Source organism: Thermomonospora echinospora, assembly GCF_900108175.1.
GTDB classification, from domain to species: Bacteria; Actinomycetota; Actinomycetes; order Streptosporangiales; family Streptosporangiaceae; genus Thermomonospora; species Thermomonospora echinospora.
In genome coordinates this window covers 1-46,317 of the sequence record NZ_FNVO01000035.1, presented here as the reverse complement: position 1 = coordinate 46,317, position 46,317 = coordinate 1, and the positions used below count along the sequence as shown (strand labels likewise).

The window sequence follows — 46,317 nt, the reverse complement described above, 5'->3', positions numbered from 1 at the left end:
AATATCGGTGAGCCACAGCCGGTCGGGGCCGGCGACGTCGAAGTGGCGCTGCACCAGGTCCTCCTCCGTCGCGGCGTTCACCAGGTCGCGGCGCCCTCGCCGCCGGTAGACGCCCTGCAGCCCGGCCCGGCGCATCAGCCGCTCCACCCGCTTGCGGTTCACCTGCTCGCCCAGCCCGAGCGCCGGCTCGGCATGTACCCGTGGCGAGCCATGGCTGCCGCGCGATTCTGCATGGATTTCGCGGATCATCTTCGCCGGTTCCTTGTTGCGCAGAGCACGCGGTGATTCGGGCCGCCCGAGCCAGTCGTAGTATCCCGAGGTGGAGACGTTCAATACCCGGCAGGCCACCGCGACCGGGATTGAGTCGGCGGCGAGTTCACGGACCAGCGAGTAGATTACTTTGGGAAGACGTTTTCGCGGGCGAAGTAGGCGGCGGCCCGCTTGAAGATCTCGTTTTCGGTCTCCAGCTGCCGGTTACGGCGCCGCAGTTCGGCCAGTTCCTTCTTCTCAGTGCTCGTCAGCCGACCGGACTCGCCGCTTTGGCCGTCATCGGCGTCGGCCTGGCTGACCCGGTTCTGCAGACAGGAACGGCTGATTCCCAGGTCCTTGGCGAGCTGGACGAGCGGTTTGTCACCCTGGCGCGCCAGCTCGACGGCGCGGCGGCGGAACTCGGGTGGGTGCGGTGAGGGCATGGCGGACATCCTTCCTGATGATCACAGGTGACCTCAGGTCAGCAGTCCGTGCTACAGGGGGAAGCTCATCCTAGAGGCGATCGGTGTCGAGGGCGATGTCCAGGACGTCGGCCATGGTGCGGATCATGTGCTGGACGCCGATCTCGTTGCGGCCGATGAGCATGTGGTCGTGCTGGCCGTTGCGGACGCCGTCGCCGCAGCTGGGCAGCATGAGGAAGTCCTCGTCGCGGACGGCGGCGTGGACCTGTTCGTACACGTCCTGGTACATGGCCGTGGTCACCTCGTCCGTGGCGGGGGTGACGCCCATCCAGCTGTGCCGCACGGTGCAGGTGGTCGGCGCGTCGTGGGGGAGCATGTCGATGATCTCCACACCGACCATGCTGTTGGCCAGGATGAGGTTGGGATAGATCCAGTAGATGATGCCCATGTTCGCGCTCGGGGTGCGGTCGGGCCGCGTCGCTTCGCCGGGGGCGTCGGCGAGGGCGGTGATCCAGTTGAAGGGGAAGCCCATCCGGTGGTGCCGGCCGAAGGTGTCGTGGATCGAGGTGTCGGCCAGGGTGTTCTGGCCGATGACGCTCTCGCCGTGGACGAAGGGGAAGTGGTAGCCCTCCGCGAAGGCCTCCAGCGCGCCCTTCCAGCTCACACCTGAGGTGAACTCCCGGGCCGTCAGGTAGCCGTAGTCCTGGTACCTCCACTGGGCGAGCTCGGCGTCCAGCGGGCCGAGGTGGGCGTCCAGGTCCAGCGGGGCGCCGGCGGTCAGCACCGCCCACACGAACCCGTGGCGCTCCTGCGAGGGGAGTTCGACCAGGCCGTAGCGGCTCTTGTCCAGGTTCGGGAAGCCGGCCCGGCCGGGGAACGAGGCCAGGCAGCCCTTGGAGTCGTAGGACCAGGCGTGGTACGGGCAGGTGAAGCGGCGCGCGACGCCCTCACCTTCGGCGGGACGGGCGCCGCGATGGCGGCAGTAGTTGAGGAAGACGTGCGCCTTGCCGTCGGCGTCCCGGGTGACCAGCAGCGAACTGCCCAGGACCGTGCGGACGAAATAGGCGTGCGGCTCGGTGAGCTGCGCGCTCTGCCCGATGGCGAGCGGGGTGGTCTTGAGCAGCGCGAGCTCGCGCTCGTACAGGGCGGGATCGCGGTAGTACGACAGCGGCACCGCCAGGGTGCTGTCGGCCATCTCCGTCGTCTTGCGCACGGCGATGTCCAGGGCGCGGTCGGTCAGCGATTCGTCCAGCGGCGCGGCGGAGCGGCCGGGGGGCACGGCGATGTCCGTCATAAAACGACCATACATATAATGGTAGTCGTCTAGTCAAGAGCGCTCGGCGGCCCTGTGCGCGGACCGGGGCCGATCGCGGCCCCTTAGGATCGCAGGGATCCGTCCGGGAACGACGGCAGGTGGATCGGAGGCGGCGCGCGATGGCCAGGACGCATGGATGGCGCGGTGACCAGCCGGGCGACGACGTCGAGGCCCGAGGCCGGATCATCGAGGCGACGATGCGGTGCATCGACCGGTACGGGGCCAAGACCCGCCTGGCCGACGTCGCCAAGGAACTCGGCGTCACCCGGCAAACCGTCTACTTCTACTTCGCCGGCACTGAGGAACTACTCGTGGCCGCCGCCCAGCACGCCGTCGGCGACTTCCTGGACCGGCTCGCCGCCCACGTCGCCCCCATCAGCGGCGACGCCGAAATCCTGGCCGAGGGCATGCTCCATACGATCCAAGAACTGCCAAACGATCCGTACCTCGGGATCCTGCTGGCCAGCGGCCATACCGGCACCTTCACCCAGAGCATCACCTCGCCCACCGCGATGGCGCTCGGCCGCATGATCCTCACCCGCTTCGACATCGACTGGACCGCCCGCGATTACACCGCCACCGACCTGGACGAACTCGTCGAACTCATGCTCCGGCTGCTGCAGTCCTTCGTCATAGACCCCGGCCATCCGCCCCGGTCGCCGGAGGAGTTCCGCGCCTACCTCCGCCGCTGGTTCAGCAGACTTCTCCACTCCCCCTCGCCCGCCACAGCGGACGGCGGCTGACCCCGCCCCGGCCCCGCACGCATGGCCGGTGTGCCCTTCCCGCGTCTCGGTCGCGACCGCGAGCCCGCCACCGGCGCTCGCACCGGCCGCACCCCGCGCGCTCCTCGACTACGCCCGGCCCGGGGACACCGTGCACTTCTCCGAGATGTTCCGCCTCGTACGCGGCACCGGGCACATCCTCGACGTGCTCGACGTCCTGCACCGCGACCGGCTCGCCCTGCGCATCCACGACGGCGCGTTCTCCGCCATGGACCTCACCGCCCGCCACCCGCGCACCGGAGAACTACTGTCCACCGTGAAGTTCATGGCGCAGACCCTCGCCGCCGCCGGCGAACTCCAGCGCGACCTCCAGCGCGAACTGACCTACGACGGACTGCGCGCCGCCAAGGCCAAGGGCAGCAAGGGCGGACGCCGCCCCGCCGTCCCGGCCGACAAGACCGGCGACGTCCGCACCGCGTACCTGGAAGGCCGCTCCATCGCCGCCTAGCCCGCGACCACGACGTCAGCCGCGGCGCGATCCGCACCGCCGTCGCCGACCTCCTGCCCGACCACACCGCCATCGAGGAGGACGCCCCCGCTCCGGAGCTGCCGGTCACCCTCGACATGCCGGGCAAGGTCGCCGGTTTCCCCCGCGCGACCGACCTGGAGCCCGCCGAGCGGGCTGCGCTCGACCAGGGGGTGACCGTACGGCGCGGCCAGGGCTACACCCTGCGCGTCAGCGCCGTCCCCGCCGTGCACCGCCAACTCCTCACCCGCTGCGAGCCGCTCGACGGTGGCCAGGGCATCCCGGCGGTCCTGGCCTAGCGCAAGGCCCGCCGCGAGTACGAGAACCGGATCAGCACCCTCCCACCCTGACCATGATCGTTCTCAGCGCCAACCGCTGGACGATTACGCGAGCTCACCAGCATCAACCCCGGACTCCTAGCTCTTGGTGCGTCGATCTCTTATGAGCCCGGTTGGTGGTCACACCCGCTCGAGAAGTTCCTTGGCGTACCGGTAGTTCGCGTTGTCGATGAAGATGTCTCCGAGCATGACCGAACCACGCCCTTCGGCGGCAGCTTCTTCATAGGCCGACACCACGCGTCGGGCGCCGTCGATCTCGTCGGGCGATGGCCCGAACACCTCGTTCAGTGTGCCGATCTGGCGTGGGTGGATGCAGGAGGCGCCGGTGCTGCCGATGGCCCGCGACGTGGCGGCCAGTGCGCGGAACTGATCGATGTCGGTGAAGGAGACGATGAGTCCGGCGAGCCCCAGCGGTGTGCGGCCGGCCGCCTTTGTCGCCTGGACGACTTCGGTGAAGGCGTGCGTGACTGCTGTGCTGTCAGGGGAGGCCCTGAGGTCCAGGCAGAGGTCGCCGATTCCGGTGGATGCCGCGATGACGCGAGTACTGGCGTCGACGATCTCATCGACCCGACGCACTCCGCGGGCGGATTCAATGAGCGGAATGACCTTCGTCGGCGCACCAGCTGTGTCTCCTTCTAGCTCGCACAGTGCTTGGTCGACGGTGCGGATCATGCCGGCGTCGTCGCTCTTGGGGATGATCACGCCGTCAACACCAGCCTGCACGGCTGCCTCCAGGTCGGGGATCATGGCGGTCCACGGGCGGTTGACCCTGACCAGCACGGCCGCCGTGCCCTGACGCAAGGCCGCCACGGCGCCCGACAACTGTTCCCTTGCGGCAGCCTTGTGCTCGGCTGGGACAGCGTCTTCCAGGTCGAGGATCACGGCATCTGCGCTGGAGGACACGGCGCTGCGGACGAACCGGTCGCGGTTGGCCGGGACATAGAGCAGCGACCGCCACACCGCGTTCCCTACGGGATCAGGCATCGCCGGCCTCCGTCGCCTTCTTGCCGAGGACGCCGCGGGCGACGAGATCGCGCATCGCCTCTTCAGACACGCCGATCTCGGCGAGCACTTCGTCGTTGTGCTCTCCCAGCCTCGGCGCTGGCCGACGTAGACCCGAGGGTGTTGCGGACATGCGGGGAACGACGTTGTGCATGGCGATCGTTTCCGGTTCTCCATCGCGCCCGGGGACATCGACGTAGACCTCACGGGCGAGGAAGTGGGGGTCCTGGCGGGCATCCGCCATGGACAGCACGGGTGCGATCGTGACGCCCTGGTCGCGCAAGACCTCCAGCACCTGGGCCGAGGTACGGTTCTCGATCCACCGTCCGATGATCGCATTGATCTCGTCCCGGTGATCAAGTCGGGCCTGGTATCCGCTGTACCGCGGGTCGTCGAGAACGTCGGGTTCACCGATCGCGGCGAACAGGCTCTTCACGATCCTCTCTGCTCCTGCGGACAGCGCCAGCCACTTGTCGTCCGAGGTCCGGAAGACGCCCTTGACGGATGAGGCGCGAGTGCCTTCCCCACGCGTCGGCAGGTGGCCGAGCTGGTCGAGCAACGCGTCGGGGCCCATGATCGAGGCCAAGGGTTCGAACAGGGACACGTCGATGGTCTGACCGGGGCCCCCGCCTCGTGCATGGAGCACAGCGGCGACTGTCGCCGTCGCGGCATAGAGGCCAGCCACCATGTCGGCGAGCGCCGTCGGAGGCGGCGCCGGAGGCCGGTCGGCGAAACCGTTGCGATGCATGAACCCGGACACGGCCTCGGCCAGGGTGCCGAATCCGGGCATCTGGCAGTAGGGCCCGGTTTGGCCCCACCCCGAGATGCGAGTGATCACCAGCCGCGGGTTCGCTTCCAGCAGCACGTCGGGGCCGAGGCCCAGCTTCTCCAAGGTGCCAGGTCGGAAGTTCTCCAGCAGCGCATCGGCGTTCTGTATCAGGTCGAGGAGGATCCGGCGGCCATCCTCGGACTTGAGGTTGAGGCTGACCGACCGCTTGTTGCGGTTGTAGACGGTCCAGAAAGCTGCGACTCCTGCGATGCGGCCGCCACGCAGTTCGTCACCGCCGTCAGGCCGTTCGATCTTGATCACGTCGGCGCCGAGGTCGGCCAGCACCATGCCGCAGTGCCCGCCTGAGACGAGGCGGCTCAGGTCCAGCACGCGGCAGCCCTCGAGCGGGCCGACGGCGGCGGGGTCGAAGGGCCGGGGAAGAAGGGCGCTCATCGGCTGGTCTCCAGTGATGTCGGGTCGACGATGGCGAGGGGACGGACGGGTGATCCGGTGGCGCCGACGAGGCGCAGCGGGATCATCAGGAACCAGAACTCCGCGGCGCCGTGTTCGGCCAGTTCCTCGAGGTTGAGCACCTCGATGATGTGGATGCCGCGTTGGACCAGCAGGATGTGATGGGCAGGCATCTGTGAGTGTCCGAGACCGGGCAGGATCTGGTCGAAGGCGATGGTGTCTGAGCCGACTGCCCGCACACCGTGGTTGGCGAGCCATTCGGCGGCGGGGCCGGTCACCCCCGGCGCGCCTTCGCGGTGCCCTATATAGGTTTCAGACTCGTGGTAGACCTGCGGCCACCCGGTTCTCACGAGGACGACGTCACCGGGTTCGATAGGCGTCGTTCCGGCGGCGGCCTGAAGGTCGTCGACGGTGACGCCGTAGCCCGCCAGGAGTCGTCCCTGGCCGAGGACGCGGGGGATGTCCAGTAGCCGACCCCGGCACAGCGTCGGCGGGATGGTCTCTGCGCCCAGCTGCCGGTGGCGGCCACCTACGCTGTTGGCAACGGCGTCGATGCCTCCGTGCAGTTGGCCGTGGGCGGCGACGTGGGCCAGGGCGTCGACGTGGGTCCCCACGTGACCACCGAAGGTGATGATCTCGTTCGATCCTGAGCCGGCGCCCCGCATCAGGTCGCCATGTCGGCGCATCAGCGCCATGTGGAACCCGGGATGGCTGGGCGAGCACGGCATGCCGTTCTCGAGCGGCTGGGACAGGTCGAAGGCCTGGACTGATCGTCCGAGAAGGGCGCCGAGCGCCGCCTGTGTCTCCTCAAGCATGGGAGAGCTCCTCAGTAAGGGTGGGCACGGCCGTGGCCGAGGCGTGGGGGAAGAGCCGCGCCCGCTCGGGGGCGAAGCGCAGCCTCACCGGGCCCGGTTCCCACCGCTCGCGTGAGGCGACGCTCAGCTTCTGTCCGCCGCAGTCGATGATGTAGCGGTAGGAGGAGCCGACGAAGGTGCGGGAGGCCAGCGTCCCTTGCAGGGTTGCGTGGTCGGCGGCGTTGGTGTCGGAGAACAGCTCCACGTCCTCAGGACGGATCATCACCAGCACGTCACCGGCGAGACTGTCCGCTCCCACGGAGACCGTCTGTCCACTGTCCTGGAGCCGGACCTGGGTGAGGCCACCAGCGGTGCCGAGGACCGTGCCGGCCAGGAGGTTGGCAGATCCGAGGAACGACGCCACGAAGGGCGAAGCCGGCCGTTGGTAGATCTCCTCCGGAGTTCCGACCTGCTCGATGTGCCCGTCGTTCATCACGATGACCCGGTCGCTGAGCGCCAACGCTTCGTCCTGGTCGTGCGTGACGAAGATGGTGGTCAGACCGACCGACGTCTGGAACTCCTTGAGCCAGATCCGCGCCTGCTCCCGCAGTTTCGCATCGAGGTTGGACAGCGGCTCATCCAGCAGCAGGACGCCCGGACCGTAGGTGATCGCACGTGCGAGCGCCACCCGCTGCTGCTGTCCGCCCGACAGCTGGTGCGGATACCGCTCCGCCAAAGCTGCCAGTTCGACCATGGCGAGTGCCTCTTGCACCCGTTTGGCGATCTCCGCCTTGCCGACCTTGCGCAGACGCAATGGGTAGGCGACGTTGTCGGCCACCGACATGTGCGGCCAGATGGCGTAGGACTGGAAGACGACGCCGCAGTTGCGCCGCTCCGGGGGCCGGTCGATGGACCGCTGGCTGTCGAAGAGGACGTCGGCCCCGCAGGTGATCGATCCCCGCGTCGGCTGTACCAGTCCGGCGATCGACATCAGGGTGGTGGTCTTCCCGCATCCACTGGGTCCGAGCAGGGTCAGGAACTCGCCCTCACGGGCGGTGAAGGAGATATCGTCGATGGCGGTCTTTGCGGCGTAGTCGAGGCCGAGCGCCGACACGTTGATTTCAGGCATGAAGCTTCACTCCCCAGGCCAGACGCCCGATCGTTACCGCGAACGCAGTGATGGCGATTTGGATGATCCCGAGGGCGGCGACTGGTCCGGCGAAGCCTGCCGCCCACTGCTTGAGCATGGTGACGCCGAGCACCTCGTTGCCGGTGGTCACGAGGAACACCGCAGGGTCGTAGTCGTTGAGGATCGAGACGAACATCAAGATGAGGGAGCCAGCGAGAGCTGGCCGCAGCAGCGGGACGACGATCGTTCGGCATGTCTTGAACCAGGTGGCGCCGCTGGTACGGGCTGCGGCATCCAGTTCGGTGCTGATCGCCAACAGGCTGGACTGGATCGCGGCGTAGCCGATGGCCGTGTTGCGCACGATGAAGGCCAGCATGATGCCCCACACGGTCGTTCGCAGTGGCTCCAACGGCGTCAGAAGGACGAAGCTCCAAAAGATCCCGACGCCGACCACGATGCCCGGCAGAGCACGCGGGTAGAACAGGATCGGCGTGAGCGTCGAGCGCAGGCGGAACCGTGACCGGTGGGCGACCAGCGCAGCGGTCGCCAGCCCTGTTGTTGCAAGCACCGACCCGACCACGCCGATCAGGAGGCTGTTGGTGATCGAGCGGAACAACGAGTCGTTGGTGAAGACCGTCTCGAAGTGTCGGCTCGTCAGGACGTCCCAGGGTGATACCGCCGGCGTGAAGATGTAGGTGACCGATGTCATCACGAGGCCGACCACGGGCAGGACGATCGCCACCACCACGTAGCTGCTGATGAGGATGGCCAGCGGCCACCGCAGGGGACCCAGGTGGAGGCGGCGAGTGGCCGTGGCCTTGCCGGCCGCGGTCGCGTAGCGGCTGGCGTCTCCCTCGACCCGGGTCCGCAGCCACAGCAGGATCGTCACGAGCAGCAGGAGGCCCGAGGCTGCCGCAGAAACCGTTCCCTGTCGCGCGGGATCGGTGGTCCACGTCCGGTAGAGGTAGGTCGATAGGGTATCGATGTCGACCGGGCCTCCGAGGATCAACGGCAGTCCGAGCGTCTCGAAGGCGATCATCACGATCAGGATCGCTGCCGTGAGCAGGGCGGGGCGCAGCATCGGCAGGGTGATGGTCCACAGCACCCGGAGGGGACGGGCACCTGCGGTGAGCGCCGCGCTCTCGATGGAGGTGTCGAGAGAGGACAGGCGAGCACGGACCATCAGGTAGACAAGCGGGACAGACTTCTCGAGGGTGACGATCGCCATGCCGGGCAGGGAGTACAGGTTCCACGGCGTGGAGCCGAAGTGCTCGGCCACCCAGGTCGAGACGAAGCCGCTGGGCGAGTACATGGTGACCCAGCCGAGGGTCACGCCGAGCCCAGGGAACAGCAGGGGCGCGACAAGCACGACGCCGAAGAAGCGCTGCATCGGCAGATCGGTGCGTGCGACCAGCACCGCAAGACCAGCACCGATCAACACCCCGGGCACCGCCGCCATCAACGCGAAGAGTGCCGTGTTGCGCAGCGCCGACCAGAAGGCCGGATCTTCGCCAAGGGCGCCGAAGTTGTCCAGGGTCAGCACACCGCCGGACTCGTACAGAGGCCGGTCGACGAACCCGGCATAGACGACGGGCACGATCGGACCGAAGATCAGCACGACGACCAGCAGCCAGGTGCCCCACTGGATCAGCCGGTCCGTCCGCGCGGCACCACTGTGCCGGCCACGACGCGGACGGAGCGATGTCGAGAGCGTCACTTGCCCCGAGCCTTCTCCAGCCGAGCGACGAAGTCCGGCTTCTCAGTCCGCATCGTCTCCTCCAGAGGAACCATCAAGATGTTGTCCTGGCCGACCTCGTCCACGACGGTCTTGACGGCGAAGTCGCCACAGGTGTCCGCGACGTCGTCACGAACGGCGGTCAGCCCGCTGGAACAGGCAACCGTCTGACCAGGCGCCGAGAGAAGGTAGTCCTGGAGCAGGGCGGCGGCGCTGGGGTGAGCGGCGCCCTGGACCACGGCGGAGTAGCGGGGCACCACGGTGGTGCCGTCCTTCTCGTAGCTCCAGCCGACGATGGAGTCGAGTCCGCCGGGCTTGAGCAGGCCACGGACCAACCCAGACTGGAAGTAGCCGGCGACGTACTCGCCCTGCGCAATCTTCTGGGTCATCGAGCCGCCGTTGAGCTCGTACCGTGTCGCGGGGGCCAACTGGTCGTACAGGGTCCAAGCATCGCCGCGCTGCTCAGCGAACGTCCACATCTGCGCATAGCCGTTCTCGCTGTCGATGTCGTACGTCGCGAGCTTGCCCGGTTTGTCGTCGGCCATGGCCGCGACGTCGGCGAGCGACTCAGGCGGGTTGTCGCCGACGGCCGCCTTGTTGTAGACGATGATCGACGGGTCCGCGGAGATCGCGTAGACCCCCGGTCGAGGATTGGCATAGTCCGGCAGATCAGCGTCGAACACCGAATCGCGTGCCTCGAGGGTGTCCGCCAGGTCGAACAGCGTGCTCGGCGAGCTGTCGATCACCAGGTCAGCCGTGGCTGCCCCGGACTTCTGCTCCGAGCGCAGCCGCTGGACCAGTTCCGGGCCGTTGAGGCTTACCGGCGAGATCTTGATCCCGGGATAGGCCTTCTTGAACTTGGGGATCAGCGCGTCCCAAAGCTCGTCCGGCGAGTTGGTGTAAACCACGACCTCACCCTCTGCCTCGGCCTTAGAGACCGTGTCGGCCGAGATCTCGGAAGGCCGAGACGTGTCGGCGACGATCTTCGGCTCGCCCCCTCCGTTGCTGCAAGCGGACAGCATCAGCGCAGCAGACAGGGCGGTCGCTGCGCCTCGGGAAACCAACCTCATGTGCTTCGACCTCTCCTTGTGGAGCCCCGGCCAGAGACATGACGCACGTCACACCGGGGGTCGCAGTGGACCCTATGCCACGTCGATGCCTTTTGCAATAGCATCGATGGAACCTCTGCTTCATGCTGTTGCGATCTATGCTTGCTCCGACCACCAGGAGGAAAGGTGCAAGATCAGCTCAGTGGCCTCGATTCGACATCGCTGGCTGAACGCGCGTACCGACGCCTGCGAGACCTGATCGTCGAAGGTGCGCTTGCGCCGGGGGAGCGGGTGACCGAACGCGGGCTTGCGGAGCGGCTCTCTGTGAGCCCCACTCCGGTCCGCGAGGCCATCAAGCGCCTTGAGGCCGACGGCCTCCTCGAACGCAAGAGCCCGCGGACCGTCTGCGTTGCTGCAAGCGTGAGTGGCACCCCGCAGCAACTGGCTGAGGTGGAGGTCGCCCTCCGCGGCTTGGTGGCACGGCTGGCGGCCGTCCACGCGACCGACGCCGACATCGCGCATCTGACTCGACTACTCGACGCAGCCGAAGACCAGACCCGGCTCTATGCTGCCCGCGTGGCCGAAGGCCTGCCCATCGACGGACACGCCGAAAACCTGTACGCCAGCGTGCAACAGTTCAACGCCGCCGTACTAGCCAGCACCCACAATCCCGTTCTGATCCGGCTCTTCGAGCAGACACGCGCTCTTTCAAGCGTCGAACGTCGCAAGCGCTCAGTGGACCGCTTGCGCAAGGATCCCACCTTCGGTCGTTCGCGATGGGAGAGCCACCGCAGCACCCTCGACGCCATCCGCGCCCACGACCCCGAACGCGCTGAACGCATAGCAATCGAACGCGCACAGAGTGCGATGCGCGACCTCGCCGGAAACCTCCCCGGGGACGACTGAGTCCATTGGGTGGAGGAGTTCTGGCAGGCGGAGCCGAGCCAGTGAGCTGTTTCCAACCTCAGTTGGTGTGATGGTGCAGGGCCAGGATGACCTGGACGATGGTGGTGATCCGGGCTGGTGAGCAGCGGGCCTTGCGGAGGACGTGCCAGTCCTTGAGGGTGGCGGCGCCCTGTTCGCCGAGGGCGCGGACCTGGGCGTGGTGCCGGTTGAACAGCCTCTTGCGTGTGCCGAGCCTGCGGTGCTTGCGGCGCTTGAACGGGGTACCGATGGCGCCTCCTGCGCCGCAGTACGTCTAATGAGCAGGTAGGCCCGGCCCCGTGGTTGGCGGTGGAGACCTGGCGAGTAGGCGGCGCTGGTAGCGCTGCGACAAGAGCGGTCTATCCGTGTTCAGGCCATGGCGGGGTCGGGTCCTTGGTATTCGTGGCTTGAGCCGCTCGCGGAGTCGCCTCTTGCGTGTGCCGGGGCCGGTGAGCCCTTGAACAAGTGGGAGGGCCTGCGGGGGTCTGAGGTCACGAACCGCTGGTGGGATGGTGGACCGCGAGTCCTGTCATTAGGCCGCGGCGTGATCGCAGCCGGCGAAAGCGCAACCGTGATGACCTGGGGTGATGCCTATGGCGGTGTTCTGCGGGATCGACTGGTCCGAGCAGCACCACGACGTGGCGATCGTCGATGGCGACGGCAGGCTGGTGGCCCGGCGGCGCATCGGCGATGACGCGGCCGGGTTTGGGCACCTGCTGGAGATGCTCGCCCAGGCCGGTGACGGCCCAGACGCCCGTATCCCGGTGGCGATCGAGACCTCACGGGGGTTGTTGGTGTCCTGCCTGCGGGCCAGTGGGCGGCCGGTGTTCGTCATCAACCCGATGGCGGTGGCCCGCTACCGGGAACGGCACACGGTCTCACGCAAGAAGTCCGACCATGCCGACGCGATGGTACTGGCCAACATCTTGCGCACCGACATGGCCGCACACCGGCCGTTGCCGGCCGACTCCGAACTCGCCCAAGCGGTCGCCGTGCTGGCACGCGCCCAGCAGGACGCCGTGTGGGACCGCACCCAAGCGCACAACAAGCTGCGGTCGCTGCTGCGCGAGTACTACCCGGCCTTCCTGGCGGCGTTCCGTGACGCCCGAGGCGGCATCATGCGACCCGAAGCACGCGCGATTTTGGCGGCCGCGCCGACACCGGCCGACGCTGCGGCACTGTCGGTCGAGCAGATCGCCGACCTGCTGCGCCAGGCCGGCCGGCAACGCGGCGTGACCGCTCGGGCGGCCCACATCCACCAGGCGTTGACCAGCGAGCACCTGCGCCAGCCACCGCTGGCCCGTGCAGGCGATGGGCCGCCGGGCGGTGGCGCTGCTGCGGGCCCTCGACACCGCCTGCGTCAACGCCGACGAGCTCGCCGCAGCCGCCGAAGAGACTTTTGACCAGCACCCAGACGCCGAGATCATCACCAGCCTGCCCGGTCTCGGTCGACTCACCGACGCCCGGGTGCTCGCCGAGATCGGCGATGACCGCTCGCGGTTCACCGATGCCAGATCCCTCAAAGCCTACGCCGGGCGGCCCCGGTCACCCGCGCCTCGGGCAAGAGGGTGATCGTGATGCACCGGCGCGTCAAGAACCAGCGACTGGCCACCGCCGGCTACCAGTGGGCGTTTTCGGCCCTGACCGCCTCACCCGGTGCTCACGCCCACTACCAGCGACGACGCCAGGCCGGTGACAGCCACACCGCCGCACTGCGCAACACCTTCAACCGCCTGCTGGGCTGCCTGCACCACTGTCTGCACACCCGACAGCCCTACCAGGAGGCCGCCGCGTTCACACCCCGCCCCCTGGCAGCGGCTTGACACGCTAACCGCATGGGACGTCTTGTCGGCGGAGCAGGCGATCGCCCACCTGGTCAGGCTCTGGACGATGCCGTGGGTGCGGGCGGCGGTCAGGTCGTGGAAGCTGCCGGGCAGTGCCGGGGAGGCCCAGATCAGCCGGCCGTGCGGGTCGGTGAGGAACTGGATGTTGACGCCGTGCCGGTGATGTTTCCCCGAGTAGTACAGCCGGTCGTTTTGCTCCCGACAGCCGGTCGGTTCCGGCGAGGGTGCCGTCCAGGATCACGTACGCCATGCGTCGGGCGGTCCGCATCACCTGCCGCAGGTCGGGCGTCGCCTTAGCCGGCAGCGCGATCACCTCGGTGACGTGGCGGTGGGCGGTGGCCACCCCGATATCGAACGCGGCGACCAGGGCGGGGAAGGTCCCATTACGGCGCAGATGGACCAGCTGCCGGCAGCGCCTGGCGGCCGGGCGGCAGCGCCCGCCACCGCGAGCCGATCGGGCGGCGGTGGCCGCGGATGAGGTCAGCCACGAAGGTGCAGGTCTGGGGCGACAGATCGAGGGCGGCACGGTAGAACAACACCCCAAGCTCCTGGCGGGGCGGTCGTTTTGGTCGACTCCGCATCTACCAGGAGCTTCACTGCTTCATGATCGGGTTGCCCGTCCTGCAACCACCCTGTGACCAGCACGATCAGGATGGAAACAGCTCAATGAGCCGCATTCGGTGCAGCCAACCCAGAGAGTCCGCAGGTCACAGCTGATGACACTATGTGGCAATCCATGGTGACAGCATCTGACAAAACCGCAGGTCGACCGGAAACTGTCCCAGAGCCTCCCAGTATCGAGAGCAGGCCAGCGTCCATAGGATGTGGTGCGGCTCCTCGGAGCGGCCTTGTGGCTTTGGGCGCCCGTGCTATGACGCCGGTTGGTCGCGGGTGAGTTCGGCGGCGAGGGCGCGGCGGTCGCTGTCGCCTTTGGCGGTGCGGGGAAAGCGGTCGAGGAAGTGGATCCTCTTGGGGATCTCGAAGTCCGAGAGCCGGGCCCGGCAGTGCTGTTGCAGGTCGGCCTGGGTGGTGTGGCCTCGGGGCCGGAGAATGACGGCGGCATTGATCTCCTCGCCATACTTGGCGTCGGGTACCGCGAACGCCAGCGCGTCCTGAACGGCGGGGTGGGCGAGCAGCACCGCCTCGACGGTGTGCGGAGCGATCTTCTCGCCGCCGCGGTTGATCAGGTCTTTCGTGCGTCCGCTGAGGAACAGGTAACCGTCGCTGTCCAGATGTCCGAGGTCGCCGGTGCGGAACCACCCGTCGGTGAAGGCCGCGGCAGTGGCTTGGGGATCGTTGAGGTAGCCGCCGGTGAGCGCGGGTCCGCGTACGTGCACCTCGCCGGTCTCGCCGACGGCGGCCGGGGTGCCGTGGGCGGTGGTGACGCGAAGCTCCAGACCGGTGGGGTGTCCTACGGAGGCGTCCTTGCAGGCGCCGTCAGGCGGAAGCGGATTGGATGTGGCCTGGTGCGCGGTCTCGGTCATGCCGTAGGCGGGGATCACCGGCGCGCCGAATCGTTCCCGCGTCCTGTGCAGCACGGCGGGTGCGAGCGGCGCGCTGCAGCTGCGGATGAACCGCAGCGGGGGAGGGGCGTCGGCCGGGTAGTCGGTGTCGGCGCGGGCCAGCAGGATCTGGTGGACGGTGGGCACGGCGGTGTACCAGGTCGCCTTCGCGTCGGCGGTCTCGTCCCAGAACAGGTGCGCGGAGAAGCGCCCGCCGGCTGGGAGGTGGGCGGCGCCGCGACTGGCGAGGGTGGCGAGCAGGCCGGCGATGAGGCCGTGGCCGTGGAACAGCGGCATGATCACCAGGGTCGCGTCGTCGGGTCCCAGATGGTAGGCCGACAGGATGCCGGCGACGGAGGCAGCCAGATTGGCGTGGGTGAGCGGCACGATTTTGGGTGTGCCGGTGCTTCCCGTGGTGAACAGCAGCACGGCCGGGGCGTCGGCATCGCCGGGGCCGCCGCCCGGCGTCGCCCGCGCGGGCGACGGCGCGGTCCGGTCGACGCCATGACCGTGGCGGACGTCGGTGACGGCCACCTCGGCGCGCGCGGCGTCGATGTCGATCACCCATGCCGGGCGGGCGTCCGCGTCGGCGGGATAGCTCTCGCGCAGGTGATGCGCGAGCAGGACGGCCTTGGCGTCGACCGCGGCCAGGCGCGTGTGCACCTCGACGCCCGTCAGTTCCGGATCTATCGGGACGGCCACCGCCCCGGTCGTCCAGGCGGCAAGGAGCGCGAGGACGAACTCCGGGCGGTTGTCGCAGTAGATGCCGATCGGGTCTGCCCGGTTGATCCCGGCCTCCGTGAGCCGGGACGCCAGCGCTCGCACCAGCCGGCCCAGCTCCCGGTAGGACAGCCGCATGCCGCCGCCGGCCACCCCGAGGGCGATCCGGTCGGGCGCGCGGCGGATGCTGTCCTCGATCAGCCCGGCCATGCCGGGCCGGGCCGTGGCGGCGGTGCCGCCGGCCGCCCGGCTAGCCATCGCCGGGCGCGGGGGCGAACTCGGCGCGCAGCGCGGCACCGTGGTCGTCCAGCTCCGGCGACGGGATCATGGTACCCATCGAGTTGTACGCGCCGAACTTGATCGGGTTGCCGGGCACCTGGTAGCCGCCGACCTCCTTGACCATGCCGCGTACCTTGATGTGTTCGAGGCCGCGCGTGTCGTCGACGTTGAGGACCAGGCTGACCGGCACGCCCGCGTCCTCCAGCCGCTCGTGCCAGGCGGCGGCCTTGTCGGTCCGCAACACCTCCTCCATGGCGTGCTTGAGCTCGGCCTGGTTGTTCGTCCGGTCGACGTTGGTGGCGAAGCGGGAGTCCTCGGCCAGCTCCGGTCTGCCCAGAGTGTCCACCAGGACGCCGAAGAGACGATCGTTGCCGACGCAGATCGCCAGGAGCCGGTCGGCGCAGCCGAACGTGTCGAACGGCGCCATGGAAGGGTGGCGGTTTCCGATGCGGTGCGGGCGCTGATGGATGCCGAGGGCGTCCATGAGGCCCTGTTCCATCGTGGAGAACGTGGCGTCGAGCATGGCGACGTCGACGGTGGTCCCCTTGCCGGTGCGTTCCCTGGCCGTCAGGGCGGTGACGATGCCGCAGTAGCCGAAGACACCGCCCAGGATGTCGGAGATGGAGGTGCCGACCCGGGTGGGGCCGCCGTCGGGCTCGCCGGTGGCGTCCATGATCCCGGAAATGGCCTGGATGACCGTGTCGTAGGCCGCCTGCATGTGCAGCGGCCCGTACTGGCCGAAGCCCGAGATTGAGCACACGATCAGCCGTGGATGCTCCCTGACCAGCTCGGCCGGGTCGAGACCGAGCCTGGCCATCACGCCGGGACGGAAGTTCTCCACGACGACGTCCGCCTTGGCGATCATCGCCTTGGCCACGGCAAGGTCGCCGGGCTCCTTCAGATCGAGCGCGATGCTCTCCTTGCCCAGGTTGGCGAACCGGTAGTACTCCGAGCTGCCGTCGGCGGTGAACGGGCCCATCGCGCGGGTGTCGTCGCCGGTTCCGGGGCGCTCGATCTTGATGATCCGCGCCCCGGCGTCGGCGAGCATCCGGGTGCATGTCGGCCCCGCCAGGACGCGGGTGAAGTCCACGACCGTGATGTGCTCCAGTGCGTGCGGCTTGCTGGGGTTCAGGTGCTGGGCCGGGGTGGCGGCGCCATGCGCGGTGATCTTCGTGGTCACTGGGACGGCTCCCTTGGCTCGGTGGTGCGGTCAGTGCGCCGGCTGCAGCGAGCTGGTGACGTTCATGCTGCTCAGGTGGCCGCTTTCGGTGCCGGCGGTCGGGTCGATGACGGCGTTGATGAGGGTCGGCCCGTCGGAGCGCAGCGCCGCGCGCAGCGCGTGGTCGAGTTCGTCCGGAGTGTCGACCTGGTAGCCGGTGCCGCCGAACGCGGCGATGAGCTTGTCGTAGCGGCTGGAGTGCAGCAGGACGGTGGGGGCGGGGTCCGCCGAGTTCGCGTTCACCTCGTCGCCCTTGTAGATGCCGCCGTTGTTGAAGATGACCGTGACGACCGGCAGCCGATAGCGGCAGATGGTCTCGATCTCCATGCCGCTGAACCCGAATGCGCTGTCGCCCTCCACCGCCACGACCGGCTTGCCCGATTCGACCGCCGCGGCGATGGCGTAGCCCATGCCGACGCCCATGACGCCCCAGGTGCCGGAGTCGAGCCGGTGCCGCGGCAGGTACATCGGCAGGATGTCGCGACCGAAGTCGAGCGTGTTGGCGCCCTCGTTGACGAGGTAGACGTCACGGTGACCGTCCAGCACGTCGCGGATCGCGCCCAGCGCGGTGGAGAAGTTCATCCGGGCGCCGTCGCCGGCGAGCCTGCCGTGCATCTTCGCCACGTTCTGCGCGGTGCGGGCCCTGATCGCCTTCCACCAGTCGTCCGGCACGGTGACCTGGTCGGGCCGCAGGGCGTCGGTGAACGCGGCCATCGCCGAGGCGATGTCACCGACCACCGGGGCGTCGATCGGCCGGTTGCTGTCGATCTCCACCGGGTCGGCGTCGACCTGGATGAACCTGGCCGTCGCCGACCAGCGCGGCGGCTGCCCGTGTGCGAGCAGCCAGTTCAGCCGGGCGCCGACGAGCATCACCACGTCGGCGTGCCCGAGCACCAGGGACCGGGCCGCGGCCGCCGACTGGGGATGGTCGTCGGGCAGCAGTCCCTTGGCCATCGACATCGGCAGGTACGGGATGCCGGTGGTCTCCACGAACGACCGGATCGCCTCGTCGGCCCGGGCGTAGGCGGCCCCCTTGCCGAGGACGATGAGCGGACGCTCGGCGTGCGCCAGCAGATCCAGGGCCCTGGCGACGGACTCGGGCGCGGGGATCTGCGCGGGCGCCGGGTCGACCACCCGGACCAGCGAGGCCCGGCCCGCCTCGGCGGCGATCGTGGCCCCGAGCACCGCCGCCGGCAGGTCCAGATACACCCCGCCCGGCCGCCCGGACACCGCGGCACGGATGGCACGGGCGACGCCGAGGCCGATGTCCTGGGGCCGGTCCACGCGGAACGCGGCCTTCGCGAAGGGCCTGGCTGCGTTGAACTGGTCGAGCTCCTCATAGTCGCCCTGCTGCAGGTCGACGATATGGCGCTCGCTGGACCCGCTGATCTGGATCATCGGAAAGCAGTTGGTGGTGGCGTTGGCCAGCGCCACCAGCCCGTTGAGGAAGCCGGGCGCCGACACCGTCAGGCAGATCCCTGGCCGTCCGGTCAGGAATCCGGCCGCGGCCGCGGCGTGCCCGGCGGCCTGCTCGTTGCGGAACCCGATGTACCGGATGCCCTTGGCCTGCGCGATGCGCGCGAGGTCGGTGACCGGGATGCCGACCACCCCGTACATGTTCTCGACCCCGTTGGCCCGCAACGCTTCGATCGTCAACGTGAAACCGTCGGTGATCTCCCCGTTGGGATGCGCGACGGTGTCGGCGACGTTCGATGCCATGGCTAGCCCCTTCTGATTGCTTCGCTTTCCGGAGGCTCCGCTCTCCGGCCCCGCACCCGACGGACTGGGCCGCCCCCGAGGCCGCTGTCGCCCGCGAGCCGGTACGCGGCCAGGCCGCGCCGCCCGAAACCGCGAGCACCGCATGGTCTCCCGGCGCGCAACGCCTGTGGACCTCACCGGAGAGGTCGACTTCGACCTGTCCGTCATGTCAGATACACGTGTCAGGGCTTACTGCCCCGTCGGAGCCCGCATTATGCGCGCCGCCTTCGTGACTTACCACCGATCCCAAGGCTCACGTGTGCGGCGCACCGAGCTTCCGCGCACACCCCCAGGCCCGTTCCGGGCGTGGGCACCCGCCTGCGGCCCTCCGCCGACAAGGCGTACTCCCGCGTGCTGGCGAACGCGCCGCCGCCCGCCTCAAGCAACGCTGGCGCACCACGCGGCACATCACTCTCAGCCCAGCCGCATCGGTGCCATCGCCCGAGCAGCCCTGGTCCTCGGCAACGCCTGGCGATGACTATTTCGCTGAGACAGGACAACCGGGAAGGAGAACATCCTGCTCCCATCGCCGAGACCGCCTTGGCCGCCCCGACGAGCAGGTCCGCGACGTGGTGTTCCCTGCGGTGGCTAGGGGCGAGCAGGCGTTGTGGGAGTTGGTGCACGAGTTCCGGACCAAAGCCGCAAGGCGGTCTCGTGGCCGGCCGCGAACGTGTGTGACAAGGGGCGGCAGACCGACCGGGTTCGAGCGGCACCACCAGCAGCCCGTCGTCGGCGAGTTGCTCGGTCCATGCTGGGGGGATGTCCCAGCTGCCGACGGTGACCAGGATCCGGTCGTACGGCGCCCCGTCTGGCATGCCGGCCTCGGCGTCGGCGAGCACCACTTCCACACGGGAGGAGTATCCGGCCGCGTCCAGCAGGCGGCTGGCCCGGTCGGTCACCCACTCGTCGATGTCCACGGTCGTTACCCGGCCGTCGGGGCCGACGAGCTCGGCGATCAGCGCCGCGTTGTAGCCGCCGGACCCGATCTCCAGAACGTTCATGCCCGGCTCGATCCGGGCCTCGGTGAGCATGTAGGACTGGACGTGCATGTCCGACACCGAGCTGAGTGCGTTGCCGTGCTCGTCGCGCTTGGTCACGACCGCCCGGTAGGGGGCCCATGCGGTCGCGAGGTCGGCCTCGGGGATGAACGTGTGCCGCGGCACCGCGCGGAACGCGGCCTCGACCTCCTGGGAGGCGAGCGTGCCCGCGGAGCGCAGTTCCGCGATGGCGGCCTCGCGCAGTTCATCGACGCCGGTGTGGTCGGTGGTCATATCAGTCACGGAAAGAGTCCTCGCCGTTGGTGAGCAGTGACGGTGCCCGCTGCACGTCCCGTCTGCGGGCGGCGGGAGATGCGCGGGCGGCCTCTGCTGCCCGTGGGCTCCGCGGGCGGGCGTGGGCCAGCCTTCCACGGGAACCGGCCTCCGCCGGGACGACGCGGCGGCGGCCGTCCACGTCTGCGAGCGGCTTGCCGGACAGTCGTTGATCGGTGCCACCGTGGGGGTTCACGTGGATAGGAGTACGCCCGCCCGCGGCGGGGTGGCCAGAAAGTTCACAGACATTCACACCCGCCGTGCGGGTTTCTTGACCGGCGTGCTTGGTGCCGGTCAAGGTCGGACCACTGCCTTGTGCAGACGACGGCTGGTCTCGGTGGAGGAGCACGCGATGACGGACATCCCCGGCCCGCAGGAACGCTCAGAGGGTCAAGCCCAGCCCGATCCGGCCGCGGGCCTGGAGTTCGTCGGCATCGACGAGGACTCGCCCGCCAACAAATGCCCCGTGGTCCTGGCCGTCCCGGGGACCGGGGATCTGCTCCAGGTGGGCCGGAAAGTGACCGACCCCGACGCGCTCGCGCTGATCGGCGAGCACACCGACATCGCCGACGACGAGGCCGTGATCTGGACGCCCGCCAGTCTCAAACCCGCCCTCCTTGCGGCCCTCACCGGCACCTACACTCCGGGCCAGACCGGGCCGGGAGAGCCGTCCTTTGAGGACCTCCTGGCCGCCACCGTCCGGTCCGTGGTGCACCTGGAGGCCCGCGACACCTACGACCCCACCGATCCGGCCTTCCTGAAGTGGAAGCAGGACGGCGACACCTCCTACGACTGGGACGCCTGGATCGCCCTCGTCGGCGCCGCGGTCGACCGCGGGGTGCGGTTCCGATGGCTGAGGATCGTGTCCGAGCCGGTCAGCGACTACATCCGCTGGGAACACGCCATCAGCTACGGCAACGTCAAGGGCGGCGTCCGCGATCCAGACCGGGCAGCCGACGCGGGGCGAGGTCTGTCCAGTTACGCCGGATCACTGGACAGACCTCGACCTGGTGAACGCGCCGCCGCCGATCCGACCGCCTTGTGCGGGCCGTCACCTCTGCAACGCACTTGGAGGCGGCGGCCCGCAACGGGCATAGACCGCTTACGTCCCTGAAGACGGGAAGGGAAGCGGCAGGTAGTTCACCGGTGCCTGATGGACGCCGCCCATCAGCAGTTTGGTGGCCCGATCGTGCCGGGGCCTGGAGTCCTGTGGACTTCGGGTGCTCCAGCAGGCTGACAATCAGAGCAGCCAGGGTGCGAGCAGTGCGGGAACCGACGTCCGCCCGTTCGGTGGGCGGTGACCGTCAGCGGTCGTTCCTGGGGAGGCCGGCGATGTACGGGGTGTCCGTGCCGATGGGGCCGATGGTGGCGGCTCCGCCGGGAGAGCCGAGGGGAGTGGAGCGACCGGGGAGCGGCTCGGAGAAGAAGCGGGTGTTGTCGTCGATGGCCCAGGTCAGCTCGTCGGGGACGTCGTCGACGATGTAGATGGCGGTGACCGGGCATTCGGGCTCACAGGCTCCGCAGTCGACGCACTCGTCGGGGTGGATGTAGAGCTTGCGGTCGCCCTCGTATATGCAGTCCACGGGACAGACCGTGATGCAGGTCTTGTCCTTGACGTCCACGCAGGCGTCGCCGATCAGGAAGGGCACGGCCTGCTCCTTTCTCGTTCTCGTGCCGTGGCCGGACGCCGAGCCGGGTCGGCGCCGGCTGCGGCGCCGACCCGGCGGGCCCTGGGTCCGGTGCTCACCAGGAGACGGGGAGGTCGATCATGCCTCCGGTGAGGACTCCTTGCTGGTAGACCGGCTCGCTGGCCAGCTTCAGACCGGGCAGCCGGCGGAAGAGCGTGCCGATGGCCACCTGGAGCTCCATTCGGGCCAGGGGTGCGCCCAGGCAGTGGTGGAGCCCGTGGCTGAGGGTCAGGTGGGGATTGCGGGACCGCGTGACGTCGAACACGTCCGCATCGGCGAAGACGTTGTCGTCGTGGTTGGCGGTGGTCGGGTCCACGGCAACCGCCTCCCCGGCCCTGATCAGGACCCCGGAGATCTCGACGTCCTCGGTGGCGACGAAGGGGACCAGACCGGCAGATCCGGAGATGCCGCCGCCGATGGCGAACCTGACGTGCCGCAGGATCTCCTCGACCGCGGTCGGTATGACCCCGTCGATGTCGGCCATGAGGGCGGCGCGCTGCTCGGGGCTGGACAGCAGCGCCAGCACGCCCAGTTCGATGAAGTTGGCGGTGTTGTCGAATCCGCCCACCACCAGCAGCATCGCGATCTCGGTGATCTCGGCGTCGGTGAGCCGGTCGTCGGCGTCGCGGGCGGCGGCCAAGGCGCTGAGCAGGTCGTCCTGAGGGTCGGCGCGCTTGTCGGCCATGAGCCCGTTGAGGTAGACGTACAGCGAGGTCATCGACTCGCCGATCTCTTCGGGGGTCATGCCCGAGGTCGCCAGCAGCGCGTGGCTCCACTGGACGAAGTTGGCCCGGCCCTCCTCGGGCACGCCGAGCATGTCGCCGATGACGCGGATGGGCAGTTGCAGGGCGTAGGCGTCGACCAGGTTGCCGGGGCTGCCGGCCGCGACCATCGCGTCGATCAGCTCGTCGGCGATGGCCTGGGTCTTGCCGCGCAGCGTCTCGACGCGCCGCATGGTGAACGCCTTGGCGACCAGCCGCCGGAACCGGGTGTGGTCCGGCGGGTCCATGAACTGCAGGGTCTTGGTCAGGAACTCCGGGAACTCGACGTCATAGGGGACGGGCCTGCCGGCGGTGAACGGCTGTCGCACGAAGCGGCGATCCTCCAGCATCGCCCGGCAGGCGTCGTGCCGGTGGATCAGCCAGCATTCGCCGCCGAAGGGAAAGGAGACCTTGGTCATCGGGCGGTCGTTGCGCAGTGCCCGCATGATCTCCAGGGCCTCGGCCGGGGGGACGGGGCCGAAGGGATATTCGGGTTTGGCGACGGTCATGGTCGTGCTCCTGCGGTGTCGGGGTGGCTGTGGTCGGCGGTCAGGACGGCTCGACGAGGCCGCCGGACTCGTCGCGGACGGTGATGGCCGAGTGCGGGCACAGCTCGACGGCCTCCAGGACGTCGTCGGAGGGGGCGACCGGGTTGGCGACCGGCCTGGACTTTCCCTGGTCGAGGACGAAGTGGTCGCCGGCGACGTTCACGCACATCTGGTTGCCGATGCAGCGGCGGCGATCGACCTCGATGGTCCACCGGGCTCGGCCCATCACCGGTCTCCGGCCTGGTCGGCGATCATGAGTTCGGCGACTTGCGCCTCGGTGATGTCGCAGATCTCCTCGATCCGGGCGGCGACCGTCTCGGGGGTGAGGCCGGGGCCGTGGATCCCGCGGGTGGTCATCATGACCTGCCGGGAGACCGCGCCTCCGGCCGCGTTGAGCACCTCGCCGGTGATCGAGCAGGCCGGGTGGGCGAGATAGGCGACGACGGGCGCGACCATCTCCGGCGGCATGTGCTCCTTCATGTATTCGGCGGTGCCGGGCGGCAGCGCGGCGGCGGCCAGGTCCATCATGCGGGTGCCGGCGCCGGGGGCCACGGCGTTGACCTTGATGCCGTGCGTGGCTCCGGCGACGGCCAGGTTGCGGGTGAGGCCGTAGACGGCTCCCTTGGCGGATCCGTAGTGCACCATGTCGGGAACGCCCGCCATCGCGGCGGAGACGGTGTTGACGATCCGTCCCTCCCCGGCCTTGACCAGGTGCGGCCAGGCGGCGCGGGCCATCAGCAGGCTCCCCTTGTAGTGGACGTCGAGGAACGCCTGCACGGTGTCGAGGGTCAGTTCCTCGAAGGACGCCAGCCGGTAGTTGCCGGCGTTGTTGACCACCGCGTCGATCCGGCCGAACGTCTCCAGCGCGGTGGCGACGATCGACTGCGCGCCCTCCTCGGACGCCACGGACTCGGCGTTCGTCACCGCCGAGCCGCCCGCGGCGCTGATCTCATCGACGACCAGCGCGGCGGGCCCGGGCGACGGGTCGGCGCCGTCGGTGTCCCCGCCGAGGTCGTTGACGACGACGTTGGCGCCCCGGGACGCCAGCAGCCGGGCGTAGGCGCGGCCGAGGCCGCGGCCCGCTCCGGTCACGATCACCGTCTTCCCGGTGAAGTCCAGGTCGGACATGGTCACTCCTTCGAAGTCTGCTGTGGTCGAGCGGCGGTACCAGACGCGTGGTGATCCCCGCGGTGTTCGGTCCGCTCCGGCGGAGGGCCCTGGTCTCGTCAGGGGCGGGTCGTTCCGCCGGAGACCTCCACCTGGGCCGCCCAGATCGATCCCTGGGCCCCTTTGCGGGAGGCCTCCCAGTCGAAGACCTCGAAACCGCAGCACAGGTAGAGGGTCTTGCGGTCCGGTCCGCCCAGGCCGCAGGCGGTGCTGGACCCGGCCTCGGCCGCCGGGACGGTGACCTGCTCGGTGACCTCGCCGCCCTCGACGATCCGCAGGGCGCGGAACGCGGGGGGCTGGGCGACCCAGACGGCGCCGTCGGCGTCCAGGCACAGCCCGTCGGGCAGCTCGTCGAGCTCGGCGAAGGTCCGGCGGCCGGACAGGGAGCCGTCCGCATTCAGGTCGAAGGCGGTGATCTTGTTGGCGAACGCCTCGGCCGTGACGAGCGTGGAGCCGTCGGCGCTGATCGCGATGCCGTTGGCGCCCATCAGCTCGCCGCCCTCGGTGGCGATGCGCGGTGAGCCGTCGGGCTCCACGATGATGATCGGTGAGGGGGCGGGGGTCTCCTGGGCCCACAGGTTGAAGCCGAGCTGGGTGACGTACGCGCGCCCGGCGGCGTCCACCACCATGTCGTTGATCGGGCCGACGGCCAGCTCGCGCAGGTCGGCGTAGACGGAGACCTCACCGCCGTCGACGACCAGGACGACCTTCTCGAACATCGAGTTGACCAGCAGCCGCCCGTCGGGCAGGAAGCCGGTTCCGACCGTGACGATGTCCGCACCGTCCAGGCCCGTGCGCTCGGACAGGTCCACGAGGGTCTCGAGGGTGCCGCCCTCCGGCGGGAGGGACAGGATCCGGCGGTTGTACATGTCGCTGAAGACCAAACGGCCCTCGTGCCAGCGGGGGCACTCGGTCCAGCTGAAACCGGTGGCGATGCGCTCCGCGGTCGCCTCGAACATGGCGTGCCTCGTTTCGGGGTGGTGCGTGAGGTCGACGGGCCGGGCGCCGAGGGCGTCCAGGCCGGTGGCCGCCGATCTGTGCGGCGTCCGCCGCACAGATCGATGACGGAGGAAAAAGTTTCCTTTGGAAACTATATTGGTGAATGTAGTGCAAGTCACCTACCGGGGGAAGGGGGCGCTGCGAAGATCATCGGAGGTGGCCGCGCCACGTCGGGCGTCGGGAGGCGACCGACGGGACGGCGCCGCCGCAGCACCCCTCCGAACAGAGCACCGGACGGATACGCCAGGGCTCGCGGATATAGTTTCGGCCGGAAACGACCTGCCGCTGACGCAGGCGACGGCTCGTCAGGGAGAGAAGGTCCGGCAACCGGATGACGGAGCAGGCTGGCGGGACGCACTCCCGCGGTGACGAGGACCTCCGGCTCGTCCTGGACTCGTTCGGGCTGATCCTGGGCCGGTGGACGGCCGTCGGCATGCAGGACCTGATCCTCGCCCGGGCGCGGGTCGACGTGGACCCGGCCATGATGACGATCCTGCTCGAACTCGACCGGGTCGGCGGCACGGCCAGGCCGTCCCACCTCGCTCAGCACGCGCACACCAGCAAGTCGAACGTCAGCAAGGTCCTCGCCCGCCTGCTCGCGGACGGGCTGGTGGATCGCGTCACCGAACCCGACGACCTGCGGGCGATCTCGATCACGCTGACCCCCGCCGGACGGTGGGCCGCCGACAGGATCAACGAGACCAGCGTGGCCATGCTCACCGAGATGATGGGGAACTGGCCGCAGAACGAGATCCACCAGTTCGCCGGCCTGCTGAACCGGTTCGCCCAGTCGCTGCGGAGCAGTTTCCTGCTGAACGACCCCGGCTGACGGACCGTGGGGCGTCCGGTCGCGGCGGTCCATTTCAGAGCACTCGATCACGGCTGTCCGGTTTCGGTGAAGTAGTAGTCCTCGGGCCTGGGCGCGCGGAGCATCGTCCAGTAGTCCACGAGCCGCCAGGGGCAGCTGACCCATGCCCGGCCGGACGCGTTGCGGTAGTAGCCCGTCGCGGTGCCGCCGTGTTTCCAGACGGTCTTGTCCAGGGCCTCGTCGACGCGCCGGTTGTACTCCTCCACCACTTCACGCTTGGGCTCCATGGCGGACCAGGAGTTCTCCACCAGGTACTGCAGGCACTCGATGACGTAGTGCACGTGCCCCTCACTGACCAGGTTGTGGCCGCCGCCGTGGTTGGGGGCCGAGTTGGGGCCCGCCGTGACGAAGAAGTTGGGGAACCCGGGGACCATGATCCCCAGGTGGGCGCGCGGATCCTGGCCGGCCCACTCGTTGGCCAGCTTCCGCCCGTCGCGACCGACGACGTCCATGAACGACAGGAACTCCAGCTTGAAGCCGGTCGCGAAGACGATGACGTCGGCCTTGAGGAACTCGCCCTCGGTCGTCACCACGCCGTCGGGCTCGATCCGCCGGAACGACGCCCGGTGCACGGAGACGTTCTCGCGGCCGAGAGCGGCGAGGAACCCCGGGTCCTTGACGATGCGCTTGGCGTACGGCGGGAAGTCCGGGGTCAGGGCCGCCCGAAGGTCCGGACGGTCGGGGAACGTCCGCTCCAGGTGATTCAGGCAGACGCGCATGACCACGTCGTTGGCCGGCGAGACGGACAGATGGGCCGCACTCCACTCGGGATCGATGCGCGGCCTGTCCCATCCCTTGTCGCCCGCGTACCAGTACGTCTTCACGCGGAACCACTGCTGGTAGTAGGGAATGCGGGCCATGGCCCAGCGGACCGCCTCGGGAACGGCCGCCTCGACCATGGGCTCGGGCACGATCCAGTGCGGCTGGCGGAAGACGACGTGCAGTGCCTCGACCTGGTCCACCAACTCGGCGGCGACCTGGACTGCGGTGCATCCGGTGCCCAGGAGGGCGACCCGCCTGCCGGTCAGGTCGGCCTTCGGGTCCCATTCGGCGGTGTGCATCACCGTGCCGGTGAAGGCGTCCATGCCGTCGATGTCGGGGATCGAGGCGGCGTTGAGGATGCCGGTCGCCGTGATGACGGCGTTCGCCTCATGTACCTGGGCGGATCCGTCGGCGGCCCGGACCATCACCTTCCACCGCCGGGTCTCCTCGGTCCACTCGCAGCGCAGCACCTTCGTCGAGAGCGCGATGCGCGACCGGAGTCCGTATTTGTCCACCACGTGACGCATGTAGTCCAGGTATTCGGGGCCGGTCGGGTAGTACCTGGACCAGTTCGGGTTGAGCTCGAAGGAGTACGAGTAGAAGTGACTGGGGGTGTCGACGGCCGCGCCCGGATAGACGTTGCGCGACCAGGTGCCCCCGATGTCGTCGCGTTCCTCGAAGATCTGGTAGTCGAAGTCGGCCTCCGCCAGCTTGATGCCGGCGTTCAGCCCGACCATGCCGGCGCCGATGACGATGACCTTGAAACCGGGCGGCGGGACCTTGGTGACGGGCACGTGACGTCGGGCCGGTTCGAAGCCGCCCATCTCCCGCAGGTGGGCCGTGAACTCCTCCCCGACGGCGTCGTCCACGCACACCTCGGCCATCCGCCGGAACAGAGCGTCGCTGGGAACGGTCAGCTTCGGGACCATCCCGCCTTCGAACAACGCGAACGCCCGCGCCCGGACCTCCGCCGCGACCGCCTCCGGGTACCGCCCGGGAACGGGCGGCACGGCGCCGCGTTCAGCGTCGAGCCTGGCGCGGAACTCCGCCACCAGCGACGTGTCACCGGTCATGTGGACCATCGCCATGAGCAGCGGACCGGGTTCGGCTGCGTGTACCGCGGCCCGCAGTTCGTCGCGGTCGACCTCGGTCACCGGCAGCACGACGTGGGTGGGGTCGGTCGGGGAGATCACGGTCATGGGACACCGGTTCCTTCGTTCACTTCCGCGGGGGAGCGGTGAGGGTTCACCACGGCAGGGGATGGGCGAACTTGGCCCGCAGGATCCCGGCGATCTCGGCCATGGCCAGCCGCCCGCGCGCAACGAAGTCCATGCGCAACAGGAAGCCGTGGTAAGCACCCGGATAACGGGTGATCGTCGTCTGTACCCCGGCGTCGCGCAGCCGCTCTGCGTACCGTTCGGCCCAGTCCCGGATCGGGTCGAGTTCACCGACCGCGATGATGGCCGGCGGCAGCCCAGTGAGGTCGTCGGCGTACGCGGGCACCTGGTAGGGCGACGTCGGTTCCGGCCCGCCCGCCCTGGCGACCTCGTGCAGGAAGAGGACGTCGTCCCGGCCGAGGCCGAAGGCGTCGGAGAACTCCGAGATCGATGCCGCCCCCAGGTCGCGGTCGACCCCGGGGTACACGAGGATCTGGCAGAAGATCCGCGGCCCGCCCCGGTCGCGGGCCATCAGGCAGACACCGGCGGCGAGGGTCCCGCCGGCGCTGTCACCGGCGACGCAGAGACGGTCGGGGAGGATCCCGAGTTCACCGGCATGCTCGGCGACCCACCTCGTGGCGAACCAGGCGTCGTCCAGTTGCGCCGGGGGCGGGAACTCCGGCGCCAAGTGGTATTCGACGGCGACCACCCGCGCCCCGGTGTGGTGGGCCATGTTGCGGGCCAGCGGCTCGAACGAGTGGTTGGACCCGAGGACCATTCCACCGCCGTGGAAATACACGATGCCCGGCAGTTCCCCGGCGGCCGAAGGGCTGTGCACGGTCAGCCTGAACGGTCCGTGCGGCCCGTTCAGCAGATGCTCCTCGGCGGTGGCCATTTCCGGCAGGCCGGATGGGTGCGGCACGTCCTCCAAGACCTTGCGCATCGCCTCCACGCCGATCTCGCGCATTGGCCGTCTGCCCTGCTTCTCGAAGGCATCCCGCAGCGCACGCGCATCGGGGTCGAGTTGCGGGATTCTCCTTCGCGTGGGCACCGGCATGCCATCCCTTCTGCTGCGGAGGCGACGGCATCAGCGAACAGCACCTGGACGGCACGACGGGACTGCGCTGACCGGTGAGTGGAACACCTTTCCGGAACTCCCGCCCGCGCTCGTCACGGGCCGGAGACGCACGGGGCCGGCCGTCCGGTTCGGCCCTGATCAGCGGCCATTCCCCGGCTGTGGGGGCGGGCTTGGGACGCGGTGGCGTCGAGGCGGGAGACGTGCGTCGCGCATCGATCCATGCCCGCTGCCACGATCAACGGGAAACGTCTTCAGCCCTCGGTGCGTGTTCCGAGGGCTGAAGGCGGCTGATCGTCCGGGCCGGATTCCGGGGGTGCTCAGTCCTGGATCGCGACCTGGCGGTAGGGGACGAGCCGGACCGGGCCCACCAGGCCGTAACGCTGGCGGGGCTGCTGGGCCTGCAGGGGGAAGCCCTCGGTCACGCGGAGCCGGTTGCGGAGCGTCGTCGCCACCCGCACCATGATCGTGTTGGTGCCCGGCCTGACGTGTCCGGCCAGGTCGATCCGGCGGGCCACCTGGTCGGCCGGCGGCAGCACGCGGCCGTTGACCGTCACCTCGAAGGTGTCGGTGACCTCCCCGAGGTCCAGGTAGGCGCCGTCCGCCCGGCCGAGCCGCACCGTCGTGCGGTAGATGCCGATGCCGGACACGTTCTGGAGCTCGGGGATCTCCGACCACGGCTTCAGGCCGTGCAGATCGAGCTCGTGACGAGTGACCTCGCGCCTGCCGTCAGCGCCCCGGTGCCAGTCCTCGACGGACAACGCCCAGTCGGTCAGCGTCTGCCCGGCATCGACCCCGGGCACGGTCGCCTGGACCCGCCTGCCGTCGTCCAGGGTCACGGTGTAGGTGCCCGCCGTGCTCGCACGCAGCAGCAGGCCGTCGCCACCGGAGACGATCTCGCCGCCGCTTGTGTCCGTCACGTGCCGCTCCCGTCCGCCGCCGAGGGCGATCACGGTGCTGCCGCCCGGGACGAGATCGACCGGCACCGTGACCCGGCTCTGGTCGGCCTGGTACCGGCCGGTCGGGGTGATCTTCCCGCTCCAGGCGTCCAGTGCGTACGGCCTGCCATCACCTTCGAGGGAGAGCTGCGTGGAAACCGGGGAGGAGGTCGGGTTGTGAAGGTAGTAGAGCTGACCGCCGGACGTGGCCCGACGCACGGTGGCCAGCCCCGACGTGCCGGATTCCTCCGCCGCGGCCCGCACACCGAGATCCTTGAGGGCGGAGGACAGCGCGCTCTGGTCGGCGATGCGGCGCACCGACGGCTGGGCGAGAAGCTGCCTGATGAGCCCGGCCAACTCGGTGTCCTGGCGTCCCGTCGTGTCGGCGCCGGGAGTGCGGCTCGGTGGGGTCCCGACGATGACCACGGGCAGGCCGCCGCGGGCGTGCGCCAGAATCTGCCGGGCGGCCTTCACCGGCAGGGTCGGCTGCCGGTCGAGGATCAGCGCCCGGTAGGCCGGGCCGTCCGGGGCCAGCCGCCGGTCGCGTACGCGCAGGCCTTCCAACTGGTCCGGGCCGGTGAAGTCGTAGGTGAATCCCGCCGCGCCGGCCGGCTCCTGCACCGCGTGGCCGTAGCTCTGCCGGTAGACCGCCAGGTCCACCGAGGGGCGGCCCTGCCGCAGGACGTACTGCATGCGCGCCGTCCACCCGGTGATCTCGTCGGTGTCGTCCCAGGTGGGCTGCCGCGGCCCCCACGCCTCGGAGAAGCCGTTGCCGCCCTGCACGGTGAACGGGGAGAAGCCCGGCCAAGGGGCTCCCATTCCTTGTTCGGTCGCCAGGCCGTGGTAGACGATCTGGTTCACGCCGTGCGCGAAGGCCGCGTTGAAGTGCTTGAGCATTTGCGGCCAGGTCTGCGCGTACGCGTTGTCGAGAGTGCCGCAGCACTCCAGCGAGTAGACCTTCTTACCGGACAGGTGGACGGCCCCATCGGAGATCCAGCGGAACGGCTCGTCGGTGTAGTCGGGGGAGAAGCCGAGGGATTCGGTCTCGGGAACGTCGAGCGCGGTGTCGACGGTCGGGGTGTCGATGGTCGTGCCGTAGGGCTGAGCGCGCAGCCGCAGGCCCAGCGCGTTGGCCCACTTCTTGAGCGGCTTGACGTGCTCGCTGATGTAGAGGTCGGTCAGGGTGCGGTAGTAGTCGTCGCGGATGCGGGCCCCGCTGCCGTCGGTGAACTCGAAGTCGGGGGTGTCGTCGGGCGTCACCGGCGTGTACTGGCGGTGGATCCTGTCGATGAACAGCATCGGCAGGTTCTCGCGCAGCGAGTAGCCGCGCAGGTCCTGGAAGCGGTCGGGCAGGTCCCAGGTCCAGTGCAGGGCCGAGTCCAGTTCCAGGGAGTCCTCGAACAGGTCGCCGCCGTTGCTCTTGAGCAGTCGCCGTAGTTTCGGAGTCAGGACACGGGAGTCCCAGTAGCCGGTCGCCGCACCGGTGCCGGCGGAGCTGAAGTGGTCGGCCACGTAGGCCGCCTCGCCCGAGACGGCCTGCCCGGAGACGGACGCCTGGCCGGTGCCGCGCTGCCAGTAGCCGAGCAGCAGCCACTGCCCTGCGGCCGGGGCCGTCCAGGTGACGGCGCCATCGCGGACGGATCCGGTGAGGTCGACCAGGGTGCTCTTGTCCAGCTTGACCGGCTTGGCGGCGGTGCAGGAGCCGACGCACCGGACCGCCTGCAGCGCCACGAGGGTCTGCCTGGTCACGCCGGCGCGTGGTTCGGGGGCCGCCGGGACCGGGCCGGTGTAGGTCGAGCCGCCCTCGACGACCTGGCGTCCGTAGGCGATCTCCTGGGCGGCCTGCGGGCTGTCGGGGGTGAGGCCGGGGACCACGAGCGGCCACGACGGGCCGACGGTGAGATCGATGTCCACCCCGTACCGGCGACCGGCTTCGACGGCCTGCTCCAGCCGCTGGGTGAGGACGGGACCGCCCCAGCCGTACCGGGCCGGATCGGTGGTGAACATGCACTGGATCTCGGCGGCGCCGAAGCCGTGGTCGGCGATCTGCTTCACCTCGGCGTCGATGGCGGCCGGGGTGATGTCCCCGCACGGCCACCAGTAGCGGACCCTCGGCCTGGCATCGGCGGGCGGCGCGGCGAACTGGCGGGCGAACGTGGGACCGAAGGGCGGCGACGGGGCGGCCGAAGCGGTTCCGGAGGGCGCGAGGAAGGCGGCGGCCAGCATCGGCACCAGGACGGCGGTGGCCCGCCGCATGCGGGGGGTGGGCGGCATGCATGCTCCTGAACAGGGGCGAGATGGACAGGGGGCTGATTAAAACGTTTTAATCAACCCCCTTGGCAGGACCCTAGATGTGACCTGGAGCACGGGTCAAGACCAAAGCCGAATATTGCTAGGTTTTGACTGGTCGTCCGGCGAGGGTCAGGCGACCACCCGGCGGCGGGCCAGCCGCCAGGTCCCCTCCTGGCGGCGCAGGGTGTCGTGGTACTGGCCGAGCGCGAGGATGCGGACGGTGCCGTCGTCACCCCGGCCGGCCAGCAGCCAGTAGCAACGGGACCGCGCCGAGTCGGCGCCGTCGAAGTCGACCTCCACGTTCGTGATGATGTGCCGGGTCCCGGACTGCGGGCCGGCCACCCCCTTGTCCCGGTAGCCCTGCAGGGCCGCGGCGATCTCGTCAGGCCCTTGGAAGGTGTTGTCGTGCGTCTCCCACACGCCGTCCGCGGTGAACAGCGCCCCGGTCTCGGCCGGGTCGCCCTCGTCGGCGAGGAAGGCGAAGCGCGACAGCAGGTCGCAGATCTCGGCACGGTCGTCGCCGCGGCCCGGTGCGTTCGACATGTCGCTCAGTTCCTTTCCAGGCGTTCGGCGGCGATCGCGCGCACCGCCTCGGCGATCGGGACGAACGGATGCGCGGACGGCTCGAACGGCCCCTCGTGCATGCGGTTGTGGCAGATCGACACGGCCAGGCCGGTGTCGAGTTCGGCCCAGGAGATCGACCCGCCCGCACCGGGGTGGTGCAGGATCCGGGGGTTGGGGCCGACGGCGGGGTTGGCCGTCGGGCTGGAGCCGCCCAGCCAGTAGCCGAACGCGCTCACGTGCGCGATGCCGCCCAGGTAGAGATCGGTGACGTCGGCGTCCTCGCGCGGCTCGGTGAAGCCGTCGACGACGTCCGCCGGCAGCAGGCGAACGCCGTCCAGCTCGCCGTGACCGGCGAGCATGGCGAAGAACCGGGCGAACGCGCGCGCGTTGCCGATCGCGCCGGCGCCCGGGTTGACCGTGCGGCGCGCCAGGTCGGTGTTGTAGATCGTCGAGCCGGGGAACACCTGGCGGGGCATGCCGCGCAGGTAGGTCTCCGAGGCGTCGGGCGCCGGGTCGCCTCCGATCAGACGGGCGACCCGCCCGTCCTCGGACTCGGGCAGGCCGAGGAACAGGTCGCTGATCCCGAGCGGCTCCACGATCTCCTGACGGATCAGCACCTCGACCGGCCGGTGCTCCGGGTCGGCCCGCCGCGCGATCTCCCCGACGATCCAGCCCCAGATCAGCGCGTGGTAGGAGTTGGTCCTGCCGGGCTCGAAGGCCGGCGGCATGTCCTCGATGGCGCGGATCATCCAGTCCCAGTCGGCCTGCCGCTCGGGGGTGACGTCCTCGGGCATCCAGGGGATGCCGGCGCGGTGGCTGAGCACGTCCCGGACGGTGATGGACTCCTTGCCGTTGCGGGCGAACCCGGGCCAGTAGCGGCAGACCGGCGCCCGGTAGTCGACCAGCCCGCGCTCGGCCAGGATGTGCAGGGCCGTGGCGGTGATGGCCTTGGTGACCGAGAAGACGTTGAACAGGGTCGACCCGTCCACCTGCCGTCCGGCCTGCGGATCGGCCGATCCGGCCCACGCGTCGACGATGAGGTCGCCGCCGAGGTAGGCGGCGACCTGGAGGCCCTCCTCGCCGAGCTCCCGCGCCCGATCCAACGCCTTGACGACCCGGGGGTCCTGTGCCGGTACGGCACTCATGCGGTGTCCCTTCCTTCGTGGGGTGGCGGCGAGCCCGAACGCGCCCGCCGGTCAGGAGGTGTGGTCGTCCGCCAGGACCTGGAACATCGCCCGGGGGTCCGGCGGCTCGGTCTGGTGCGCCAGATGGTCGGCGCGCGCCTGCAGCGCCTCCGCGCCGCGTTCGTCGTCGGAGAAGATCCAGAAGCGGCCCGCCGCGATCTGGCCGACCATGTGCTCGGCCGCGTCCACCGGATCCAGCCCGCTGGTGACGTTGGCCTCCTGCATCCAGCCGAAGAAGCGGTCGGCGGCGGGGTCGCCGGCCGGCGCCGCCGCCTGGGCGTCGAGGAAAATCCGGCTGCGCACCGAGTGCGGCAGCACCGCGCAGACCTGGATGGGCGCACCGGTGAGCCGGATCTCCTGGTGCAGGCACTCGGTCAGGGCGAGCACGGCGTGCTTGCTGACGATGTAGGGGGTCTGCAGCGGCACGGTCCGCACGCCGCCGACCGACGACAGGTTGGCCACGACGGCCGGCCGTCCGGCGGCGATCATGCGCGGAACGAACGACCGCACGCAGTGGAACACCCCGTCGACGTTGATCGCCATCACCTGTCGCCAGCGGGAGACGGGGATGTCCCACAACCGGCCGCCGGTCTCAATCCCGGCGTTGTTGACCAGCATCTCCACGGAGCCGAACTCGGCGTAGACATCGGCCGCCATCCGCTCGACTGCCGCCTCGTTGGTGACGTCGACCTCGTAGGGCTCGGCGCGACCACCGGAGTTCCGGACGTCGTTCGCGACGGCCTCGGCCCGGGACCTGTCGAGGTCGGCGACGACGACCCGCATTCCGAGCGCGGCCAGGTGGCGGACGAATCCCTCCCCGATGCCCGCACCGCCACCGGTCACCAGTGCCGTTCCGTTTGCGAAGCGCTCGGCTGCACTCGCCACATGTCCTCCTGAGGGGTTCTGGGGCGCCGCGACGCTCGGGAACGACCGGTCGCGCATCGGCCCTCGTCACAGTGGCCCGCCCGCCCGTCCCATGGGGAGTCGGCTTCCCACTGGCCGGACACCCGGCTCGGTGTTCCGGACAGCGGACACCGCCGGTCCGGCGACTACGCTGTCTCCTATGCTCGGATTCACGCCCAAAGGCCCGCGACGGGAAGAGGGGTGGTCGGCGTGAAGAGTCCGGTGCGCCGGACGCTGACCGAGCGCCGATCCGACGAACTGCGGCTGTCGGTGGCCATGGCCGCCCAGGAGCTGTTCGTGCTCGACGGCGGGACCGGGCCCACGGTGGAGAGCATCTGTCACCGGGCGGGGATCTCCCCGCGGACCTTCTACCGGCACTTCGCCGTCAAGGAGGACGTCGTGGTGCCGCTGTTCCGGCGGGCGGCGGAACTGATCATCGAGGCGCTGCAGGCCGCGCCCGCGGCCGGTGACGTCGTCACGGCCCTGGTCCGGGCGTTCTCCTGGGACGTGTTCGAGGACGCGCGCCCCGGGGAGCCGTGGCGCCGCTTCCTGTCGGTGATCATGGACTCGCCCGAGTACCGGCTGCGCTGGCACGCGATCGACGACCTGCTGACCGACCCGATCGCCGGTTTCCTGCGAAGCCGGCGGCTGGTGGGCGACGACCCGTTCGACGGCGTGCTGCACGCCGGCCTCGTCCTGCACTCCGTCCGGCTGGCGTACCAACACTGGATCCGCACGGACGCCTCGCGGGACCTGGACAAGCTGCTCGAACAGGCGTTGACGACGGTGATGTCGTCCTGGGACGGGTCCGATCAGCGGCGGTGACGCGCGTCGCCGGTCCGCTGGTGTCCGGTGCGGGGTGCACCCGCGCGTGCCACGGAGGAACGTGACCGTGCTCTGGTCCGGCCGGCCGTCGCGGCGTCCCAGATGCTCGCGGCGGTGGCGGGGATCTCGGCGGCCAGCCGGTCCGGCTTCAGCGCACTGACCGGCCCGGTGACCGACAGCGCCGCCGAGGACCGCCCGGGCGGCCCGATCGCGGTGGCCACCGAGGCGAACCCGAGCACCATCCCGTGCACGTCGACGGCGACACCGTAGTCGCGGATCTTCTGCAGCTCCCGTTCGAGCTGGGCGGGGGACCGCACGCTGTAGGCGGTGGGCGGAGCCGACAGGTCCAGGTCGGGCAGCTCGGTCGGGTCCAGCCGGGCCAGCAGGGCGCGGCCGGCGGCCGTGTGCTGCGCGGGCTGGCGTGCGCCGACCTGCCAGCAGTCCCGGTCGTCGGGCCGGCCGCCGATCCGCTCGATATGCAGGATGTCGGTCTGGCGCAGGACGCTGAGATGAACGGTCAGCCCCGTCCGCAGATGCAGGTCCTGCATGAACGGGACGGCGACGCGCCGGATCCCGTCCTGCCGGACCACCAGCGAGCCGATCTCGAAGATGCGCAGCCCCAGCCCGTACTCGAAACCGTGCCGCTCCACCCAGCCGAGCTCGACCAGACGTTGCAGGATCCGGTGCACCGAGGAACGGGGCAGGCCGGCCTTGCGCGAGATCTGCGCCAGCGTCAGCCGGCGCGAGCCGTCGAACACCCCGAGCAGTGACGAGACGCGATCGATCATCGCCGCCGGAGTCTGCTCTGCCTGTGATGGGGTCATGGCACCTCCCGCGCCGCTCCGAGCATTGCTGACATGTTCTGCCAAGTTGGCACATTCTGTCAGCGGTGTGATGCTAGTCACCGCCGATCTGCCTGTAAAGGGTGTGAGGGGCGAAGGATGACCCCCTTCTGTGAGGTGGCGGACGTGCGGGTGTCCCGGAAGCCCTGGCTTGGGTGTCGGTTCGATCTGCGAGGCGAGGACGGGCGGATGGCCGCTCAGTGGACTAGAAACCTAGTGCTACTCGGTTTCTGGGCTTAGTGTGCTCCGTCACACCTCCACCCCCAGAAAGGTCACCTTCATGACCTCGATCGAGGCTTCGCCGAAGCACGCCGCGGGTCCCCGCTTCGGTGCGCGCTTCACGCTGCTGCTGATCGCCCTGCTGTGGCCCGCCCAGCTGCTGTCGGTGATCGGCCTGTTGGCGGGCAACGCCCAGGCCCAGATCACCGTTCACTTCCAGACCACCCAGATCGCCTGGTTCACGCTGACCACGGCCCTGGTCGGCACCTTCGTCACGCCCTTCGTGGTCAAGGCCGCCAACATGTACGGCAAGAAGCGCGTCATGGTCGTCATTACGGTGCTCGGCCTGGCCGGCGACCTGATCGCGGCCCTGGCGACGAGCTACTCCGCGCTGCTTGTCGGCCGTGGCGTGGCGGGCTTCTACACGCCGATCGCCATGCTGGTCTACGCGATCTCCCGGGACGTGTTCCCGCCCCGCCTGGTCGGACCGGCCAGCGGGCTCATCGGCGGTGGCGTCGGCCTGGTCGCCCTGGGCGGCCCCTTCCTGTCGGGCTGGCTCGTCGACCACCACGGCTTCCGGGGCGTGCTGTGGTTCCTGGTGGCCGCCACCGCACTGAGCCTGGTCCTGCTGCTGGCTTTCGTGCCCGAGAGCCCGGTCCGTGAGGAGCGCACCCGCATCGACTGGCTCGGCGGACTGCTGCTGGGCGGCGGCCTGGCCGCCATCGTCTACGGAGTCGGCAAGGGTGCGGAGTGGGGGTGGACCGGCGGGAGCACCCTGGCGTTCATCGGCGGCGGCATCGTGGCGCTGATCGCGTTCCTGGTCGTCGAGGGCCGGGTGCCCCATCCGATGTTCGACCTGTCCCTGCTGGCGCGCCGGCAGGTGTGGACGGTGGTGCTGGCGACCTCGCTGATCGGCGGAACGGTCTTCTCCGCCGGAACGATCAACCAGCTCCTCGGCCTGATGCCCCGGATCCCGGGCGTCTCCGACGGGCTCGGCTTCACCGCGACCAGGCTGGCCGTGATCGGGATCCCGGGCAGCGTCCTGATCGTCGCGGTGGCCGTGACGGCCGGTGCGCTCGCCCGCCGGATCGACGCACGCGTCCTGCTGGCGGCCGGTGCGCTGTGCGCCGCCGCAGGGCTGGGGCTGATGGCCCTGTTCCACCACTCGGTGCCCCAGCTGGTCCTCAGCGGGATTCCGTTCGGGATCGGGATGGGAACGGTTGCCGCCCTTGCGCCCATCATGGTCATCCAGGCGGTGTCCCCGTCGGAGCAGTCGCTGGGCAACGGCATGCAGGGGATGGCGCAGGGCATCGTCACCACGGTAGTGACGCAGCTGATCTTCGTCGTCCTCGCCCAGAACGGCAGGGTGCTGCAGGGCACTCAGTTCTACCTCGACGCGGGCTACACCAACGCCTTCTGGCTCGCCGCCGGCTTTACGGTCGCCGGCCTGCTGGCCGTCCTGCTGATCCCCAAGGTCAGGCGGCTCGACGAGGCCGAGGTCGGCCAGGCGGCCACCTGACGACCGCGGTCATCGGGTCGGCTCCGGCTCCTGCTCCTCGGGGCCGGCCCAGGCCAGGCACATCCGGTTGAAGGTCTCGACCATCGCGGCCATGTCGAGGGAGGGGTCCAGCAGCCACTGGATCTGGAGGCCGTCCGAGACGGCCAGCAGCAGCCGGGCCATGTGCTCGGCCTGCTCGTCCGCGCGCACCCGGCCGTCCCACTGGCCCTCCTCCAGGCCTCGGGCGATCACGTCGGCGAGATTGCGGTACCGGTCGGCGAAGAAGCCGTGCGCGTGGTGGGCGGGGTCGGTCGCCGCCGCCGAGAGGGCGACGAACAGCTTGACGAGCCCGGGCTGCTCCGTGTTGTGCCGCACCGTCTGGGCCACCGCGTCGCCCGGGTTCTGCACCTCGTTGGCCACTTCGGAGTCCAGCCTGTCCCGCCGCTCCAGCACGGCGAGCAGCAGCTCCTCACGAGAACCGAAGTAGTGCAGGACCCCCGCCTGGGACAGCCCCACCCGGTCGGCGATCTCCTGGAGGGAGGAACCGCGGTCTCCGTGCTGGGCGAACACGTCCAGGGCGGTCTTGAGGATCTGCTCCCGTCGTTCGATGCCTTTGCGGTAGGGGCCGCGGGGCTTGCGTTGGCTCGTCACCTGCACGACCGTACTCCAGGGCGCGATGATCCACTGAACCCGAGCCAGGCCCGGTATCAGGAGGCGCGGCGGTCGGCCTCATCCGTTCACCGGTCCCGGGGCGGGCCGACCGCCTGCCGGGGTCAGACGCCGTCGCCGGTGGAGCCGAGCATGAGCCGGGTGAGCACCGCACCGGGGGCGATGGCGTTCAGCAGCGTTACCGGCATGCTCCAGGTCTCCTTGCGATGCGGAGGGACCACTCGAAGAGTACGGCATACAGAAGTCAATCATTGATTGAGAAACGTATGACAGTGTCGCGGAGATGTGATCTGGACACGAAAACCAAGTAACGCTAGGTTTTCGCGTGGGCACCTCCCGCCTGGACAAGAGCCCGCCGGCGTCCGACGAAGAGCTGCTCCGGATTCGGGCCCAGTCGATTCGGAAGGCCACCATGACCCACTTTCCCGACGGCTTCCTGTGGGGCGCCGCCACCGCCGCCGTCGCGTCTTCGTTCTCACCGGGGCCCTGGTGTTCTCCCTCGGTGCCGTGGTGATGGCGCTGGCCTCCGACGTGCCGCTGCTCTTCGCCGGCTCGCTCGCCTGTTCCATGGGAATCGGCATGTTCGCCGCCGTCGACCAGGCGCTCCTGCTCGACGTGCTCCCCGAACGCGACACCGAGGCCGGACGGTACACGAGCATCTACAACTTCGCCGCGACGATCCCGCAGGCCCTCGCCCCTCTCGTCGCGCCGTTGTTCCTCGGGGTCGGCGTGACCGCGGGGGAGGACAAGAACTACACGCTGCTGTACCTCGTCGCCGCCGCCTGCACCGTGCTCGGCGGTCTCATCGTCCTGCGCATCAAGTCCGTCCGTTGATCGACAGCGAGGAGCGTCACCATGTCACCCGCCTGGCAGGCAGGCTTCATCACCTCCCCCTTGTCCGGCGAGCCGGGAGGCCCGGCGCCCTACTTCCGGCGCGAGTTCACCAGCGACGGCCGGCCGTGGCGGGCGACGCTGTATGTGACGGCGCTCGGCATCGTCGAGCCGTACCTCAACGGGACCCGGGTGGGGGACGAGGTCCTCGCGCCGGGGTGGACGTCCTACCGCCACCGGCTCAACGTCAGCCGTCATGACGTCACGGAGCTGATCGAGTCCGGGGCGAACGTGCTGGGCGCGATCGTCGGCGAGGGGTGGGCGGCCGGCCGTCTCGGGTGGGAGGGCAAGCGCGGTCATTACACCGACCAGCCCGCGTTGTTCCTCCAACTCGAGCTGGAGTACGACGACCGCACCGAGGTGATCGGGACGGACCGGGCCTTCACCACGAGCACCGGCGCGGTTCTCGCCAACAGCCTGTACGACGGTGAGACCTACGATGCACGCCTGGAACCGGACGGCTGGAGCCGTCCCGGATTCGACGACGGCTCCTGGTCGCCGGCGGAGCCGCTCGAGTGGGACCTGGGAACCCTCATCACCCCGACCGCACCGCCCATCCGGCGCGTCGAGGAGCTGGCGCCCGTCGAGATCTCGACCAGCCCGAGCGGTAAGACGATCGTGGACTTCGGGCAGAACATCTCCGGCTGGGTGCGGCTGACGGTCACCGGAGAGGCCGGCCGCACCATCACGCTCCGCCATGCGGAAGTCCTCGTCGATGGCGAACTGGAGACCGAGACGCTGCGCACCGCGGCGGCGACCGACCGCTACACCCTGTGCGGAGACGGCGAAGAGGTCTGGGAGCCGCGGTTCACCTTCCACGGGTTCCGCTATGTCGAGGTCGACGGCTACCCGGGCGAGCTGAGGCCCGAGGCCGTCTCGGCCGTGGTCGTGCACAGCGACATGACCCGCACCGGCTGGTTCGAGACCTCCCATGAACTGGTCGACAGGCTGCACGCCAACGCGGTGTGGTCGATGCGGGACAACTTCGTGGGCGTGCCCACCGACTGCCCCCAGCGGGACGAGCGGCTGGGATGGACCGGGGACATCAACGCGTTCGCTCCCACCGCCGCCTTCCTGTACGACGTCCGCGGCGTACTGGGCTCCTGGCTGGCCGACCTGGCGGCCGAACAGCGGGAGAAGGGCTACGTGCCGTGGGTGGTGCCGGATGTGCTGTCCACACCGTCACCGCCGACGGCGCTGTGGAGCGATGCGGCCGTGAGCCTGCCCTGGACGCTGTACCGCGAGTACGGAGACCTGGACATCCTGCGGCAGAGCTACGCGTCGATGACCACGTTCATCCGCAGCGTCGAGGAACTGCTGGACGAGACGGGGCTGTGGAGCAGCGGATTCCAGTACGGAGACTGGCTGGATCCCGACGCCCCCATGGACAATCCCGCAGGCGGCAAGACCGACCGTCACCTCGTGGCTTCCGCCTACCTGTGCAAGACCACCAGGGAGATGGCCGAGACCGCCGCCCTGCTGGGAGAGGACGCCGACGCTGCGCATTTCGCGGCGCTCGCCGAGCGGGTGCGCGAGGCGTTCCGCCGCGAGTACGTCACTCCGGCGGGGCGGGTGTCCGGTGAGACCGCGACGGCCTACGCGCTGGCGATCGCCTTCGGCATCCTCGACGCCGACCAGAAGGTCCGGGCCGGGAAGCGGCTGGCGGAACTGGTGGCCAAGGCCGGATACCGGATCTCGACCGGCTTCGCCGGAACCCCGCTCGTCCTGCACGCGCTCAGTGACACCGGCCACCTGGAGGAGGCGTACCTGCTCCTGCTGGAGACCGGCTGCCCGTCGTTCCTGTACCCGGTCTCGATGGGGGCGACGACGATCTGGGAGCGGTGGGACTCGATCCTCCCCGACGGAACGGTCAACCCCTCGGGCATGACCTCGCTCAACCACTACGCCCTCGGCGCCGTCGCCGACTGGCTGCACCGCGTGGTCGGTGGCCTGGCCCCTCTCGAACCCGGCTACCGCACCATGAGCATCACCCCCCGGCCGGGCGGGGGCCTCACCCACGCCGCCGTCCGTCACGACACGATGCACGGCGGGATCGAGGTCGCCTGGCGCGTCACCGGCCGGCGCATGAACGTCGAGGTCACCATCCCCGACGGCACCGAGGCGAAGGTCACCCTGCCGCTGCACCCCGACTCCCTCGTCGTCGACATACCGGCGGGCAGCCACTCCTGGCGGTACGACCTGCCCGAAGACCGCGGCCGCCGCGCCGGGTACGACCTCGACACCCCGCTGAAGACCCTGGCCGAAGACCCCGCCGTCTGGCGCAACCTCACCGAGGTGTTCGCCAAGCACTTCCCCGGCGTCCCAATCGACGGCACTGCCCCGGAGGCCGCGAGCGTGTCCCTCAACAAGCTCCTGGAGTACGTCCCCAGCGCCTCCGACGAACTGAAGACGGACCTCGTCGCCGCCATCGCATCGGCCGAACGACCCTCACGGACCACCCTTCCACCGAGCCCAAGGAGAAACAGGACATGGAGCGACTGACCGACCGGCGTGTGCTGATCACCGGAGCGGCGTCGGGCATCGGCCGGGCCACCGCGCTGCGGCTGCTGGCCGAGGGCGCCCGCGTCGTCGCCGCCGACGTCGCCGAGGACGGGCTGAAGGAGACGCTCGCGCTGGCCGACCAGGCCGGCACCGCCGACCGGCTCACGACCAAGAGCGTCGACATCGCCGACGAGAGTTCGGTCGACGTCGTCGTCACCGCCGCGGTCACCGAACTCGGCGGCCTGGACGCGCTGGTCAACGCGGCGGCCATCCTGCGCGGCGCGCACACCCACGACTGCTCCCTGGAGCTGTGGAATCGCGTCATCACGGTCAACCTCACCGGCACCTTCCTGATGACCCGGGCCGCGCTGCCCGCCCTGCTGGAGACGGGCCGGGGTGTGGTGGTGAACTTCAGCTCCACCTCCGCGTTCTTCGCGCATCCGTTCATGGCCGCCTACTCCGCCAGCAAGGGCGGCATCGCCTCGTTCACCCACGGCCTCGCCCTGGAGTACTCCAAGCAGGGCCTGCGCGCCGTGAACGTCGTCCCGGGCGGCATCAGCAGCGGTATCACCAACAACATCGGCTCGCTGGTGCCCGAAGACGTCGACTGGAACCTGTTCTCCAAGCTCACCGCCGCCATCGGGAACGGTCTGCCCGGCCCGGAGAACGTCGCCGGCGTCGTGGCGATGCTGATCTCCGACGACGGCGCGTTCATCACCGGCACCGAGATCCGCATCGACGGCGGCGCCCACCAGTGAGCCACCAGCCATCCACGAGCCCCTGGAAGGAACGCGGTAATGCCGTACATCGACCCAGCCGACCTCACCCTGGAGCAGAAGGCGTCGCTGCTCTCGGGACTGGGCTTCTGGGCCACCAAACCGATCGACGAAGCGGGCGTCCCGTCGATCGTGCTCACCGACGGCCCGCACGGGATCCGCATGCAAGACGGTGACGCCGACCATCTCGGCATCAACAAGAGCCTGCCCGCCACCTGCTTCCCGCCCGCCGTGGCGGTCGGCTCCAGCTGGGACGCCGAGGTCGCCGCTCGGGTTGGCGCCGCCGTCGGCCGGGAGGCCCGCGCCTTCGGCGTCTGCGTAGTCCTCGGGCCCGGGGTGAACATCAAGCGATCGCCGCTGTGCGGACGCAACTTCGAGTACTACTCCGAGGACCCCCTGATCTCCGGAGTTCTCGGCGCTGCCCACGTCCGGGCCATGCAGGCCGAGGGGCCCGGCGCGTCGGTCAAGCACTTCGCGGTCAACAACCAGGAGACCGACCGCATGCAGATCAGCGCCGACGTCGACGAGCGCACTCTGCGCGAGATCTACCTGCCGGCTTTCGAGCGAGTGGTGACCGAGGCGCGGCCCGCGACGGTGATGTGCTCCTACAACCGCATCAACGGCGTCTACGCCGCCGAGAGCCGGTGGCTGCTCACCGACCTGCTGCGCACCGAGTGGGGCTTCGACGGCACCGTCGTCTCCGACTGGGGGGCCGTCGGCGACCGGGTCGCCGCGCTGGCCGCCGGACTGGACCTGGAGATGCCCGGCACCAACGGCGCCGTCGACCGGGCGGTCGTGCAGGCCGTCCGCGCCGGCGACCTGGACGAAGCCGTCGTCGACGAGGCCGCCCGCCGCGTCCTGGCCCTCACCGGCCTGGCCGCCCCGGCGACCGGAGGCCTCGACGTCGACGGGCACCACGCCCTGGCCAGGGAACTGGCCGCCGACTGCGCGGTGCTGCTCAAAAACGACAACGAGGCCCTGCCCATCACGCCGCGGACGCGGCGGATCGCCGTCATCGGCGAGTTCGCCACGTCTCCTCGGTTCCAGGGCGGCGGCAGCTCCCGCATCAACCCCACCCGCGTCGACACCGCGCTGAAGGCGATCCAGGACCTCGCCGAGGCCCACGGGCAGACCGTGACCTACGCCCGGGGGTTCGGTGCCGACGACTCCGGCGAACAGGCCCTGCGCGAGCAGGCCGTGCGGACCGCCGGGGACACCGACATCGCGGTGATCTTCGCGGGGGCCGACCACGAGTCCGAGGGCTTCGACCGCGACACCCTCGACCTGCCCGCCGACCAGGTGGAGCTCATTCGCGCCGTCGCCGCCGCGGCCCCCCGCACCGTCGTCGTCCTGTCCAACGGCGGCGTGCTGTCGCTGGAGGGCTGGCATGACGACGTCGACGCGATCCTCGAAGGCTGGCTGCTGGGACAGGCGGGCGGCGGTGCCGTCGCCGATCTGCTCTTCGGGGTCGTCAACCCCTCGGGCCACCTCGCGGAGACCATCCCGCTGCGGCTGCAGGACAACCCCAGCCACCTCAACTTCCCCGGAGAGCAGAGGCACGTCCGGTACGGCGAGGGCGTCATGGTCGGATACCGCTACTACGAGACCGCCGGGGTCCCGGTCCGCTATCCGTTCGGCCACGGTCTGAGCTATACCGCCTTCGAGAGCCGCGACCTGTCCGTCACGCTCACCGGCGACGACACCGCGACCGTCTCCGTCACCGTGACCAACACCGGGGAACGCGCGGGCAAGCACGTCGTCCAGGTGTACGTCGCCACCGACGCCGGGCCCGTCCGCCGGCCCGCCCGGGAACTGCGCGCCTTCACCAAGATCGCCCTCGAACCGGGGCAGTCGCGCGTCGTCGAACTGGACCTCGACAGGCGGGCGTTCGCCTACTACGACATCGAGCTCGGCGGCTGGACGGTCGCCGCCGGCGAGTACACCGTCCAGATCGGGGAGAACGCCGCGCGCGTCGTCGCCGAGCAGACGATCACCCTTCCCGGCGACACCGTCACCAAGGTCCTGTCCCTCGACTCCACCGTCTCCGACTGGTTCTCCCACCCGGCCGTCGGTCCGGCGCTCATGGGAGCCCTCGCCGAGGGGATGACCGAGGAGCAGGCCCGCCAGTCCGAGCAGAGCGCGGACATGCTGCAGATGATCGCCTCGATGCCGATGCGCCGCTTCCTGAACTTCACCGGCATCCAGATCGGCCCCGAGGCGCTGACCGAGATGATCGAGCTGAGCCGTTCCCCCTCACTGGCCACCTGACCGGCTCGTCCGGCCAGGACGCCGGTTTCCGGGTGGATCAGGTCGGTGCGGCAGGCCGTGTCGGGGGCCGGCCTGCCGCACCGGACGCCGCCGTCCTCATCGGTTTTTCCGGAAGGCTGCGCGTCGTCGCTCTTGCCCGAGCCCGAACTGTGATCGTAGTTCGGGCTCGTTCTTTCCGGTCACCGGGAGGACCGGGGGCGGGAATCACGCCAGGTCGTGCCGCGGGCCGTGGGCGTCGCCGAACGTCGGACCCACGCCCGCCCATCAGCTTGGCCGACCGTGTCGCCTATGCGGACGCCGGGCGGGACTCCGCCCGTATCGCAGGAGTTTCCCGGCTACCGGGAGACCTCGTGGCCGCCGGGGTCGCCGCCGTCTAGCTTCACCTTTCAGGGAGACCCATGTCACAGCGGACGGTGACCGGCGGCGCCGTATCCCATCCCTGTCCCGGCTTGGGCGCTGCCGGATTCCTCGATCTTGGAGCTTCTTATGACCACATCCCAGACCACTCCGGACGACGAGGTGCGCGTGATTGAGGCGGTGGCGCCGCCCACTCGGTATGCGCGTGGGTGGCACTGCCTTGGTCTGCTGGAGCACTTCAACGATGGTAGGCCGCATGCGGTTGAGGCGTTCGGGACCAAGCTGGTCGTTTTCGCCGACAGCACCGGCAGGTTGAACGTGTTGGACGCCTACTGCCGGCATATGGGCGGTGATCTGAGCCGAGGCGAGGTCAAGGGTGATGAGATCGCCTGCCCCTTCCACGACTGGCGTTGGTCCGGTAACGGCCGGTGCGTCAGGATTCCCTACTCCCGCCGGGTGCCGCCGCGGGCGCGGACCAGGTCCTGGA

The 46,317-nt window shown here is 69.7% G+C and carries 40 protein-coding genes and 2 pseudogenes; 14 read left to right on the top strand and 28 right to left on the bottom strand.

What is annotated here, in order from left to right; translation table 11 throughout:
- From C4U03_RS37325 to C4U03_RS37315, 3 genes are all read right to left on the bottom strand, one after another.
- Nucleotides 1-249, bottom strand: a 249-nt coding sequence (locus C4U03_RS37325; protein ID WP_146087669.1) for an IS3 family transposase, incomplete at its 3' end; no start/stop codon positions are given.
- A gap of 146 nt (nt 250-395) precedes the next feature.
- The gene (locus tag C4U03_RS37320) at nt 396-692 is read right to left on the bottom strand and encodes a transposase (protein WP_160147228.1); all 297 of its coding nucleotides are present in this window, start codon (nt 690-692) and stop codon (nt 396-398) included.
- 70 nt (nt 693-762) lie between these two features.
- The gene (locus tag C4U03_RS37315; RefSeq protein WP_103944519.1) at nt 763-1,965 is read right to left on the bottom strand and encodes an aromatic ring-hydroxylating oxygenase subunit alpha; all 1,203 of its coding nucleotides are present in this window, start codon (nt 1,963-1,965) and stop codon (nt 763-765) included.
- Nucleotides 1,966-2,105: 140 nt separating this feature from the next.
- Between C4U03_RS37315 and C4U03_RS37310 the strand changes: the two genes are divergently transcribed.
- The 3 genes from C4U03_RS37310 (at nt 2,106) to C4U03_RS41520 (ending at nt 3,533) form a co-directional block, all read left to right on the top strand.
- Nucleotides 2,106-2,729: a TetR/AcrR family transcriptional regulator gene (locus tag C4U03_RS37310; RefSeq protein WP_103944518.1), complete on the top strand. Its 624-nt coding sequence runs from the start codon at nt 2,106-2,108 to the stop codon at nt 2,727-2,729.
- A gap of 28 nt (nt 2,730-2,757) precedes the next feature.
- Nucleotides 2,758-3,216 (top strand): recombinase family protein, encoded by a 459-nt coding sequence (locus tag C4U03_RS41525; protein ID WP_200827729.1) that lies wholly within the window; start codon nt 2,758-2,760, stop codon nt 3,214-3,216.
- A gap of 116 nt (nt 3,217-3,332) precedes the next feature.
- Complete coding sequence (locus C4U03_RS41520) at nt 3,333-3,533, top strand: hypothetical protein (RefSeq protein ID WP_200827728.1); 201 nt, start codon at nt 3,333-3,335, stop codon at nt 3,531-3,533.
- Nucleotides 3,534-3,692: 159 nt separating this feature from the next.
- On the opposite strand, the gene C4U03_RS37300 is transcribed toward C4U03_RS41520, so the two are convergent.
- From C4U03_RS37300 to C4U03_RS37275, 6 genes are read right to left on the bottom strand one after another with little or no spacing between them, the layout of a single operon-like run.
- A complete protein-coding gene (locus tag C4U03_RS37300; RefSeq protein WP_103944517.1) occupies nt 3,693-4,556 on the bottom strand; it encodes an HpcH/HpaI aldolase/citrate lyase family protein in 864 nt (287 codons plus the stop codon).
- A complete protein-coding gene (locus tag C4U03_RS37295) occupies nt 4,549-5,796 on the bottom strand; it encodes a CaiB/BaiF CoA transferase family protein (protein WP_103944516.1) in 1,248 nt (415 codons plus the stop codon). Before C4U03_RS37295 ends, C4U03_RS37300 begins: the two co-directional genes overlap by 8 nt.
- Nucleotides 5,793-6,629 carry a cyclase family protein gene (locus tag C4U03_RS37290; protein WP_103944515.1) on the bottom strand — a complete coding sequence of 279 codons (837 nt, stop codon included), beginning with the start codon at nt 6,627-6,629 and terminating at the stop codon, nt 5,793-5,795. The genes C4U03_RS37295 and C4U03_RS37290 overlap by 4 nt, the downstream gene beginning before the upstream one ends.
- Nucleotides 6,622-7,737, bottom strand: a complete 1,116-nt coding sequence (locus tag C4U03_RS37285; RefSeq protein WP_103944514.1) for an ABC transporter ATP-binding protein — start codon at nt 7,735-7,737, stop codon at nt 6,622-6,624. The genes C4U03_RS37290 and C4U03_RS37285 overlap by 8 nt, the downstream gene beginning before the upstream one ends.
- Entirely contained in the window at nt 7,730-9,454 is a 1,725-nt protein-coding gene (locus C4U03_RS37280; protein WP_103944513.1) for an ABC transporter permease, read from the bottom strand. Before C4U03_RS37280 ends, C4U03_RS37285 begins: the two co-directional genes overlap by 8 nt.
- Nucleotides 9,451-10,542: an extracellular solute-binding protein gene (locus C4U03_RS37275; RefSeq protein ID WP_103944512.1), complete on the bottom strand. Its 1,092-nt coding sequence runs from the start codon at nt 10,540-10,542 to the stop codon at nt 9,451-9,453. Before C4U03_RS37275 ends, C4U03_RS37280 begins: the two co-directional genes overlap by 4 nt.
- 165 nt (nt 10,543-10,707) lie before the next feature.
- Between C4U03_RS37275 and C4U03_RS37270 the strand changes: the two genes are divergently transcribed.
- Entirely contained in the window at nt 10,708-11,427 is a 720-nt protein-coding gene (locus C4U03_RS37270; RefSeq protein ID WP_103944511.1) for a GntR family transcriptional regulator, read from the top strand.
- A gap of 58 nt (nt 11,428-11,485) precedes the next feature.
- Here C4U03_RS37270 and C4U03_RS43110 read toward each other — a convergent pair whose 3' ends face one another.
- Entirely contained in the window at nt 11,486-11,695 is a 210-nt protein-coding gene (locus C4U03_RS43110) for a transposase family protein (RefSeq protein WP_103944524.1), read from the bottom strand.
- Between the two features lie 343 nt (nt 11,696-12,038).
- On the opposite strand from C4U03_RS43110, the pseudogene C4U03_RS37260 reads away from it, so the two are divergent.
- Nucleotides 12,039-13,268: pseudogene (locus C4U03_RS37260) on the top strand (IS110 family RNA-guided transposase).
- A gap of 63 nt (nt 13,269-13,331) precedes the next feature.
- On the opposite strand, the pseudogene C4U03_RS43105 reads toward C4U03_RS37260, so the two are convergent.
- The 5 genes and pseudogenes from C4U03_RS43105 to C4U03_RS37235 all read right to left on the bottom strand — a co-directional run.
- Nucleotides 13,332-13,472, bottom strand: a pseudogene (locus tag C4U03_RS43105) (transposase family protein); the annotation flags it as partial.
- 686 nt (nt 13,473-14,158) lie between these two features.
- Entirely contained in the window at nt 14,159-15,769 is a 1,611-nt protein-coding gene (locus C4U03_RS37250; protein WP_146087668.1) for an AMP-binding protein, read from the bottom strand.
- Nucleotides 15,762-16,970 (bottom strand): CaiB/BaiF CoA transferase family protein, encoded by a 1,209-nt coding sequence (locus C4U03_RS37245; RefSeq protein WP_200827727.1) that lies wholly within the window; start codon nt 16,968-16,970, stop codon nt 15,762-15,764. Before C4U03_RS37245 ends, C4U03_RS37250 begins: the two co-directional genes overlap by 8 nt.
- Nucleotides 16,971-17,000: 30 nt before the next feature.
- Nucleotides 17,001-18,728 carry an oxalyl-CoA decarboxylase gene (gene oxc / locus C4U03_RS37240; protein WP_103944509.1) on the bottom strand — a complete coding sequence of 576 codons (1,728 nt, stop codon included), beginning with the start codon at nt 18,726-18,728 and terminating at the stop codon, nt 17,001-17,003.
- Nucleotides 18,729-18,979: 251 nt separating this feature from the next.
- On the bottom strand, nt 18,980-20,038 hold the full coding sequence (locus tag C4U03_RS37235) for a class I SAM-dependent methyltransferase (RefSeq protein ID WP_103944508.1): 1,059 nt from the start codon (nt 20,036-20,038) through the stop codon (nt 18,980-18,982).
- Between the two features lie 391 nt (nt 20,039-20,429).
- Between C4U03_RS37235 and C4U03_RS37230 the strand changes: the two genes are divergently transcribed.
- Nucleotides 20,430-21,191, top strand: a complete 762-nt coding sequence (locus C4U03_RS37230) for a DUF6879 family protein (protein ID WP_103944507.1) — start codon at nt 20,430-20,432, stop codon at nt 21,189-21,191.
- Between the two features lie 190 nt (nt 21,192-21,381).
- Here the strand turns inward: C4U03_RS37230 and fdxA are convergent, their stop codons facing one another.
- From fdxA to C4U03_RS37205, 5 genes are all read right to left on the bottom strand, one after another.
- Nucleotides 21,382-21,726, bottom strand: coding sequence for a ferredoxin (gene fdxA / locus C4U03_RS37225; RefSeq protein ID WP_103944506.1), 345 nt, complete (start codon nt 21,724-21,726; stop codon nt 21,382-21,384).
- Nucleotides 21,727-21,820: 94 nt separating this feature from the next.
- Nucleotides 21,821-23,035, bottom strand: coding sequence for a cytochrome P450 (locus C4U03_RS37220; protein ID WP_103944505.1), 1,215 nt, complete (start codon nt 23,033-23,035; stop codon nt 21,821-21,823).
- A 40-nt stretch (nt 23,036-23,075) separates the two neighbouring features.
- A complete protein-coding gene (locus C4U03_RS37215; protein ID WP_103944504.1) occupies nt 23,076-23,300 on the bottom strand; it encodes a ferredoxin in 225 nt (74 codons plus the stop codon).
- Nucleotides 23,300-24,202 carry an SDR family NAD(P)-dependent oxidoreductase gene (locus tag C4U03_RS37210; RefSeq protein ID WP_103944503.1) on the bottom strand — a complete coding sequence of 301 codons (903 nt, stop codon included), beginning with the start codon at nt 24,200-24,202 and terminating at the stop codon, nt 23,300-23,302. The genes C4U03_RS37215 and C4U03_RS37210 overlap by 1 nt, the downstream gene beginning before the upstream one ends.
- 98 nt (nt 24,203-24,300) lie before the next feature.
- Complete coding sequence (locus C4U03_RS37205; protein ID WP_103944522.1) at nt 24,301-25,200, bottom strand: SMP-30/gluconolactonase/LRE family protein; 900 nt, start codon at nt 25,198-25,200, stop codon at nt 24,301-24,303.
- Between the two features lie 371 nt (nt 25,201-25,571).
- Here C4U03_RS37205 and C4U03_RS37200 point away from each other — a divergent pair, with 371 nt between their 5' ends.
- Nucleotides 25,572-26,069, top strand: a complete 498-nt coding sequence (locus C4U03_RS37200; protein ID WP_103944502.1) for a MarR family winged helix-turn-helix transcriptional regulator — start codon at nt 25,572-25,574, stop codon at nt 26,067-26,069.
- Nucleotides 26,070-26,116: 47 nt separating this feature from the next.
- Here C4U03_RS37200 and C4U03_RS37195 read toward each other — a convergent pair whose 3' ends face one another.
- The 6 genes from C4U03_RS37195 to C4U03_RS37170 form a co-directional block, all read right to left on the bottom strand.
- A complete protein-coding gene (locus C4U03_RS37195) occupies nt 26,117-28,069 on the bottom strand; it encodes a flavin-containing monooxygenase (protein ID WP_103944501.1) in 1,953 nt (650 codons plus the stop codon).
- A gap of 46 nt (nt 28,070-28,115) precedes the next feature.
- Nucleotides 28,116-29,084 carry an alpha/beta hydrolase gene (locus tag C4U03_RS37190; RefSeq protein WP_103944500.1) on the bottom strand — a complete coding sequence of 323 codons (969 nt, stop codon included), beginning with the start codon at nt 29,082-29,084 and terminating at the stop codon, nt 28,116-28,118.
- Between the two features lie 338 nt (nt 29,085-29,422).
- Complete coding sequence (locus C4U03_RS37185; protein ID WP_103944499.1) at nt 29,423-32,314, bottom strand: glycosyl hydrolase; 2,892 nt, start codon at nt 32,312-32,314, stop codon at nt 29,423-29,425.
- Nucleotides 32,315-32,461: 147 nt separating this feature from the next.
- Nucleotides 32,462-32,875 carry a nuclear transport factor 2 family protein gene (locus C4U03_RS37180; protein WP_103944498.1) on the bottom strand — a complete coding sequence of 138 codons (414 nt, stop codon included), beginning with the start codon at nt 32,873-32,875 and terminating at the stop codon, nt 32,462-32,464.
- Nucleotides 32,876-32,880: 5 nt separating this feature from the next.
- Nucleotides 32,881-34,041, bottom strand: a complete 1,161-nt coding sequence (locus C4U03_RS37175; RefSeq protein ID WP_103944497.1) for a serine hydrolase domain-containing protein — start codon at nt 34,039-34,041, stop codon at nt 32,881-32,883.
- 51 nt (nt 34,042-34,092) lie between these two features.
- Nucleotides 34,093-34,965, bottom strand: a complete 873-nt coding sequence (locus C4U03_RS37170) for an SDR family NAD(P)-dependent oxidoreductase (RefSeq protein WP_200827726.1) — start codon at nt 34,963-34,965, stop codon at nt 34,093-34,095.
- Between the two features lie 228 nt (nt 34,966-35,193).
- Between C4U03_RS37170 and C4U03_RS37165 the strand changes: the two genes are divergently transcribed.
- Nucleotides 35,194-35,808, top strand: coding sequence for a TetR/AcrR family transcriptional regulator (locus C4U03_RS37165; RefSeq protein ID WP_146087667.1), 615 nt, complete (start codon nt 35,194-35,196; stop codon nt 35,806-35,808).
- On the opposite strand, the gene C4U03_RS37160 is transcribed toward C4U03_RS37165, so the two are convergent.
- On the bottom strand, nt 35,796-36,632 hold the full coding sequence (locus tag C4U03_RS37160) for an IclR family transcriptional regulator (RefSeq protein WP_103944494.1): 837 nt from the start codon (nt 36,630-36,632) through the stop codon (nt 35,796-35,798). The genes C4U03_RS37165 and C4U03_RS37160 overlap by 13 nt on opposite strands.
- A 298-nt stretch (nt 36,633-36,930) precedes the next feature.
- Between C4U03_RS37160 and C4U03_RS37155 the strand changes: the two genes are divergently transcribed.
- Entirely contained in the window at nt 36,931-38,388 is a 1,458-nt protein-coding gene (locus C4U03_RS37155; protein ID WP_103944493.1) for an MFS transporter, read from the top strand.
- 9 nt (nt 38,389-38,397) lie between these two features.
- Here C4U03_RS37155 and C4U03_RS37150 read toward each other — a convergent pair whose 3' ends face one another.
- Complete coding sequence (locus tag C4U03_RS37150; protein WP_103944521.1) at nt 38,398-39,018, bottom strand: TetR/AcrR family transcriptional regulator; 621 nt, start codon at nt 39,016-39,018, stop codon at nt 38,398-38,400.
- Nucleotides 39,019-39,321: 303 nt separating this feature from the next.
- On the opposite strand from C4U03_RS37150, the gene C4U03_RS37145 reads away from it, so the two are divergent.
- The 5 genes from C4U03_RS37145 to C4U03_RS37125 all read left to right on the top strand — a co-directional run.
- Nucleotides 39,322-39,870 (top strand): MFS transporter, encoded by a 549-nt coding sequence (locus tag C4U03_RS37145; RefSeq protein ID WP_103944492.1) that lies wholly within the window; start codon nt 39,322-39,324, stop codon nt 39,868-39,870.
- 21 nt (nt 39,871-39,891) lie between these two features.
- Nucleotides 39,892-42,429, top strand: a complete 2,538-nt coding sequence (locus C4U03_RS37140; RefSeq protein ID WP_103944491.1) for an alpha-L-rhamnosidase — start codon at nt 39,892-39,894, stop codon at nt 42,427-42,429.
- Complete coding sequence (locus C4U03_RS37135) at nt 42,417-43,187, top strand: SDR family NAD(P)-dependent oxidoreductase (RefSeq protein ID WP_103944490.1); 771 nt, start codon at nt 42,417-42,419, stop codon at nt 43,185-43,187. The genes C4U03_RS37140 and C4U03_RS37135 overlap by 13 nt, the downstream gene beginning before the upstream one ends.
- 39 nt (nt 43,188-43,226) lie before the next feature.
- A complete protein-coding gene (locus tag C4U03_RS37130) occupies nt 43,227-45,473 on the top strand; it encodes a glycoside hydrolase family 3 C-terminal domain-containing protein (protein ID WP_103944489.1) in 2,247 nt (748 codons plus the stop codon).
- Between the two features lie 486 nt (nt 45,474-45,959).
- A partial coding sequence (locus C4U03_RS37125; protein ID WP_146087666.1) for a Rieske 2Fe-2S domain-containing protein occupies nt 45,960-46,317 on the top strand: 358 nt, incomplete at its 3' end.

What these genes read in the sequence shown, in the direction of transcription:
- C4U03_RS37320 (WP_160147228.1), bottom strand. Translation starts at nt 692, where the DNA reads ATGCCCTCACCGCACCCACCCGAGTTCCGCCGCCGCGCCGTCGAGCTG.
- C4U03_RS37315 (WP_103944519.1), bottom strand. Translation starts at nt 1,965, where the DNA reads ATGACGGACATCGCCGTGCCCCCCGGCCGCTCCGCCGCGCCGCTGGAC.
- C4U03_RS37310 (WP_103944518.1), top strand. Translation starts at nt 2,106, where the DNA reads ATGGCCAGGACGCATGGATGGCGCGGTGACCAGCCGGGCGACGACGTC.
- C4U03_RS41520 (WP_200827728.1), top strand. Translation starts at nt 3,333, where the DNA reads ATGCCGGGCAAGGTCGCCGGTTTCCCCCGCGCGACCGACCTGGAGCCC.
- C4U03_RS37300 (WP_103944517.1), bottom strand. Translation starts at nt 4,556, where the DNA reads ATGCCTGATCCCGTAGGGAACGCGGTGTGGCGGTCGCTGCTCTATGTC.
- C4U03_RS37295 (WP_103944516.1), bottom strand. Translation starts at nt 5,796, where the DNA reads ATGAGCGCCCTTCTTCCCCGGCCCTTCGACCCCGCCGCCGTCGGCCCG.
- C4U03_RS37290 (WP_103944515.1), bottom strand. Translation starts at nt 6,629, where the DNA reads ATGCTTGAGGAGACACAGGCGGCGCTCGGCGCCCTTCTCGGACGATCA.
- C4U03_RS37285 (WP_103944514.1), bottom strand. Translation starts at nt 7,737, where the DNA reads ATGCCTGAAATCAACGTGTCGGCGCTCGGCCTCGACTACGCCGCAAAG.
- C4U03_RS37275 (WP_103944512.1), bottom strand. Translation starts at nt 10,542, where the DNA reads ATGAGGTTGGTTTCCCGAGGCGCAGCGACCGCCCTGTCTGCTGCGCTG.
- C4U03_RS37250 (WP_146087668.1), bottom strand. Translation starts at nt 15,769, where the DNA reads ATGGCTAGCCGGGCGGCCGGCGGCACCGCCGCCACGGCCCGGCCCGGC.
- oxc (WP_103944509.1), bottom strand. Translation starts at nt 18,728, where the DNA reads ATGGCATCGAACGTCGCCGACACCGTCGCGCATCCCAACGGGGAGATC.
- C4U03_RS37235 (WP_103944508.1), bottom strand. Translation starts at nt 20,038, where the DNA reads ATGACCACCGACCACACCGGCGTCGATGAACTGCGCGAGGCCGCCATC.
- C4U03_RS37230 (WP_103944507.1), top strand. Translation starts at nt 20,430, where the DNA reads ATGACGGACATCCCCGGCCCGCAGGAACGCTCAGAGGGTCAAGCCCAG.
- C4U03_RS37220 (WP_103944505.1), bottom strand. Translation starts at nt 23,035, where the DNA reads ATGACCGTCGCCAAACCCGAATATCCCTTCGGCCCCGTCCCCCCGGCC.
- C4U03_RS37215 (WP_103944504.1), bottom strand. Translation starts at nt 23,300, where the DNA reads ATGGGCCGAGCCCGGTGGACCATCGAGGTCGATCGCCGCCGCTGCATC.
- C4U03_RS37210 (WP_103944503.1), bottom strand. Translation starts at nt 24,202, where the DNA reads ATGTCCGACCTGGACTTCACCGGGAAGACGGTGATCGTGACCGGAGCG.
- C4U03_RS37205 (WP_103944522.1), bottom strand. Translation starts at nt 25,200, where the DNA reads ATGTTCGAGGCGACCGCGGAGCGCATCGCCACCGGTTTCAGCTGGACC.
- C4U03_RS37200 (WP_103944502.1), top strand. Translation starts at nt 25,572, where the DNA reads ATGACGGAGCAGGCTGGCGGGACGCACTCCCGCGGTGACGAGGACCTC.
- C4U03_RS37195 (WP_103944501.1), bottom strand. Translation starts at nt 28,069, where the DNA reads ATGACCGTGATCTCCCCGACCGACCCCACCCACGTCGTGCTGCCGGTG.
- C4U03_RS37190 (WP_103944500.1), bottom strand. Translation starts at nt 29,084, where the DNA reads ATGCCGGTGCCCACGCGAAGGAGAATCCCGCAACTCGACCCCGATGCG.
- C4U03_RS37185 (WP_103944499.1), bottom strand. Translation starts at nt 32,314, where the DNA reads ATGCCGCCCACCCCCCGCATGCGGCGGGCCACCGCCGTCCTGGTGCCG.
- C4U03_RS37180 (WP_103944498.1), bottom strand. Translation starts at nt 32,875, where the DNA reads ATGTCGAACGCACCGGGCCGCGGCGACGACCGTGCCGAGATCTGCGAC.
- C4U03_RS37175 (WP_103944497.1), bottom strand. Translation starts at nt 34,041, where the DNA reads ATGAGTGCCGTACCGGCACAGGACCCCCGGGTCGTCAAGGCGTTGGAT.
- C4U03_RS37160 (WP_103944494.1), bottom strand. Translation starts at nt 36,632, where the DNA reads ATGACCCCATCACAGGCAGAGCAGACTCCGGCGGCGATGATCGATCGC.
- C4U03_RS37155 (WP_103944493.1), top strand. Translation starts at nt 36,931, where the DNA reads ATGACCTCGATCGAGGCTTCGCCGAAGCACGCCGCGGGTCCCCGCTTC.
- C4U03_RS37140 (WP_103944491.1), top strand. Translation starts at nt 39,892, where the DNA reads ATGTCACCCGCCTGGCAGGCAGGCTTCATCACCTCCCCCTTGTCCGGC.
- C4U03_RS37135 (WP_103944490.1), top strand. Translation starts at nt 42,417, where the DNA reads ATGGAGCGACTGACCGACCGGCGTGTGCTGATCACCGGAGCGGCGTCG.
- C4U03_RS37130 (WP_103944489.1), top strand. Translation starts at nt 43,227, where the DNA reads ATGCCGTACATCGACCCAGCCGACCTCACCCTGGAGCAGAAGGCGTCG.